The following is a 57,671-nucleotide window of genomic DNA, read 5'->3' as shown; positions in this document are numbered from 1 at the left end:
GACAAGTGGTCTATACGCTTACATTGCTAGTTCCGAGAACTAACTCAAAATTCATGTTCTGTGGCCATTAAAAAACTGCCGTGAAACCCCAATCAGGTCTCACAGCAGTTCATCTTAATCATCAAATTGACTCGCATACAACTGCGCATAGAATCCGTGTTGCGCTAACAAGCTTTGGTGCGTCCCCCGTTCAATAACGTGACCGGCCTTGATCACTAAAATTTGGTCAGCACTTTGAATCGTTGATAACCGATGGGCAATCACAAAACTAGTCTTGTTTTGCATTAATGCCGTCATCGCCGCCTGTACATCAGCTTCGGTTTGACTATCAATCGAGGCCGTCGCCTCATCCAAAACCAATACTGGTGCGCCAGTAATAAAGGCGCGCGCAATACTCAATAATTGGCGTTGGCCTTGTGATAATCGATGCGCATTTTCACTTAAAACTGTCTCATACCCGGCTGGCAATTGTTCGATAAACGTCGCCGCATGGGCTTGTTTAGCAGCCTGCTCGACTTCCGCATCAGTTGCTGTTGGTCGTCCTAAACGAATATTTTCCCGAATACTCATGGTAAATAAAAATGATTCCTGTTGGACCACCGTCACTAGGCGCCGTAAGTCTTGCCGGCGCAAGGTCGTGACATCTTGGCCATCTAGTAAGACGCGACCGGCCTTTAACGGATAAAGATTCGTCAATAAATTCATAATCGTGGTTTTCCCAGCACCAGTCGGGCCAACTAGGGCGACGACTTCGCCGGGATTAGCGACCAAGTTAATATCCGTTAGAATTGGCCGTGTCTCATAAGCAAGTGACACATGCTCAAACGCGACATGGCCAGTCGTTTGGGCCACTGGTTGGGCGGTCGGTAAATCTTGTTCCGGTGATTCATCAATCAACTCAAAGACCCGCTCAGCACTGGCTAATGACAACTGCAACGTATTGATCAAATCCAGCACATTATTGATGGGTCCCGTAAAGTTACGTAAATAAATTAAAAACGTAAAAATAATGCCGACCGTAATTGCATGACCACCTGTTAAAATCGATAGGGCCCCGGCCGCTGTGATTAAGACGTAAGCTAAATTATTGGTCATGTTATTAAACGGCCCAATAATCGATGACAACGCCTGGGCCCGAAAAGCGGCGCGGGTGTATTGGGCATTGGTTTGCCCAAAAGTTTGCATCGTTGCGGCCGTATGATCAAACAACTGCACTAATTGTTTATTTGAAACCGATTCTTCAATCTGCGTGTTCAAACTCCCTAGTGCCTGTTGCTGGGTCATAAACGCTTTTTGGGTAAGTTTGGCAATGGCCTTTGAGAAAAAGTAAGTTGCCACCGTACTGAGCAACGCAATCACGGTTAAAAGCGGCGACAAAATCAACATCGCTAACCCCATCCCAATCACACTAATAATCCCAGTAAATAGTTGGACGAACGTCTGCATCAAAGCAGTATTGATATTGTCGACATCATTGGTGAGTCGACTCATCACATCACCATTATCATGCGTATCAAAATAACGCATCGGCAACCGCTGCAAGTTGGTGAACACCGCTTGGCGAATTTTGGCACTGGTCGCCTGCGCGACTTTAATGATGATGGCATTTTGAAAGTAGGTTAAAATACTGGCAATGATGTACATGACTGCCAGCACTGCACAAACAACTAATAATAAGTGCAACTTATTGTGACTAATGTATCGGTCAACCACGATGCCGTTGATTCGATTACCCGCAATCGTCACTGCCGTCGTCACGATCGTTAGTAAGAAAACGATTCCTAGACGCCAGCGATACGCCGCTAAGTAGTGCCACACACGACCAACCGTATGGCGCCAATCCGTTAACACCACTTTTTCACGATGGATATTGCGTGGGACCCGCTTATGCATGTCCATGAGCATCATCTCCTAACTGCGTTTGCACTAGTTGCCGGTAGAATGCTGATTGCTGTAACACGGCTTGGTGGGTCCCTAGCGCGGTTACTTTGCCATCCGTTAAGACCATGATTTGATCGCAGTCCATTACATTGGTAACCCGCTGTGAAATCACAATCGTAGTCCGCTTGGCCCGTGTCTGCTGCAACCGGGCTTTAATTTGGGCATTCGTCGTTTGATCGACCGCACTGGTCGCATCATCGAGTACTAAAATATCACGATCTGGCACTAATGCCCGGGCAATATTTAGTCGTTGACGTTGCCCACCGGAAAAGTTCTTCCCGCCTTGTTCAACTGGTGCCGCAAATTTCTTTGGTAGTTGCGTGACAAACGTCGCGTCGGCCGTGGTGGTTGCCGCCGTCAAAACTGCATCGGTCGCCGTTTGGTCACCATAAGTTAAATTCGACCGGACCGTGCCGGAAAACAATTGTGAGTCTTGTAAGGCAACGGCTACTTTGTGGTGCACCGCCGCTAAACTTAACTGCTGGATGTCCACCCCACCAATTTTGATCGTACCAGTATACTGGTCAAAACGACGCGTCAATAAATTGATTAGGGAACTCTTCCCGGCACCAGTTGCCCCAATGATGCCTAACCATTGGCCAGCTGGCAATTCAAAACTCACTTGATTTAAGATCGGGGCACTCTGCTGATAACCAAACGTTACCTGGTCAAAGCTCACCTGACTCCCACTAGGGACTGTATCAGTCGCGACGGGCAATTGCTCAGCCGGTTCGGCCGCCAAGACCGCATTCACACGCGTTGCACTCGTTAAGGCGCGGGCAAAGGACGTAATAATATTCACTGTTTGGACCATGGCGGTAGTGATTTGAATCATGTAATTAACGAAAGCCATGATTTGCCCAGTACTAATTGTCTGACTAATCGCCAAGCTGCCCCCATAACTCAAAGCCAGTACCACGCCCAAATTCAACATCAATTGGATAATCGGTGATAGCCAAACCGTGGCTAACGTGGCTTGTTGACTCGCCTGTTGTAGGTGTTGATTATCCGTATTAAACTGCGTCATTTGATGTGGTTCTAACACATAAGCTTTGATGGTTTTAGCACCTTGCAAATTTTCCCGCATCACGCGATTGACCGTATCAACGGACTGTTGCATCTGCGTATATAGTGGCACACTACGCCGCACGATAACGACTAAAAAGATCACTAAGATCGGCATAATCACGTATAGAATCGGGGCTAAGTCTGGACACACGATCGCCGACATCACGATCCCACCAATCAGTAGCATCGGAGATCGAACCAACCCACGCGTCACCATCATGACCAAGTTTTGCATCTGGGTCACATCATTTGTGATTCGCGTAATTAACGTGGCTGGCTCTAAGCCACCCGGTTGGCGATCACTTAACGCGACCTTCAACAGATGTTGCCGTAATGCTTCACCCATCTTTAATGACGCATAACTCCCTAAGGTGCCACAACTGGCACCAAAAATCAGACCAAGAATCGCAAACAAGACCATTAGTAATGCATGTTGAACGACAAAGTTAAAGTCCCCTTTTGCTAAGCCACTATCAATGATTTTAGCCATTAACGTCGGTTGCTGTAGATCACAAAAAACTTCGCCCAGCATGATGATTGGCGCTAAAAAGAACGCCAGTCGCGTTTTGCCGTGAATATGTTGCATCATAATTTGAAACACTGGAATCCTTCCCATCTAAAAAAGCGCCACGAATCCCCTTGGCCTAGTATGGACTAAGGATCCGTGACGCTTATGAATGTAAGTACAATCATAGTCTAGGAAAATAACTAATGCAACCATTTTGCCGGCAATGTTTCACGTGAAACTTTAAGCGGCAGTTTTGCGGGCCGTCAGCCAGTTACTGATGACTACCGCACTAATGATCAAACCCACACCCACTAACTGCCAACCACTCACTTGCTCTTTTAAAATGACCCAAGCAACGGCAATCGACGCCGGTAATTCTAATGATGATAAGATGGGACCAACGCCTAATGCTAATTGCGGCATAAACAAGGTATAACATAATAATGGCAAGATCATTGAGAAAAAGGCGGTCAATAGCCCCCACTTAATCGCCGTAATGGTGACCGGCACGGTCATTAATTGGGGTCCCCAAACAATGACGATCAAACCTAACGCTCCAATACAGAGTAGCCAGGTCTTTGTGATGGGTTGTAACTGATTTCCGAGGCTCGCTGTAAACTGTAACGTACAGGCATAAGCGACCGCTGCCAAAAAGCTTAATGCTAGACCAATCCATGAGATCGGTTCAGTAATTGGCAATAGATCTGCTGCCAATACGGTCCCCAATAACACAACGCCAATACTCAATACTTGCAGTCGCGTTGGTCGGCGATGTTGCATGATCGCCCCTAATAAGACCGACAACCAGACGGATTGCATCAACATGATAGCGGCCACGGCTACTGGAATATAATGTAGTGCGGTGATATAAAAGGTATTCGTAAAACCTGAAGCGGTCCCTGCCGCGATAACTTGACTAACTTGGCGCCAATTAGTACCCTGTTGGCGCAATCGCCGACCATGAACGAGCTGACCCACGGTTAAAAGTACGGCAGCACTCAAAAATGACCAAAATAGTAGCGGCCCATTTGCGACCCCCTCGCGATTAGCCAGCTTGAATAAGGTCGCTGGAATCCCATAACTGATGGCCCCTAAAGCGACCATCACTGGCGCTAACTTTTTCAAAATAATGTCACCCTTCCAATAACGTCTATCACGTGCTCATACATTTTACTGAGCGACCGTTAAAGCCATTGTATGTTACCCCAACTGGTGTGACAACTATCGCCATAATTAACCGGCGTTGGCGCTTCACAATAACGCAACCGACAGCGTTGTTGAAATTAGGTTCAAATAATTAACTATAAGTAATTGTTAGTCCTCAAAAAATTGCGTATACTAGGGCGTTGAGGGGGGACTAACCATGCAAAAAACAAGTCTATGGGGTTGCTTAGCTGGGGTTACTTTGTTAACTGGCCTAACTGGTCTCGCAATCGTGACCACACCAGCAAAAGCCGCCACAGTCCGTGATTTCAGTCAGGTTAAACGCAATTGGGATGAAAACAACGTCATCACTAAATTACAACTTTATAAAACCAGTCACGGTCATTACGTGACGGGTAACCAATCCCAGCATTATTTTAATATGAAGATTACGAATCGAACCAATGAAGCGTTCCGCTTCCACTTTACCAAAGTGGTCGCCGACACTTCTGGCGGCGAATTCGACGGGTTCGCTTATAAGTTAACGCAACGACACGCCGCCGTTGTGGTCCAACCACACCATACTGTTACCGTCAAAAAAGCCTTTGCCACCAGTCAAACAAACTTGGCCAAATGGCTGATGCCTAAAAGCGAAAATTATTTAAGCTATGGTAAAAAGACGTCACGTTATATCTTCTTAATTACACCTAAAAATTTCTATCGGCTTTACCAAGCTGGTTACCATACGTTCGATTAATCAAAAAGACCTGCTTTAAGTTCAGCGCTTAAAGCAGGTTTTTGATTGACTTCTAACTAGGTTCTATGCGACACTAGCTGATGGTGCCAAACCATGGTAAGGGTACGCGATCGGTGCGCAAGCATTCAGAAGGTCGCCGCACCTTATCACGACATTCCCGAATAGAACGCGGGAATGTCTTTTTTTATGCCATTTTCTAATCCCGGTCAGCAAACCATGCCGTCAACCGAGCAAAATAAGCCGCCGATTCATCAATAAATGCCATGTGCCGACTGTGGGCAAACAAGGTCCAAGTCGCATTCGGCAACTGATCGACCATTGTTTTAGCAATCAATGGGGTACATAAATCATCAACCCCACTCGTCACTAGCGTCGGTAACGTTAATTGGCTGAGCTTGGCCGTATAATCGTAGTCCTTGAGCGTGCCAGTCGGGCAATATTCATTGGGGCCCCAAGCTGTTTCATACGCCAGTTTGCCAACATGCTTGGCACGGCGTAAAAAGGCCGGCGACGAAGGTGTTATTGGCCCCGACGCATGGCGCGTCATAAAATGATCATTGGCCATCAAGTAACTCGGTTGGGTAAAGTCGCCACTAATTTCAGCCTGCGCAATCGCTAACTGGTCAGCTGCAGACAACGCTCGAATCAGCCGATGTTGTTCTTGTGCCCAAAGTTTTGCGGAAGCTAACGTACTTGCTAAAATCAAACTTTGAACCCCTTCCGGATGATCCTCACATAAATAAATGAGGGCTAACATCCCGCCCCATGATTGGCCAAGCAAATGTACTTTTGTTAACCCCAACTGTTCACGCAGATTTTTCAATTCCGCCACCCACGTTGCCGCTTGCCATAGCGTGGGGTCAGTTGGCCGGGAAGACTCACCACAACCAAGCTGATCATACATCACGATGGGCCGACCAGTTTGTTCAGCAAAGTGATCAAAGCTTTCAAAGTAATTATGCGTGGATCCAGGACCACCATGTAACAGTAATAACGGCGTGACCCCGGTGGTTAAGTCGCCGACAATTCGGTAATACGTTTGATATTGTTTAAATGGGACATAGCCCGTTTTTAGTTGTTGCATCTTACACCTCGCTTGGTCGGACTGGTGGCATGGGATCATTATCTGGTATAAATGGCGTTGGTTGGTAGTTATTTTTCACTAAGAACCGCTCCAACTTGAATCCCGACGCCAGTTTAAAACAAGTGTCTGCATCGCGCAGATCACAACCGGTAATGGCTGAAATATGTTTAAGTCGATTGCGCAACGTATTCGGATGGACGTACAATTGTTTCGCCGTTCGCGTCAAATTGCAAGTTGCCTTTAAATACGCATCTAACGTCGCTACTAGATCCGTTTGATTCTGGGCATCATAAGCCATTAAGCCTTGTAGTGCCGGATTAATAAAGAATGGTAAAATTTCTAAATGATTGACGCGGGCTAGTGATAAGTTGAAGAATTCATCTTCACAAAACACAACCCGTTGCTGAATGGTCTTTAATTGGCTCGTGCGACAGCAAACCATGTAGGCTGCAAAAGTATCCTCTGGTTGGACATAATAATTCGAAACGATTAATCGGCAATCAGCCTGGGCCGTGACGGTCGCAAGCTTCGCTTTGAATTCTGGCTGATTATAGGCCGCCAGACTGATCGTCACTAACGCCAAGCAACTCTGTTGATAGACGGAAACCAATACTTGGTCAAATTGTGGTGTCAGTAAATATCGGAGGCGCTGTTGTAGCACAGTCGGTGATTGACCTGCCAATGGGTCACATTTGATTAAGACCATCGTATGCGGTAATTTAACTTGCTGTTCTGCAAACTGAGCGGCAAAAGTGGTGCTTTGACGTTCGGTTAATAAGACATTTAATAACAAATCCCGTTGTGATTCAGATGTCGACATAATTTGATTTTTTACTAATGAGCCAGCAACGACTTGGCCTAAATCATTGATCAATAAGGCATGCTTGGCATCCAAGGGCGTGTTCAACGCCGACATCACTAAATAACCCAACGGTTCATCTTGATTAGCTAATGGTGTAATCAACATCGGAACAAAGGAAATATTATCTTGTGCCACATAGATTTGTGTCAAAAAATCTGGATTATCTGGTGCAAAGCCGTGCTCAAGCAACCATTGGCCCACTTTATTATGCTCAATTGCTTGCCGAATCCGGCCACCATTAATTGCCGTTGTATGTGACCGCGATAAAATCTGGCCATTGAGATCAATAATTGCCACCGGATTTTGTAGTAAAGCGACCACCCGGGCTAAAACCGTCTCAAAATCCGCCGTAATCGCGGCAATGGCCAATTGATTGGCCTGCGCTTGTAGCTTAGCTGGTGAGGCCACCAATTTTCCCAGACAAAAAAGTAATTTTAATAATTGATTTTGGGTATAAACGGCATTGGGACCGATTGCGCCTAAAGTGACTAAGCCTACTTCACACAATTGTCCCTGCCGATAATAACTTAATTGCACTTGCGAAGGTGCCGCTAACTTTAATATCATAATATGACTTGGCAATGGCCGTTGCGCCTGGTTCTCCAACTGTACTTGCGTAATATCGGGACGACCAATTGCTGGTGCAACATGGGTGACCGGGAAGCTTTGATTTAAGGTTCGTAATAATTGCGGTAATAACATGAGTAGACCTCCATCAATCATCGTTAGGCTCACTTCATACTCTAAAACGTTCAATCAACATTGTAAAGATACTAAAAAGCTCACCAGTACTAGCTGCTTAGTCGCTATTACTGGTGAGCTGCTCGCGTGCGTTCATTTATCGGGGAAATGATACCTAAACGTCACGCAAGTATCGCTTATTAAAGAAATTCAGTTTGGGTTTTAGCGGCATACCGTTCCGTGTGCAAAGGTGCCTCATTGGCTTTCCCAATGGCAATCCCCATTACTGGTACGTACCGTTTAGGATCGAGTCCTAATGTTGGAATCATGTGTTCAAAATCAATCCCGGAAAACGCATTGGCATCATAGCCATGCGCCCGCGCCATGAGTAACAATTGCATCCCAACGATTGAACAATCCATCGTCGCATCTAATTGTAAAAATTCTGGTGATGCCTGCTCGTAAAGTGGTAAGAAGGTCCCCAAAATCTGATCTAGCCGCTCTTTAGTAATATTGCCATCTTGATAAACTTTATTCCAGACGTCGCGATAGACTAAATGTGACTGCGTATCACCGGCAATAAAGACGATCGCTGACGCACTATCAACTTGTGGATAGTTAAAAGACATCACGGCTTTTTTGAATGTTGCTTTGGCTTCTGGTGTGTCGATCACCACAAAGTGCCAGGATTGTAGATTACATGCTGACGGTGCTTTGGCTGCCTCGGCAATCATCTCCTGAATTTCATCGCGTGAAATCTTAACGCTTGGATCAAATTGTCGCACTGAATGCCGATTAAAAACGACATCACTAAAATCATTATTAACCATTGTTGGTAATGTTGACATAATTAACCCCTCTTTTGATCTAATATTGATTTAAATATGATAGCTGGTGGCATTAGGATTAAAGAATCCCCGGTCGTAACGACCAGTCAACAATTTTGGCATCGTACTTTCAGCATCAACAGCTTCTAATTTCAAGGTATTGAACATGACTGATGTATCAAAGTGGAACCAAGCCGCGCCCAATGGCTTCAATACTTTTAATTCACCAAATGGATCATCGTCGGTTGATTGTAAGTCAATCGACAAATTGCCGGGTTCGACCCGGTCAGCAAGTGACCGCAATTGCGTTGCGACCAATTCAACGTTGGTAAAATGATTAGAGCCATCTGGATGCTGATCTAAATCATAGGTATAGAAGAAACTATTCATTTCAGCTTCTTTATTTAAGGCTAATTGGCCAGCAAATTGTTGCATAATTGATGGGTCATTCAACTCACCGGCCGTCCAATCAACTTTCAATAAAGTCTTGCCGTGACGTTCAACCGTCGCGGTCGCCGTATTGTCATTGCGTCGTAAATCAATCATATCAGCCAATTTCTTCGGAATCCCCGCGCCTTCACGACCAGCAATCATGCCGTTTTCAGCACCGGGCCCATGGAGTAATAGTGAAATTGGATAAGCACCCATCATTTTATCTTGATAACTCACCATCGCAAACAAGTTTAATTCTAAATAAGGCCCACCAAAAGTTGGCTTGCCCATATGCACGACGTAACCGCATACCACTGGTGCTAACAACTTTAGTGGTGCCGGAATCAAGCGCTTTAAGACGGCTTCATCCGTCGCATAAGCAAAGCCAATGCCTTCTTGATCATTCATACTTGGTAAATTTAAAAAGTTTTTAACGTCATCATGACTGACAACATAACTAGCCATTATAAACCCCTCCTCAAATCGTGATTAACCGCTACATAATGCCATCCATGACATGAACATCTGGCGCACCATCACTGACGATGCGATGGACGCGATCAGAAATCAATGGATTGAACTCTGGATGCGTTAAAATATAGAATCGATTCTCTGATAATGCCTCAAAAACCGTATCCGCAATCGTATCGATCGGTTTCCCATTCGTAATCACATACTTGGCAAACTGTTGCCCCTTTAAGAAAGCCTCGCTTTGATAATAAGGATCGCTTGAGTCACTATATTGGGCTGGCCGGTGGTTTTCGGTGTGATATAGATCTGTTTGCACAAACCCGGGACACATCACGTGCATATCAATATCCGCACCCGCGCGTTGCAAGTCATAGGCGGTCGCTTCTGTCATCCCGACTGACGCAAACTTGCTGGCATGGTATGACGGCATTCCGGGGGTATCAACTAAGCCCGCAATCGAAGCCACATTTAAAATATCAGCATGAGTCTTTTGCTTCATCATAATTGGAATAACTTGTTGCATCGCATAGACTTGACTCATCAAGTTAACATGCATAATCCATTCCCAATCACGTGTTGGTAGTTCCCAAATACGTCCTGGTAAAGCAATCCCAGCATTATTGATCAACACATCGATCCGACCAAACTTCGCCATGGCTTGAGCGACGGCTGCATCAACATCTGCTTCCTTTGTCACATCGGCCACGATCATCATTGCTTGCGCACCGGTATCGATAATACTTTGATAGCTTACTTTCAAAGCCGCTTCGTCAATATCGACTAACACTAAGCGCATCCCGCGCTTGGCAGCCCCGGCCGCAATCACTTGACCAAAACCATGGGCGGCCCCAGTAATGAACATCACTTGATTTTTAAAATCACGCATCGTTTTAATGCTCCTTTGGAAAATTATTGTGATACATGTCACTAGTAAGAATGTATCACGGGCTGGTTGACAACCTTTCTTGTTTACAGGTCAATTGTAGCGCTTACATTACGGTGGTTAAATAGGGATAAGCTACACATTTTTACCCCCATCACTGTAGCTTTGTCACAATCAGGTATCTGCATTTATTTCACAAGATAAGTGATCTAGGTCAACTCAGTGTTAAAATAAACATCTAATATCTGATGAAAGCTGGTGTTTTGGCAATGAAACTCATCATCGCCCCCGCCAAAAAAATGTTGGTCGATACCGATTCTTTAACTTATATCGATCTGCCCCAATATTTGACCCAAACAAGCCAATTACTCACACAACTGCGACAACTCAGCTATCCTGAAGCTAAAGCGTTGTGGCATTGTAGCGATAAGCTAGCCCAGCCGAACTATGCTTGGTTGCAAACGCTCGACTTGCATCATCAATTGACGCCCGCTATCTTAAGCTACAGTGGTATTCAGTATCAGTACATGGCGCCTGATATTTTTACCGAACCCGCATTAGCGTACATCCAAAACAACTTGCGAATTTTATCTGGCTTCTATGGTATCTTGCGTCCCTTTGATGGCATTGTGCCGTACCGCTTAGAAATGCAAGCCAAACTAGCCGTCGCTGACCACCCCAATCTCTATGCGTTTTGGGGTGATCGTCTCTACCGTGCTTTAGCAACACCGACTGAACCCATTATTAACTTAGCTTCACAAGAATACGCTAAGGCCATTACGCCCTATTTAGCCCCAGACCAACCTTTTATCACGATTGTTTTTGGTAGTTTGGTTAATGGTCAGTTAAAGACCAAAGCCACTTTAGCGAAAATGGCCCGTGGGGCGATGGTCCGCTATTTAGCAGAAAATCAGGTTTCTGAACCATCACAGATCAAGGATTTTGATCACCCTGATTATCGCTTCGATCCTGAACGTTCAAGCGCAACTGAATTTGTCTTTATTTATCAAAAATAAAACGCAGCTAGTCTTAATGGGCTAGCTGCGTTTGACGTTAATCCGTCGTAATATAGTCTAAAATTTTAAATAAGGTTCCTTGATTTGCGGTGGGCACTGGCGTCGCTAAGATATCAGCCGCGCTTTGCCCTAAGGCTGAACCAGCGATATACGGGTAGTCATTAACGACCATCTCCCGCACATTGTTCGCGCGGGGTTCGAAATGGAATTGTAAGCCCACGATATGATGATTCATCACAAAACCTTGATTTTGAACCCGCTCACTGGAAAACAACAATTCCGCGGCGGCGGGCACTTCAAACATCTCTTCATGCCAATGCAACACGTTTAGTTGGGCAGGTAAATCAGGAATCGTCTCGGTTTGTAAGGTCACTGGCGCCCAGCCCACTTCTTTGGCTGGGGCTTTAGTGACTGCATAACCTAACGCCTTAACGATTTGTTGGGCCCCATAACAAGCACCGAAGATCGGCTTGTTCGCCGCTAACAACTCCCGAATCAAGTCCCGTTCTTGCTTGATCCAGCCTAAATCATCATTAGGACTCATCGGACCACCGAGAATGACTAATAGATCCGTTTCTGCCGCCGTGGGTAACGTGCCAAATTGATACGGATGGTACGTATATATGGTATGGCCATGTATATCCGCCCAATCTTCAATCATTCCTGGTCCTTCATTTGGAGTATGTTGTAATACATTAATACGCATGAAAAATCCTTTCCATCGACGGCAATGTTTATCATGGGGATCGCCTGCAACTGCCCAGAATGACGTTATTATAGCGTAATTAGCACAACGATGCTAGTGCGTTAACTTGGCTAAGTCTGCGGCAGTATAGCGATAGTCACAATGCGCCATTTGTGGCACTTGATCCCACGGTACTGGATAGCCAGCGCCATGCGCACAAAAGACCGAATCAGGCGTATTTTCTAAATCACTGACCGGTTGATAAGCCGCCGCGGCGATCACGTCAGCCGCATTATGACAAGGCCGATAGCCATCAATTAAGCATTCTAACTGCCCTTGACCATGCGTATACGCATTGACCGCTTGCGAATAATCTTGCATTTCCGCTACCGGTGCCGTTCCGGTCAACATCGTCAGTCCAGTCGCCGCATTCGTCACCGGCGCCTCAAACGTGCCGTTCATGCGTTGAATGTCCGTCATCGCGCGGCCGACTTGATCTTGACCCACTTCCAAGCGGAACTGGTACCATGGTTCAAGTAACTGACAGTGTTGTTGCTGCTTTAACATCATCAAGCCTTGGCGCACTGACCGCCACGTGGCTTCCCGGAAGTCACCACCAACCGAATGCACGTTACTAGCCCGACCACCGACTAAGGTCAGCTTGACGTCGGTCAATGGTGCACCAATCAAAACACCGCGTTGTGGTTTGGCTTGTAAATTAGACAAGACTTGATGTTGCCAATTGCGGCCTAAGACGTCCAAATCACAATCGGCCGCCACGGTTAGCCCACTGCCAGGCGCTGTTGGTTGTAGCAAGACATGCACTTCCGCGTAATGCCGTAACGGTTCAAAGTGACCGACCCCTTCGACAGCTTCGGTAATCGTTTCTTGATATAAAATACTGCCCTCACCAAAGCCAATATCTAGCTGGAACTGATCTTGCAACCGTTGCTGCAAAATCTCCAATTGGACTTGTCCCATAATTTGAATGCGAATTTCTTGTAATTCCGCCGACCAGACCACATGCAACTGCGGATCTTCATCTTCTAATTGCCGTAAAATCGTTAGACATTGATGGATGTCTTGGCCTTTAGGATCAACCGTGTACGTTAACACCGGTTGCATCACTGGCTTGGCGGCATCTGGTAATGCCCCTAGCCCTTGTCCTGGATACGTGCCCGTCAAATTCGGAATTGCCCCCACTTCACCAGCTGTTAGCGTTGATTGCAACGTATACTTAGCGCCATTATAGACTCGAATCTGATTGATCTTTTGTTCTGGCAATAACATCGCCTTAGTCGCGAGTTCACCACCCGTTAATCGTAGCCAAGTCAAGCGTTCACCAGCATCATAGGAAATTTTAAAGACGCGCGACCCAAAGTCAGGCGCTGGTTGCTTGGTCCGGGTCCACTGTTGCAGACCAGCTAACAACGTATCGACACCATCAACTTTTAGCGCCGACCCAAAGTAACATGGAAAAACCGTCCGCTGTTGAATCATAGTGGCAATAGTGGCATCGCTTAACGTCTCAGTCTCTAAGTATTGGGTTAACACTGAATCGTCTTGCATCGCAATTTCTTCAATTGCCGCTGGAGTCAACGGTTGCTCAAAAGCAAGACAACCCGCTGATAGACTCGTTTGTAAGTCAGTTAAAAGCTTAGCCTGGTCAGTATCAGCAACGTCCATCTTATTAACAAAAATCACCGTTGGAATATGATAGTGGGCCAACAACCGCCATAGTGTCCGAGTGTAACCCTGCACCCCGTCTGTCGCCGAAACAACTAGGATGGCGTAATCCAACACGCTCAACACTTGTTCGGTTTGGGACGCAAAATCAACGTGACCTGGGGTATCAAGTAACGTTAGCTTCAAATCTTGGACTTGTAAATTTGCTTGATGGGAAAAAATTGTAATCCCCCGTTGTTTTTCTAAATCATCGGGATCTAAAAAGGCATCCCCTTTATCGACCCGACCAAGTTCACGTAACGTGCCGGCCCGATATAATAAGGCTTCCGATAACGTGGTCTTACCAGCATCAACGTGCGCGACGATTCCCGCAGTAATTGCTGTCATTACGGTCACTCCTTTCAAAATAAACTGATTACTTCTATGGTATCAAATAACCCCGCAATCACACCAAATAATGTCGGCAGTCTGGCATTTCCATTAAAAAAGCGCTTCCTTTGTGACCAGTATCTGTTATAGTGAAAATAGTAACAAAAGGGGGAGTTCTCATGCACACCATCGAACAACTTGATGATGGCCGCGCCGTTTATTTAAATGGCCACCGCATCAAAGTTTCTGAAATACCAATTTTTCGTAAAACACTCGCATTAAATAATGAATACTATCACTTACAACAGACCCATCCAGTGGTCCATACGTATACCGAAAACGGTCGGACTTATGATATTGCCTTTAAAGTCCCACGCAATATTGATGACTTACGACAAAAACACCAGGCTTACCAAGAGATAGCCCAAAGTAACAATGGGATGCTTGGTCGGACACCAGACTTCCTTGATAGCGGCATGGCCGTGTTAGCCGAACGCAGTGCCTTTTTAGGCCACAATAAATGGACTGATTTTGCCGCTAATGCCAAGCATTACGCCGAATGGATCAAAGAAAATGACATTTTTATTAGTCACGCCTTACAAAATCCACAACTTGACCGCACTAAACCGATCAATGGCATTCCAAGTGGCTATGCCGGCGTGCATACGATTGAACGCCGCGCCGATGGCATCGTGGTCTCTGGGGCCAAGATGGTGAACACGATGGCGCCGATTGCCGATGACTTATTAGTCTTCAATCCACCAGAATTGTTATTAGAAAAAGGCGATACGAGTTATGCGGTCGCTTTTGCCACGCCATTGAACACGCCCGGCGTCAAAATTATTTGCCGCAAATTACTCGACCATCCCGGCTATACCGAAGACGACTATCCGTTGAGTAACGCGCTTGATGAAATCGATGCTTACGTCGTCTTTGACCATGCCTTCATTCCGTGGGAAAAAGTCTTTGTCGAAAACGATTATCAAATGAGCAATCGTTTCTTTATCGAATCAGGCGTCTTTATCCATACGTCCCATCAAGATGAAGTCCGCGGGATCACCAAATTGGAATTTGCCACGAGTCTGGCGATTCGCGTGGCGCATGTGCTTGGTTTAGATGGCTTTTTAGGGGTACAAGAAAAGCTCGGTCGCTTAACAGCTAACCTCGAACTCATCAAAGGTACGATTACGCGTTCTGAAGAAGCCGGCCACCTTGATGAATTTGGTATCTATACGCCGAGTCAGCAAGCCTTATTAGCGGTCCGTGCTAGTTTACCGGGATTCTTTGAAGAAGCCTTAAAAGTCACACAACATCTCGCTGCCGGTTCCATGGTCGGCGTTCCCGGCTTTGCTGAATTTGACGGTGATAATGGGGCGATTTTGAAACAAGCCTTAACGACTGACCGCGCCAGTGCCGCTGACCGATCGAAGCTGTTAAATCTAGCTTTTGACTTGAGTAGCTCTGGTTTTGGGCAACGTCAATTAATGTATGAATATTATCATGGTGGCGATCCAATGCGGATCCGCTCGAAACATTATTTAGACGAAGACTTACGAGCTGGCAATGCGATGCTAGACCAATTGTTGAAGTAGTGAGGCCTAAAGTAAAATAGCGTTGTTTAACAACTTTTTAATAGGTTGTTAAACAGCGCTATTTATCATTTAAAACGTTTGATGCCGGTCGCCTTTAAACCACCGATATCCATTTGCTTTAGCTGCCTTTTTAGAATGGTAACCATAGCCGTCTGTCCAGATACCGGCACCACCAGCCATTTGAAGTGTCGCATACTTTTTACCATTAATACGATGATCAATCTTCCGATAATACTCACCGTCTCCCGCGCTTTGGTACCAGCCATAGGTTTGGGTCCATTTTTCACCTTTATACGTAAAATTGTAACCAATAATCCAGCTTGGATGTTTCATCTTAGCCCCTTGCTTTGGGTAGCTCGTCACTTTACGACTATGTAATCGTGACGTATAGCCATCAGAAACCAGCTTTTTAGCAGTAATCCTTACTTTAACTATCTTGTGGTTATATGTATCGTACGTGTACCAAGTACCCCGTAACCGCTTTGGAAAGGCCTTAATCGTATACTTAGTCGCAGCCTGAGCTGTCTGAGCTGCTGTTGGTGCCGTAACACCAACTGTTGCCATCACCGTTATCATCCCTAGCGTTACTAATAATCGTCTATTCATCATGCTTGACTCCTCCTGAAATAAAGTTAAACGTCCCCTGTTCACTATTATCGTAAGTCTATTACCGCCTTGTTTCAATTGCATTTACTAATATGTTTCACGTGAAACATTGATGGCCAGTTGATAATCCCATGATTTTTGCGTATACTGCTATTACTTTGGTCATCATGACCAACAATGAGGAGATGATAAATGATGATGGCATCATTGTCTGTACAGAAAAGTGCTGCTTGTTAGCGACGCTTTTCTGTAAAACCTTTCAGCGAAGTGTCTGATTTGAATCTGAAAGGACTATCAATTATGCAACCAACTATTACTGCCTACGAATACAGCACCATTACCCAACAAGTCAATCATTTAGTCAGTGTCAATCGGTCCGTTAACGACCGGCAAGTTCGGGCAGCCATTTTAGCGCAAACCTTAGACTGCATTACACCACTATTGCCTAGTGCGGCACCAGCGACTGAAGCTTTCTTAACTGGTCTGCAAGTTGATTGGTTGACCCGTGCCGATGCGGCTCAACTCTTGGAAACTTTGGTGCCAATGGTCGTGCCGTTTCCACAACTAACTGCAAAGCAACTGGCAAAACTATTCCGTAAAGTAAAGAAACTCAAGCAACCCACCTGGGCCGACTTAAAACGGTACGAATTGACTTATTTGGGCTGGAATGACGGTGGTAATCAAAAGAAATACCTCGTAGCCCCCTATCATGATCAATTGATTGGCATTCAAGGCGAGCTGTCACCCAAAACGGTGAAGGGCGTCTGTGCGATTTGCCAAACGATTGGTAACGTCGCACTTTTCATGGCGACTACTAAAGCATCTGGTTTAGGCACATACACAAAAAAAGGCAATTACATTTGCCGTGACAGTAATCAATGCAATCGTCAGTTGACAGATCCACAAGCATTGACTGATTTTTTGACTGTCGTGCAGCCAAAACGACATTAATTTAACTGCTGAGGTGTGCCAGTAAGCCCCTTTAAGCTGCTTGTGTTCTCCCAATCCTAGCGCTATAATTCAATCAATTATGGGGGAGATGTTTCAATGTTGAAAAATCAAAAGGCTGAAAAATTATTATCACAAATCAGTGCTGTTTTTAATGATACTGAAGCGGCACAAGATCAAGAATTGCAAACTAAGTTATTAGCTTGTGCCCAAGAACTTGAAAAGACTGAGAACTACCTGGTAGTCGCAACTAAGGTCAACGCAGTCGCGCGTTCAGCGGCCCGGCGGCATTTAAAACAGCCCATTAAAGCAATCAACACGCTTTACGAACAAACCGCTCGGACGGCCGGCTATTATGATGGTTTAGCTACCGTTATTATGACCTCTGGCTTAAATTAAGAATCTGCAAAATAAAATCGTTACGTTTAGCCCGATTGAGGTTAAGCGTAACGATTTTTTAGTGCTTATTTTTAAGTTTGGCGCCGTTTGCACATATCTTGGCGCCGTTGGTCATGTCTTTTAATTCAGTCGGCCTGTACAATAACATCATCAATTGAAAACGAGAGGATGTTAGCTTTATGAAAACAATTTTAATTACCGGGGCCAGCAGTGGTATTGGTCGCCAAACTGCCATCGCACTAGCCAAACAAGGCCATACGGTTTATGGCGCTGCCAGACGGCTAGATAAACTACAAGATTTAGTCCAATTTAATATCAAACCGATTCAGCTAGACGTCACTGACCCGGACTCATGCCAAGTCGCTGTTAAAACCATTATTGCAGCTGCTGGCCGAATAGATGTCTTAATCAATAATGCTGGCTACGGTTCGTATGGCGCCGTGGAAGATGTGCCGTTAGCTGAAGCAAAACAACAATTTGACGTCAACCTCTTTGGTTTAGCAAGTCTGACCAAACTGGTTCTCCCCTACATGCGCCAACAGCATGCTGGAACAATCATCAATACTTCTTCAATGGGTGGGCGATTAACAAGTTTTATGGGCGCTTGGTATCATGCCACCAAGTACGCCATCGAAGGATTCAGTGATGCACTACGGATGGAAACTCGGCCGTTTGGCATCCACGTGGTCTTGATCGAGCCAGGTGCGATTAAAACCAACTGGGGATCCATCGCGGCCGATCACTTGGCCGCTTCAGCTAAAGATGGTGCCTACGCCGAAATGGCGACTAGCGCCGCTGCCGGAATGCGCCGACTATATGGCTCAAAGCTATTATCACGACCAGAAATCGTCTCACGTGCTATGCTAAAAGCAGTGAACCACCGGCATCCTCGACCCCGTTACTTAATCGGTATGGGTGCCAAACCACTGGTCTTCTTACACACTATTTTGCCAACGCGCTGGTTTGATACGTTGATGATCCATGCCAGCTAGAAATGAGGTCTCTTTAAATGAAACTAACCCTTACGACGCAATTTCAACAATTTTTGCTAGCTCATGGTCTAGATTTGCAGCAGATATTAGCTAAAACTCAATTGACCTACCATCTTCAAGATGAAACTTTGACCATGACCCCGCTAGAATACTACCGGCTAACAGCCGCAATCGATGCGCAGATCACCGATGAACAACTGTTGGCAATTAGTGACGTTAGTCAGATTCAACTCTTCTTGCCGCCAATGTTTGCGGCGTTGTCTGCCAGTGACGGTCTAACCGCTTTGAAGCGCTTTGCGCATTTTAAACAACTTATTGGCCCCGTCACCGCAGAAGTCCAGGAACTTGATCAAACTATCAGTGTTCATTTTGCTTTTCTCTACCCCAATCAGGCCCAAACAAGGTTTGCATTGTTGATGGAACAGTATTTATTGGTCAGCTTATTGCGAACCGGTAGCGGGCAACGAATTCAGCCACTAGTGACAGCTGGACCGTTTGCGTATCATACCGCAGGCGTGGCCTTTCTCGGCGGCATTCAGTCACCAAGCAGCCGGAACCAATTAATTTTCTCAAAAGCAGCGCTACAACAACCATTTCTAACTGAAAATAACGTCATGTGGGACTTTATGGCCCCGACATTACAACAACGATTAGCCGAAGTAACGACAACCACGACTTTCGTTGGCAGCTTGCAAAAGATTCTATTTACTGCAATTCCAGCAGGCGATTTTACACTCGAAACCGTCGCACAAACGATTGGCATGAGTACGCGCAGTTTACAACGCAGCTTAACTGCCGAACAAACCAGTTTTAAACAACAAGTTCAGACTGTACAACGACTGCTAGCCATTAATTATTTAGCTTTGGATAATGTAACACCGACTGAGATTGCTTATCTAGTTGGCTACAATACCCCAAGTTCATTTTCACGAGCGTTTAAACAGTGGACTGGGCAGACGGTGTCGCAGTATCGTGCGGCGATGCGGGTGGAGTAGGTTTGTCGTCCCTACTTGCGTGGGGAATACGGTGATCCAGTAGCATAGAGTAATGTACAGGTGGGATCATCCCTACATATGTGGGGAATACTAAATTAGGTTATTACATCATTGGAGGTTTTTAGGATCATCCCTCTATACATGGGGAATACACTAAATGATTGTTGCTATGCCGCAGTTATTAAATTTTCAAAACCTTGTTTTCAATTAGTTTGGTCGCCAATTCAAAAGTTGTTTTAGCATCCGATAACGCCCGATGCGGAGTTTCATTTTCAAGTCCATAATCGTCTAAAACAGTCTGTAATCGATAGTTATTCAGAAATGGATTATCTTTTTTCACCAGCGGCATTAAATCCACCATTTTGTTTTCCAGTTGTGGCTATTCTAGTTTCTTAGCACCGACTTATTTTGCCATCGCTAATCCTCTGGAATCACCGTCATCAGTCCCATACCAAACGCCTTTTCACGGCCAATGCCCTGCGTCAGCGTCTGTTTAAAAGTTGCCACATCACTGACACGCAGTAGGCCTTCAAAAGTGACCCGACTGAGACGGACACCACGACCAACTTTTCGGTGAAGCATTGGCCAATCGCGATTAACTACACTAAAAGCTGGGGTCGCTGTTTGTTCAGGATTCGCTACGTCGACTTGATCAACCAAGTTAAAACCTGACTTTTCCGCCCGATCAATTAACCATTGGCATTGTTGAGTCATCGTAATATGTGGCACAACGCGGCCTTGCTTCTTGCCTGGTTGAGTCACGGTACGGGTTGGATTAGCGGTTAATCTAAAGCGCATTAACTGACCCGTTTTAATCTGATTCAGAAATTTATCATACGATTTCGTAATAACTGTTCCCGGCACCGCATACATGGCCAGTTTTTTCGGGTCAGGCTCAACTTCACTTAAGACTACTAAATACTGCTTACCCGCTAAGACATCAATCCGCCATAAATGGCGGGTTCGTTTTTCAGCAGCGATTTCATCCGGGAAGCTTTGTTCAACCCAATTATGATAAGCACCAAGATGAGTTAAATCCTTTGTTTTATATCGATTTTTAACATCGATTTCAGCTCTTGATAAATACATCGCATGTCCTTTCTAGATAGCACCCATAATGTCATGGTCAGTTGAGACGTTTAAATCAGCTGACTTCACTGTAGTTCTAGCAATCGCCCGAAATTTATGATAACGATTTCGTTGATCAAACGAGCCTACATTGTCTTTAACTATTGTGCTATCCCCATCTGGAATCAGATTAGCATCTGCAATAATATCTAATATTGGGGTCTTTTTTTGACATTCAGCCTTCCGTTGATACCATGACGATGCCCGCCAATCCACAATTTTAAGTACTGCCACTGGTTGCATATCTGAAAATTGTTGGGTCTTCAACACACCTGCTGGTGGATTTGAACGCCGACCGAAGAACAACGGGAACCGTGGCTGATGCAATGCTTGTTCGATTGTTTCAATTAGTGTTACATCTTCACTGCCCAATGCCACCATAAATACAGCATCCTGAATGTAATCTCGATACGTAACTTTACGGGAATTTGCTTTCCATTCAACTACCTGATAGTCCGTTAGAATCGATCCAACTTGATCGATTCTAACGGCAAAACTTAACTCATTAAGTTGTAAAATCCGTTGATCCGTTCGTTGATAACCTAAGGCCGCCGCAACCATCCCAATCACTGCACTCTTAGTGGGATATGGATTGGTAGTACGATAGTTAAAACTGGCCTCATTACCATATGATTGCAAAGGCGCAGCGAATCTAATCGTTAATGTTTTCATTCTGCGTCACCTCTGATAAAACCGTTGTGATTTTATTTAAGAGTTCTGATAAATTTGCCACGTTGTCCCCAACTTTTGATGCTTGTTTACTCAATACCCAATTTTGAAGCGGCCGTTCTACTAGTTTCAAAGTCGTTTCGTATTCATCTTCAAATCTTACAATCGATGGTTTAATATAGCCATTGTTGGGGGCAACTGGCTCTTCAAAAGCCGAGACAAGATTAACTGGCGTATCCGTTCGAATTGTAATCATCACATAGCTCGGTAATGTCTTATTTGCAAAGGTATTTTGCTTACCCGTTGGCATTGAAAGTATGAAATCTTTAATAAATGCCACTGCACCCTTAATAGCGTTCTCACTATTTAAATTTTTAACCAATTCATTCATATTCAAGTTAGCATACCGATATAAAGTTGCCGAGTTAAACGCAATACTCCCCAACATAGCAGCACCATTCGTGTCTTCTGGTTTTCGATCATCCAATGCCGTAAAATAGTCAAACTCGGGAATCACCTCGTGTGTTGAAATCGCATGTGCTACTTGTGCTGATGCATCCACATTAAGTTCTGGATTGTTAGCTACCATTCGGCCAAACAAGGCTAAGTCTAAAGATTGATCATGTTTCCAGATATCTTTGAGTTCCTTATCATTTAATTTTTCATTATCTGTTGCATATTGTGCCACTTTAGCAATCTGTCCAGGGCTAGTAAATAGCAATGCGTCCAGTTGTTTGTCTTTATTTTTGTTCTTACTATTATTCTTGTTCTTAATTTTTGCATCAATAAGGATCTCGTCGGCCTTACTCATAGCATCCTCATCATTTAAAGCTGGATTCAACCGCTTCAATGCTGTTACTAACATCGCTACAACATCTTTAGTACGTACACCAGTTGAAATATCATCTTGTTTGAAAGCTTCACGTATTGCACGTTTCCAACTTTGCGACGAAACTCGGGCCCGGTTAACACTACCATACAACGCTGTCTTTGGTGCACCAGTATCATCACGATTTAAATTTGACGATGGAACGGTTTGTAAAACGTTCAAATCAATATATAAATTTTTATCAGCCATTATGCCTTTTCTCCTTCAACTTGATTGTCTGCATAACTTTCCCAAAAATATTGTTCGCCCCAAAGAAACCGAATCTGATTTGCTTGTCTATAACTTCCTTGCAGTTTAAATAGGTCACGTGCTAAAAGACCATAATCCAGCTTTCTTAATTTCTCATCAGATTTTAAAATTCCAATCAGGTGAGAAAGTTCATTAATAATACTTTTGACGTTTGAAGACGCCAATAATGATTTCACTCTATTATCAAGGGCCTGACTGTTGCCACTATCTTGCTTTCTTTGCTGTCTCAAATCTGCTAGCGCTTCAAACAGCGGCATACCCTCTTCGTTAATATATGATTCATAAACAAATTGAGAATTTCCTTGCTGATAAATTGCATAAAATTGGATTGCTGTAAAAACTGCAACCTCAGCTGCAGTTGGCTCTAGGTTACCTTCCGTACTGAGCATATCTCTTTGCATATTTGCCATCATGACATGCCAGACAGCTTGCGCCTGTAAACTTGTAATATCTCTTGCATTCTTCAACCCATATAAGGCCTTTTTATCCAGGGAACCATCTCGATAGAGTGCTTTAATAATCCGGGTAGTAGCTCGCTCAATTTCACTAACCATGTTTTTCATTCCTTTTTAAGACGGCGATTGACACTTACCATTAATTGATTCTTTTCCGTAAAAATATTAATTTCTTTCTTTCCAACGACTTTGCCCTTATCTTTACGATCAATCATGATGCCTCTGATATCTTTTGATGTACTCGTATTCATCACATCATTAGTGGCCTCAGCTACAATCTCTTTAAGCTGTCGTTTCCAAAGATTAACTTTCTCATCTCGATCGTCTTGATCTGTTAATCCTGCTAACCATTTCTTAAACGGCTCATTTAATTGCTCATAAAATTTTCCACTCATTTGATTGCCAAACGCCTTAGGATTACTAACCCTACGAATTCGGCCAATATTTTCTATAAAGTGAAAATAGTATTTTCCAATGGTTTGAGTCATTTGAATCACATCTTCAATACGTACAAGCCAGTATCTTCTAGTTGTATCTTCTTCAGCAAATAAAACTGCAACTTGTAACTGCATATCATCGACCACTTCAGCAACTGGCAATTGCGAGGCCGATGTCTTGTCTTTAATCAAACTGATTGAATTTAAAACTATGGCATCATCTTTTGAAATTAACTTTTCTCTTTTAAGAATCCGCAACCAAGCGACAATTCCTGGTTCTGGTTGGCTATCTTTTTGCCAAATTTTAACGTATTGACCAAAGTTACGCCACATAGCAATGCCCAATGAGCTTAGTTTTTGCCTATCTGGCAAATAGTCACTAGTTTTAGGGGAGACTTTCCAAGTTGTCATCGGCTCAATAAACAAATTCGCAGCTTCAAAAATCGGAATCTTTGCGCTAAATATACTTGGCTGCTTATCCTCATCCCACTGGATACATAAAATTCTTGACCACTCTGTATACAATTCAGCCAAATTATCTGGTCGAATTCGTTTCTTTCGTTCTTTAATATAATCGAGGACTGAGTCATACTCCCACACAGGCTTCTGAATGTTATACTTATTACTACCATTTTGCGTCGTAACCAGCACTAAATTTAACAGCAGCGTCTCAAATAGCGAGTGCCCTTTAGCAAAAACTGGCCTAATGCCATAAAGCCAGCCACCTAGATTATAAACACCACCCGCTCTAAGCTTGCTTGTTTGATTGTCTACTTTTATTGCAGTTTTATCTGTGGTACCTGTGAAGTTTTGATAACTAATAATCCAACGAATTAATTCGTCCAATTGAATTTTATTTTTCATATCAGGTGACCGAGGTGAAAATATCGCCCGTGAATTGGCACTTTCGGAGACACGTCGATTAATCTGTTGTACCGCGACCTGTCCGTTACCCGTAGCAATCTTTTTCTTTTCATCATCAACTAAAACATCATAGTCTTTAGCAACAATCTGATAGAATGGTCGCTGACCAAAAAAATCAAACCGTGATTCATATTGCTTCAAATACTGAATAACAGCTCCAGAAAAGTGACCAGATTGATACAGTTTTTCCCAAGTAGCTAAGAGCTGCTGTCGACTACTTTTTCGATTAAACTTTCCTTTGTCAATCTTAAATGACATCGAACTTGCATCCATGTTTACCCAAGGATAGCGCTTATCGTCTGCGTTAAACCGTGAATAAACTGTCGTTAAAATCGCCAGTAACAGTCGAAAAATCGCTAAATCTTGGGTACGCATTTCCCCCGCTAACTGACGATATTCTTGTGCATTCTCAAAAATATCAATCAGTGAAACTGTTCGCTCCTGGTTAGTCTGCATTTCAATTACTTTTATCCACGGCTCCGTTGTCAAATTAAAACTATTATTATTCACAGCCATCATCCTTTACATAATCCAAACCAAATTTGCTAGAATATGAAAACTGCCAACCTTCAAAAGTCGCCTTTAAATTTTGATCCAATGGAAATGCTAATGCATCTTTAAGCCAAGGATTCGTCCTCCAATCGTCAAATGAATCATTGGTTAACTGCTGTAATGTCTTGATTGCATCGCCCAGTTGCTGATCATCTGGTGTCACGGCAACTGGAATTCTTATTGTCTGCTGTGCAATATCTCTGGCTGCAACTCTACTCAATGGCCGACCATCCAACAAATAATCTCCTTCGTCAGTACACTTAACTAAAATCACTTCAAGCGTATCTTTAATATCTCGTACGGCAGCATTCATTTTTTGCTCGCTTGTCGATTTAAGATCAAATCCCAGCCAATCATGAATTGTCCCATCAGTACTATAATCAGGATCGCCTATTTGAAAATCATTCGCTCGACTTTCCTTACGCTCCTTTTTTATCATGAAGTCGTCTCGTGCTTGACTTATATTAGCTACCTGATCATCCGTTTTAGGGTCATAAACTTGCTGTACCAACGAAGATATCTCTCCTGGTAAATTAATCTTAGCCGGTATAAAGTAATCCGTCTTCATGAGTAAATATTTCTCATAAATAGCCTCATTGCCACTACCATAATCTTGTGGCCCTTTTATACCCATCAAGAACACTTGCGGAACTTGTAATAAGGTCGGTCGAAAAATTTGATGACGATGAAGTCGACCTATTCTTTGAAGAATCAGATCCATTGGTGCGATATCTGTATAAAGTACATCAAAGTCAATATCTAACGATTGTTCTAATACTTGGGTCCCGATGACAATCAACTTATCTGGTCGACTACCGTTCTTCCCAATGGTTGCCTGGAGTACTTCTGTCTGCCGTGCTCGATCAGTTGCCAAAAATGCAGCGTGAAGTACCATTACTTTAATATCTGGTGGTACTAAATGTGCCAATTTTTGAGCACGTTTTACGGTATTCACAATAACACCAGCAACACCCCCACCCCTGATATTGCTTATAATATGGGAAATAAGGGCATCATCCGATATATCCAAACGACTGATCTGAACTTCCATCGATTTTTGATGATTATCTTGAGAAAATCTGTCAATTTGCTTCAGTTGATTGCCATCTAGAATACTTAGTAATGGATACGCCTGTGTTTTCTCCCAATTGGCTGGTGCAACTAATTGTTTTTGAGTAAGTTCTCCATATTTTCCTTCCCAGTATGCGTACACTAACTCTCGACGTTTATCAGCCGGTAACGTTGCTGACAAAATGACCACTGGTACATGATAAGCACCAAGCCATGTTATTACTTTATATAAAAAGGCGTTCATAAAGACGTCGTACGAATGAGCCTCATCAATAACAACCACCTTACCAGTAATGCCTAGATGGCGTAAAAAGAGATGTTTTTGTTTCAAGCCCATCAATAATAACTGATCAATGGTTGCTACAGTAAATTCCGATAAAATAGACTTTTTGCCTGAAAACCAGCTATTAAGCGCTACCTCGGCCAACTTATCTTGATCGTCACAAATATTAGTCGCATTAGGCAACTTTTGATAAGTTTGATTAAGTGAGCCCTTACCAGACATTATATTGATTTGGAAGTGGCTATTTTGCTGCTTTGCCAAGACGTCTAGCCATTTAGTCACACGGCTAAACATCGCACTCGTTGTCGCCTGAGTTGGTAAAGCCATAAACAGCCCATTTCTACCGGTACTATAGGCTAATTGCTCAGTTGCCAGTAGCGCCGTTTCAGTCTTTCCTATTCCCATTGGGGCTTCAGCAATCACTATTCCCGGATCAATTGTCTGACTGATAGCTTTCGTTATCACTTGCTGAATTAGATGCGGGGCAAATCCCCAACGGTCTTGATAGGCACACTTAATGTCAACCGGTTGTGGCTTCCAAATATCAGTTCGTTTCCAAGTCTCAATCGCACGCTGACAACGCGCATCCATATCGGTTTCTTGCCAAGGCTGATCAATTGGAAGTAATGGAAAGATCGGTCTATTCTGGTCCCCATCTAAGTATTCACTTGAAGCTAGCCAGTCCGCCATAATTAACAGTCCTTCTAGCATAACGGCTTGTGGAAGCTCAATATCTGGAATCTCTGAAATAGATTGATAACCAGATGTTTTTAATCCATACTGTAACAGCTCTGCTTGCACTTGTTTCCATGGTTTTTGCAACTCGACATTCTTGTTGTCTTGATAGTAGTTTGCGATATACTCTTCCAACTGTTCATCTGGACTATCACTTGCTGGCTTACCATGATGACCACCGATAATAGCCCCTATTGATTCTGGCACCTTTGCGGCTTCAAGAAGTGCCTCTCCAGCTAAAGCATGTGGCGATTTACCAGCTGAGGATAACGCCTTTTCATCAAAGCCATGAAAACCAGCATCTATTATTCTTTGTTTCAACTTTTTATCTAATTCGTTCTCATATTTTCCTAAATGCTTCGACTCGAACGATGGTGTAATTTTACCCAAGTCGTGAGTAAACCCTACAAACTTAACCAACTTATAGACGTCACCTGCTGCTAATCCTTCACCTAAAAAATCTTTTTGCCCCTCACTCAACCAATTTTTAAACAACCAATCAATTGTATTTTGTGTATCAATCAAATGCATAATCAATGGAAGCCAATACTGTTTTCCGTTGACTGATTTCTTCTTTGCCCAAAGGCTAGCAGCCTGCTTGGATACTTTCATTCCCATAAATAGCCTCCTTAACGTATTATGATTAACAAATCGCCTGTGTTCACCTCTTCAAATTTATTGGTCAACCTTTTATTCAATACACCGCCTTCACAAGATCCTCTATATATTAAATTACTGATACTAAGGCAACGCACTATTTATGTAAGCGCATACATAATTAATCTGCCTAATAGCTTAACAGAATCGTATTGCTCCCCTTCTATACCCAATACAATAGAACCGTTCACATTCATAAATTGATAATTTTGCTGAACCAGCATCGATTCCATTCTGTTCAAATAGCCGGCTTTTTGTTCCGCGTTGTATCTAATTTTCCTATTTTTGACTTTCAAATTTTAGAATTCATTATGTTATGCAGGGAATATACTAAATATATCACAGCAGTTCAATTCAAAAATTTCATTTACAAAAACTATACAAATCTATACACGCTTTTAACACTCTAATTTAGCCAATATATACCGGCATTCTAATTTTGAGAAGTTACCTTTTTCAATTAATTTGCTACCGTGCATCACAAGTTTAATATATCATAATAACACCATCAATTATTACTTATTGATAATAAAAACGGCTACTCACCAATAACAGCGAGTAGCCGAATCCAACTCATTCTAAAATATTAACATCGACGCTTCTTATTTTTTAGCAGTTTTCGCGCTTGCTTCATCGACATCACTTTACCGGTAACCTTCTTAGGTTTATCAATGACCGGAATCTCATCACCATTGAAAGCGGCCGGCAACTGACCAGCTTGCTTCTTTGTCAATACACCCGTTTGATGCAAAATATCGCTAATACCAGCCACGACTGGCTGCATGTCACGATAATCGATATCAGATTGTGTCTCGCGGAACCATTGCCCAATCTCCTTGAATGCCGATACCGACCATTGTTCCGGTGTCACCAAGTTTTGCGCATATAAAACGTCCATAAAGTCCGCTACTGCTGCTAATAAATCCGCTGCTTCCCAAGCTATTGAGATAGCATAGGCTTTGCGCTGTATCCATAATCGAAGGCCAGTTTCAACGGCCAAGGTGTGTGTTTCAATAGCTTTAGCTTGACGCCATCCTGCTGAAACTGGATGATGAGCGTCTTTCAAGTATTGCTGATTTATATCAGGATCATATAGCTTAGCAACTGAAGCTAACTGATCTGGATGATTTAGCAACGTCGTTAAATCATCCGGAGCCTCATCATCATCGTCTGCAAATACTTGATTATCTTCATACAGACTGTCAATACCACCATTGGCATTAACTTGGTCAATAAACTTTGCCACTGCATCCCGATCACTAATATCAATCCCTTGCTTCTGCATCTCAGCACCGATTAGTTTCCCAGGTCCAGCACTTTGTGGGTCCTGGGCACGAGTAAGCATTTCCAGCGCCGCTGCATTGATAAACCGTTGATAGTCACTCGCCCGCTTGGCATTTAGCCAGCCTTGCTCAGCAACGAACTCTAAAAATCCAGTCAATGCGGGCGCCACTTGCTGGAGTTCAGCTTCGGTTAGATCCGCGTTAGAAACAAAAAAGCCCGTTAGCACGCCCGTAATCGCCTTTTTCGTCCAGCTCTTAGGTGTTTTACGGTAATTGTCATAAGCCTTATCAGTTAACGTTGTCACCATGAATGTCAGTAAATCGCTTGAAATAGGCGTTGTTTTATGTTGCCAAGCCACACTCTCGAAATAGGCTTGTAACCAATCGTTAGTATAGACCTTAATATCACGTGCCACATAATCTCGCCATTGTGGCAAATCATCAGCAGTAGCCTGTGTTGCTTGTGGTTTTAAGATTAAATCAGGCGCCAATACAGGTCCCTGCAAGTCATATCGAATCTCAAAATTAATCAAATCGGTCTCTAAGTCATCAAAGTTCACCTTAATGATTTGATTATCTACTAAACAACGCAAATAAGCTGACACTACATCAAAAGTTAAAATCAGAATATCTGACGCATCGTTATCAGGATCTGATTCAGCCGTATCCGTAATCTCAGTTAACCCTTGTAACATGGATGCTCGCGTCCATTTGGAGATTGGTTGTTGCGTAATACCAGCCATCACACCGTCGAAATAACGTAGGGTTTCTTTTTAATCCATCGTCGGATAACCTTCAAAGTTAGCATATTCATCATATTTTTTAAAAATTGGCCGGTAGCTTAGTAGCTCATCATTTGAATTAGTCACTAATTAGCCCTCCATATCCTTATTTTGAGTACTCATTAGAAAAAGTTTTATCATTTATATAACAAGTCGACACTGTGTACCAAGAATCTACCCCTACATACGTGGGGAATACGCGGTACGTGATTTACCATGTCTTGGCGGCTCAGGATCATCCCTACATACGTGGGGAATACACTTAAAAAATGCTGTTATACCGGCATTCTATTTTTTAAAAATAGCCTATTTACATTAACTTGAATCTCAAAAGAACGATTTACATTTTAATTATGGCCTACATGTTATTCTCCCAAAGTCGTATCCCAATTATATCATCATTCTTTGCCGGCATGTCCACTCCCAAAAAGGCCTATAACAAAACATCACCTGTAGTACGACAATCATGTACCGCTTAATATTTCCAAATAAAAAACACTCTGTGCAAGACAAAGTGCTTAAACTAACTTAATACTCGTCTAGCTTCATCGACGTTGACAGTATCATAATCAGCCAAATAATTTTTCACTGCAGACAATTACCAGCTTGCTAGTAAATTAGCCTTGTTTCTTTCCCATTTCTTCTACTCTCAAAGAAGGCACTTCAGTCCAATGTTCAATGATACTCATCAGATTTGGTAAGCCATCAGAAAGACTCGCATCACCAGTCAGAAAACCATCCGCATGGGCGAAGACTTTACCAATCAAAGCTTGCATTTCTTTAGTTTCTGGACGCTGAGCCGCGGCTTTTAGCGATGCCATATAAGCCGCATAATCATAGGAAGAATCGATAAACATCCAATACTCTTCTTCAGGATTTTCAGGAACCGGTCTGGTGTAGTAACGCGTCGAACTGTATTGATAAAGATCAGGATGTGCTTCTTCAAAATCTAAAACCGCCCGGAATCCATGTTCGATTTCATCATGGTCCGCTTTCTTTGCTTTGAAACCAGAAATTCCTAATTGTTCAGTTTTCATAAAATCAAATCCTCTCTAGAAATAATAATTTGGTTTAGGTGAGTGTATACTCACTCACTCGATGTAATGGGTATAACACCTCAGATAAAAAAAGCAACTATTACTTAGATTTTAATCTTTCAATAAAAATACGGCTTATTGGGCCTTAATATCCAGTATTGCGAACATTAATAACACTTTCAATAACTACTCCAACATCGCTTTATATGAATTTACTACCGTGTCCAACCACCCAAAATACAAGCCCATCCAATTCCAGCCAGAAACATGCTAAACTAATCCTCAGGGAGGGACTTCACATGAATAAAAAACAGGGACAACTTATCGCTATGGCTTTAATACTAACAGGGTTAAGCTTTGCGACAATTCCCGCTCAAGCAAAAACAACCTATAGCGTTGTCAAAACCACCAAACTCGCCAAGGCACCTTACCATGTGACTAATACCAAAAAAGTCACCTATACGTGGAACTTAGCGCATACCCAAAAGTTGCAACTCATTAGTGGTAACGAGGATGCTGCCACATACGCTAATCAGACCACTTGGTATGTTGACAAGAAGGTTACCCTTAAGCATGCTAACAAAACCACAACCTATTTCCATATCACTAACGATAATGGCAATGACAGTGGTTATGTCTATCATCAGGCCCTAGCTAAGGGCTATGCGCCAAAATATAGTGCCACGCTCAATGATGGTAAGTACTATCGCTTAAACGCTGCGACTACAGTCACCTCATACAACAAAGTGCTCACTTTACCTAAAGATACGGTGGTTCGTGCCGCTACTAACATTAACGACCTAAAAGAAACATTTTCCATCTCACTTAATGCACTGAGCTATAAACTCAAAAAACAACTCGGCATTTCAAAATCAATGTTATCCGCAACCATCGCGGCTGGTCCTAAGCTAAATTGGACCAAGATTAGTACGCCCGCCTATATGTTGCCATATACTGGCACCGATAAAACTGAAGTTTGGGGAAACGATTTGTTCCCTGGTAGTGATGAGTCACGGACAAATACACAACGGCTGCGGATCACAACTGACGGCTACTTGGAATTCTACAATAATGCTTCATATCAATCGATGGGCACCGTCTATCCAATTGGTACTCCGACTAGCCGACAGATTTTAACGTCCAACGTTGATGGCAATACCATTACTGTGACTTATCATCAGGCGATTCCTGGATTAACCGACACAGCGATAACTGTCGCTGGCAAAACTGAATATCAATTAACCATAGAGATACAAAAGCAACTAACCGATAAAAGCGGCTACGCTTTAGCACATTATGTCGTCGGCGGTAAGCCGTTCTACAGTTGGGCATCAGCGTTCTTATTGCCAGATTATGATACGCCCAACCCAGCAACCGCACTAAGTGAAACTAACTTTAAAAAGCTTGATAAAGAATTCTTCAACACGGACACATTCTACAAAACAACCAAAAAAGTCAAAATCAAAGCACCATTTACCGGTTATGAAGGTGGTTTAAGTCAATTAAAGACAGTGACCTTACCTAAGGGTACCGTCGTTGCTGGCAATAAGCCGTACCGAACTAAGGTTAATAGGAAGTATGTGACCGTATTTGATTTACGCACCAACATTCTCAGTTCACGACTACTGAAAGTTGGCTATCAGACTGGGCTTGTCGCTGGTACTTATAGTACGGAAGCGACCTCAACGAGTGGCTTTAAACAGGTCAAACGGCCAAATTACATGCCAACTTATAGCTATGGTGATCTCTATTTAGGTAGTAACACCGCGATTACCAATCGATCAAGTCAATTAGCCACGCAAAGTGTTCAAATTACAGCGGATGGTTACGTCGAAGTGCACAAGAATTCGGCTAAAGCTAATAGCGCGACCTATTACAGCAAACCGGTGGCTGCTGCAAAGATTCAACGCGTCGTCATTAAGAACAAGACCCGCCAGCTTTTCCTAAACAAACGCCTTAGCGGTCTTAAAACCACTAAAGTTAAGTACCAAGGCAAGACGCAATATCAGCTAAATTTGACTAATCAACATAAGTATCGTGTCGTCGAACCACTCGGCGACAGTGATGATGGCCCAGCTTATTATAATCTCTACACACTGGCCGGCAAAACATTCTATACGCCATTAGGTTCAATTAACGGCTAACTAAATAACCTCGGTCACGACAACTTATAATGAGTTGTCGTGATCGAGGTTGTTTTTTGGAATAAGTTACATATTAGGGCTAGTAATCTTACTGACGGTACAGACCTTCTTATCAATACAAGTAGCCATAAACGTCGAAATATCAACTAACTTTAATCTGCATGCATCCCTAGCGCTTAGCATATGAAATGCTTTTTTTCTTCATTTATGATAAGAACTTCCATATCATATCTAGTCGTTATGAATACGACCATCAAAGATACGTTGCGAATCCATCCACCCGATATTCCCGTAAAGTTATAACTACCCTTAACTTACCAGAATAATTTTCTTGTACATCTCTTACCCAATTCCCCAATTCTTTATTTTCTGTTCAAATTCATGCCATTTTTCTTCAGGCACCATCGCTTTCACATGCATCTTGTCTTTTTTATACAACATCCAAACCATTACCCGTGCAGCATTTTGAATTTCTGCAGCTGATATTCCTGACACAAAGTCCCAAGTATATGATATACCGTGTGACAAAGCATTTATTACATCTAACATTCTTACTATAGTCTCTTCATTTTCGCTTTGTACAGAGTAGCACTCCATAATTTTTTTTAGACTATTATTAGTGACATTACTAATATTATAATTCGAGCGTGCATGCGTTTCTAATATAAATCGACACTGGTTTCCATATCTTAAATAGTGATGTGTTTCTGGTAACCCCCTCCTATTAATTGTACAAAAATCAATAATTTCACAAAAAGTAGTTCGATAATCATCACTATAATTGCTCATTTGTTCCTCTGGCACAGGCTCAATAACACTTTCAGAAAGTGAGTTTTTTGTAATTTGGTAATGATCCAATTGTTGCTTTCCTATACGAAATGCAAAATTATGAAAATCATATATAGAATGCGTAAAGATTGCAACTTCCATTTTTTGTCGATTATAAACATGTAATACCTGACTTAATAATTTATTTATCAAGGTTGTCATAAAGTAACGATTATTGGAATCAATACTTGTTATTGGATCGTCTAAAATAATCTTTCTTACATCTGCACTAAATTCCCAAGATGGTGCCCTTTGCCCTTTAGCTTTCTTATAATTCGAAAATAGACTAAGATAAAATTTAACAAAAGCTATTAGCCTTAGTTCCCCTTCACTCAAGTCTTTAACACCAATTGATTGCTCCACACTTTCTGTAAGTACTACATCAAATGAATCAGAATTATCAATTGAAAATTGCAAACGAAAACTCATGCCTAACGATTCCAACATTTGATTCATCAGTTCCTTAAACCCCTCCAAGCTACTCGAAGAGTTATTCAGACTCACTAAATATGCATTAGTAAGTTCATTAGATCTTTCATCATTATATTTACACTTTTCTAGTCTCTTCAATTCTTCAATTTCATTATTAATATTTGGGTCCATTGCGATAGCCTGCCCAATTGATTGTTTGGCAATATCTTCAATTTTAGATTGTTCCAATATCAACCGTTTTTCTTTTTTCTTTAAACCCTTTTTCCTATCAGAAATAGCCGCATTTAAATCTTCAATCCTCAAAAAATATTTCTCATCTATCTCAATAGCCGTGTCAGTATGATTTAATTTAGTATTCAGGACATCTAAAATATCATCAACATTATTTTCTGCCTTTTGTTGCAACTCTCCTGAAATTAAATCACCAAGCTTGACTATTTGCTCTCTCTCGTTGACAACTTGAGTCTTTAATCGCTCTATCGCTTTAGTCAAAGAAACATACTCCGAACTAATACGTTCGTGAATAGAATTTTTAACATCTGAAATAACAAAGTCATTACCACAAAATAAACATTTTGCTATATCTTCGGATCTATCATCATCCACATCGATATTATGTAACTGTAATCCCTGTTCAAGCCAGCCCGCTATAACTGCCTCTACACTCGTTCCTGGCTTTAAGACTATATCTTTCATGGCTGAAATAAAGCCTTCTTTTTTGTAAATCAAAAAGTCTTGAAGAACCTCTTTTAAAACATCTAGTTTACTTCTTGTAAGAACTAAATCTGCATTTAATTCACTAGCAGACTTATATTCGTGAAAGCTATCTACACTGTGAGACATCTCACTTTTCCATAACTTAAAAGCATTTTCTGGATTTCTATTTGCATTTGCCTTTTGATGTATTCTTGTCGTACCAAACTTTGCTTTTCTATCATTGATGATTGCCATCATCAGTGTATTTATACTCTTCCTTTTATTATCTATACGATCATTATCATCATTTAGCTCTTTCGTTATATTACTAATAATTGTTTTTGCTTGTTGTATGGCGTCTGTTCTATCTATATTCTCAGCTCCAATAATCAGGTTAGTGCCATCAATCGTTGCTCTACTCCTTACGTTACGCTCCACAAAATTAGTATCGAAAACATACATACCTTCTTCATAGTTTTTTTGAAGGTATGTAGACACTGCGGACTTTCCAGAACCATTTCTACCAAAAAAAACACTAATCGGTTTCAAATCATTGCCTTCACCCAATGTAAATTTATTAAAGGATTTTTCAGATATATTCACTATCTTCATTACATCTATCTCCCATCAAAATTCATTATTCGTTTTGCATAGCATTTATAAAATAATTGCTTCTCAAAAAACGTATTTCAAAACTGAACTATTGATTAAATGTGCTATATCGGGTATCGTTTGATTTTATAGTAAAAATTACTTCCGTGACACAGAGCTATTTCTACCAAATAATAGCATCACTTATGATAAGGACTTCCAATATTAATCATAAACGCCCGATAAACCTGCTCCGACAACACCAACCGCATCAACTGATGTGGTAGTGTAAACTTCCCAAACGAAATCTGGGTGTCCGCGCGCTGTAAGACTTCTGGCGCCAAGCCCAATGAACCCCCGATCACGAAATCAATATCGCTGTGCCCATAGGTCGTCAACTTATCGATTTCGGCGGCGAATTCCTCACTTGTCCGTTCTTTACCTTTAATCGCTAGCGCATACACATAGTCGCGATCTTTGATTTTATCTAAGATGCGTTGGCCTTCCTTATCCATGACGTTAGCCATCTCTGCGTTACTTAACGACTCAGGGGCCTTTTCATCAGGCACCTCGACAATTTGGAATTTAGCGAATTTACTCATGCGTTTCGCATATTCCGCAATCCCTTGTTTAAAATATTTTTCCTTCAACTTACCGACACAGATAATTTTGATGTTCATAATTAACCACCTTTACACAAGTTATTAACAAAGTTATCCACAGGTGTATAACTCAATCAGCTATATATTGTGTTGAACGTATGTTTGCCACAACATTTATTTGGACCTAATTTGTCAATAGGTCGCCGACTTATCCACAGTTATACACAGCAACATTTGTTCGTAGTGTCCGGTTACAAAAGCTATTATATCAGCAATCCAACTCGAACAAAAACTTTTTCAAAATTTTAGTCCACAGGTTTTCAGTCGCCCTGTGGATAACTTTTAAACAGCATGAATTGCCGTTCTGCCGCCACTATTTAATTTTACCTAACGATGCGTGAAAGTTATCCCCGAAGTTATCCACACTTTTGCACCGCACACCATCCTGGTAAAAAATGGTTCCCGGACCTTTAACTGAGTTCGTTCGGATTATTTCATAATTATACCGGTTCCATCCGCATAATCGGCATTTTTGAAAGACGAACTTTCGGCTTTTTCAATTTTACCCTAAAAAACACCAAAAAGCGCGCGTCGCGGACAAATCCACGACGCGCGCTTATGAAATTCTCATTTATTAGTTCGATTGTTTGGACAACGTTTTGGTAGTTTCGGTTAACTTCATCGTGGTGCTCTTGAGCTTCCCATTATGATAATATTTCACACTAACCGTATCGTTGACCTTGTGTTCATACAAGGCCGTCCGCAACGTTGCCAAGCTGGTGATCTTCTTGCCACCTAATTCCGTAATCACATCATACTTGGTCAAACCGGCTTTCTTCGCTGGTGACCCTGAGTAGGTCTTCATAATAACGACCCCTTTAGTGACGCTGGTTGGTAACTTCAAGATTGACTTACGATCACTGGCTTGAATGCTGGATAAGTTATACGTTGCCACCCCTAAGGCTGGTCGAACGACTTCCCCGTTTTTAACAAGTTCATTGATGATCTTCACGACTTCATTACTTGGAATCGCAAAGCCCATCCCTTCAACACTAGTCCCGGAACTGTCAGAAGACAACTTCATTGAGTTGATCCCAACAACTTGGCCAGCTAAGTTAAAGAGTGGCCCCCCAGAGTTCCCAGGGTTGATGGCCGCATCGGTTTGAATAACAGTCGCATACCCGGTTTGTTGGCCGGACGTGTTCGTTGTGGCGATCGTCCGCTTCTTAGCCGAAATGATCCCTTCCGTTAAGGTCGTCGCATAATTAGACCCTAATGGTGACCCGATCGCTAAGGCTGTTTCACCAACTTCGATATTATCGGAGTTACCGAAACTAGCGGTCTTAGTGACCTTAGCTGAATTGATCTTCAAGACAGCTAAGTCGGTCACCGAATCAGTCCCAACGAGCTTAGCCGTTAACTTCGTCCCGTTACTCATAATCACGCGGATCGCGTTGGAACCACTAACCACGTGGTTATTAGTGACGATATAAGCCGCATTACCGCTCTTCTTATAGATCAGCCCAGAACCTTCACTGTATTCCTGCAGCTTGCTACTACTACTGCTAGATGAACTTGAACTTGAGCCATCGGAATCTGATGAGCCATCGTCGCCACCTAAAATACCACTCCACGTGCTCGAAGAACTTTGCTTTTGCAGGTTGATCACGGAAACTACCGCGGCTTTGTTGTTCTTAAAGACTTTCGTCGCTTGCGAGCTCACATTAACTTTCACATTGGTCGTTGAAGTTGAACCCGACTTGTTTGAACCGGTTGGTACACTGGTTGAAGACGTGGTGACATTATTGTTGCTAAAGTAAGTAATCCCACCATAAGCAATCCCGCCACCGAGTAAACCGGCTACTAATGCCGTCACAGCGACTTTAACTAATGAATTATTTGCCATAATTTCGCGTCGAAACGCGATCCCTCCCAACTAAGTACTATGTTTTAAAGACTATTCTAGCTAAAAAATGTGATTTTTTTATGACTGAATGATTGTGGAATTATAAAACCGCTATCATAAGGTAATCAATTTCGTCGCTTGTTCTGGTTCGGTATCATAAAGTTGGAAATCATGTTCGACCCCAAAGTCATGTTCCTTCATCATCGAGGCTACCGTTAAATGCGCCAACGTCTTCATATTATTATCTTGGCTTCGATGCCCTAAATAAATCCGTTTAGTTCGCTGACCAATCACATCCATCAACGCATTCGCGCCATCTTCATTGGATAAATGACCTTCATCACCCAAGATCCGTTGTTTCAATGGCCATGGATAACGGCCCATCCGTAACATCTCGAGATCATGGTTACATTCAAACAAGTAGCCATCAGCGTTTTTGATGACCCCTTCAACGTGTTCAGAAACATAGCCAGTATCCGTTATAATCACAAATGACTTGCCCGCGTGATGTAATTCATAAAACTGTGGTTCGGCCGCATCGTGAGAAACACTGAAGGATTCGACATCTAAATCGCCTAGTCCCAGCGTCGTATTGGGGTCAAATACATGACACAAGTCCGTTGGCACATTGCCAATTTTATGTGCCATCGCATCCCAAGTGCCTTGATTGGCATACACGTCTAACCCATATTTCCGTGCCAAGATCCCCGCGGCTTTACAGTGATCCGTATGTTCATGGGTCACAAACAAACTATCGACTTCATTAATGTCACGACCAATCGAGGTCATGAGATTGGCGATTTTTTTACCACTTAAGCCGGCATCGACCAAAACTTTATGTTCTGGCGTTTCAATATACGTGACGTTCCCGGTACTCCCAGACGCCAAAACACTCACTTGCATTTGATCTGTTGCTAATTTCAATACCATATTTACGGTTCTTCCTATCTCTGAAAAAATCAGCCTATTACTTGGTCAATGATACACGCTTTTGACAGCCTTGAAAAGCAACCGCCTCGCGGCCGAATGGTACAAAAAACGAGCGAGAAAAAGTCTCGCTCGTTAATTAACCATCTATTCAGCATTCCAAATCATTCCAGCCGCAGCAGCATCGGCACTGGACGTATCGTCCGTGCTGCCGGTACTACTGCTGGTCTTCATGGCTGCCCCGGTAAACGCATTGATCCGGTGCAAGCTGATATTGGAACTATTTTTACTCCGCACCGCAAAGACCCAGGTTGGCACATACACACTACTGTCTTTTAACTTCAACAGGCGTGAATAGCCCAACTTGCTCCAAACGATCCGTGAATTATTCGACACTTGGTTATATTGATATAACGCCACTAAGGCTTTCTTTTCACTAATCGTGACCGCTTTTTCACGCAACGTTTTGACATTGTTCAAATAACCTTGCGTGTAGCCAATCAATTGGTGGTTTTTATTGACGGTGAAGTGAATCTGACCGGTCCCGGTCAAGATTTTCCCATCGGCAACCTTTTGCACGTAGACGTAATCACCACTTGATGATAACGCACTACTATACACGTATTGATCCCCGTGAATCACATTGGTCGTTTGCGCAATAAATTGATCTAACGACTTTTCCGGATGATCTGCATCAATGGCGACGGTGGTCCGTAGCGTACTCGTCAACTTACCGCTCGTCAAAATGCGCGTCGATTGATTAGCCAACTGACTGACATGTGCTTTTAGCCCACTGTCGTTATTGCCAGCAATATAATACCCGGTATTTTCTTTGCCACTAGGGGTGCTAAAGCTAATATTGTCATCATGCATCTCGCGAATGATCGTCGTCGTGGTATCACTACTCGACTTCGTATTCGACGCACTCGAACTCGTTTGGACAAACATATACACTAAGAAGACATCCAAGACCACGAAGGCCACTAAAAAAATCCATTCAATTCTACGAAAGTTCATCTGGCGGCCCCCCTTTACGATCCACTGAGCATTGACGTATAAGTTCGCCAAGTCCCATTGTAATAAACGTAGTAAGTTGGATTCAGGTCAATAACCAACTTCGAGGAGGTATTGCGCGACCAGTGGTAGCCCAGTTCAATACTGCCTAACTTACTCTGCTTGTAGCCCGCCGCCAACAATTGTTTCAAGACCGACGTTGAACTTGGTAACGTGACGGATTGTTGCTTGCCCGTCGTTGGCACCGGCACTTGTAAGCTTTCAAGTGAGAAGTAATACCGCTCTAAGCTATTTGACGTCATTTGAATGCGGACATCGCCATTTTCCGTTTGATTAAAAATGGGGAACCCTTCGACATAACTTCGATAAATTACACTATTACTCGTCGTATCGTAGCCATAGTAGCGAATGTTATCCATCGGCACCCCGATACTAACTAAGTGGTTATAGCTCTTTTGCAGTTGTTCCGTAAACGATAACTTGCGTTGCGTTCCCGCATCACTATAATCTTCATATTTGACGGTGCTCGACTTCGTATTAACGGTCATCCGCTTATACGACCCGGTCGTATACTCTTGGTCATGCTTATGATTGCGGACCGTCACTGAAGACGTGCCATCTGCATCTAACAATCGGTTAGCCAACTGACTCGCCGACAATTTATTGAGCAAATAACTATATTGTTGCATCTTTACCCGGTGGGTATAGTCCAAGTAAGTTGAGCCATTGCGATAAACCATTTCAACTGGAATCGACTTCACACTTGCCGTACTCAAGACTTTCCGCATCGCCGTTAATGACTTTTTCTTCAAACTCACACTGTAAATTTGATGCTTACTGTCATTCAATAAATACAGATGATCGGTATCATTAACGGGAATCACGATCCGACTGAATTCAGCCGAACGGTAATTCTTCAAATTCTGATTAAAAATCGTATTGAACATACTAATCGTGACACTATCAGGGAAATTCAACACATATGAATCTTGCCCATTTAATAACGCCGTGTAACTTTTAGCCGATGTAATGCGGACCTTGGCGATACTGCGCGCCTGCCATTTACTGATTTGTTCTTTAAATTGGCTGACCAGGCTGACATTTTTATTGATTAGTAACGTCTGATTACCTTGCGTATCGGTATGCACGAGTTGGGTCGGCAAATAAATGTCATCAATCGTTCTGGTGGCAATCGTTGAATTAGAACTAGCCGTGCTGACCTTGCTTTCCCGTTCATAGCGCGACGGGTTCGTCCAAATATAAATCGACAACCCAACACTCAACAAAATCAAGATGGCCAACACCGTCGGCAAGATCATTCGCCTAAGCTTGCGAGTCATCATCCCAAAGATCCTCCTCTTCATAAGGTTCATATGGTAAGGAAATGTAGAATGTCGACCCATGCCCTTCCACACTATCGACCCAGATGCGACCGCCTAACATTTGCACGACTTCTTTAGAAATCGCCAATCCTAAACCAGTCCCACCTTGAGCCCGCGACCGCGCTTTATCCACTCGGAAGAAGCGATCAAAGACGTGGGTTAAATCAGCCCGAGGAATTCCTAACCCTTGGTCACTAATACTAATGATCACTTGGTTATGCGTCTCCAGTAACCGACACGTAATGACCCCACCATCTGGGGAATACTTGATCGCATTGTTCATAATATTATCGAGCACTTGGGTGAACTTATCCGTATCGATTTCGACCCATAAGTCACGTTTGGTAAATTCGCGCTTGATCGTATAATATTTCGCTGGATTATCATCTTTTTTCAAGATCATATCAAAGCGGTTCAACACATAGTTGAACATCTCATTGATATTAACAAGTTCCATATCGACCCGGGTCGTCCCGGAATCCATTCGCGATAAACTCAACAGTTCATTGATCATGCGAATCATCCGGTCGGTTTCTTCTTGGGTCACTTTTAAAAAGCCTGGCGCGACTTCTGGATCTTTCCAGGCCCCATCGCTCAAAGCTTCAATATAACTCCGTAAGCTCGTTAACGGCGTCCGCAATTCATGCGACACGTTTGAAACGAATTGTTTCCGGTCGTTATCGATCTTTTGTTGTTCTGTGACATCATGTAAGACACAGACTAAACCACTAATAAACCCAGATTCTCGTTGGATCAATGAGAAATAGGCATTTAAAATCAGATCACGTTCATTTGATGAAAAGTCCAACGTTAATTCATCTTGATTTTCGATCAAATCACGTAAGGAATAGTCATCCCGGATTTGTAACATGTCTAGAATTGAATTACCGATGGCCTTTTCTGCCGACACATCCATAAAGTCTGAGGCAGTTTCGTTAATAATCGTGATATTGCCCCGTCGATCGGTCGCAATCACGCCATCACTCATGTGCGCTAAGACGCTATCTAGCCGCCGGCGTTCGGCTTCCGTTGATTCCTGGGCTTCTTCCACTCGAATCGACAAGTTATTAATGGCACTCGCCAATTGACCTAATTCATCATCACTATAAACGCGCACTTGCCCCGCGTAATCGCCACGCGCAATTCGTTGCGTCTGTTGCTTCATTTCTTCAATCGGTTTCGTAATTGCCCGGGCAATCACGATCGCAATGGCCAAACCGAGAATAATCGCAATCAGCGACGCCCCCGCAAAGATGACCATGATGTTATTGATCGTGTTATAGACCGACTTCATATTGGCCCGCACGTATAAAACCCCCACTAACTGACTGTTGTTGCCAGTTGAGCTGGAGTTATATAGTGGCACGATCGAAATATAGTACCGACTATTATTTTGGGTATCATACGTATTTTTAGTGTACGACCGGTTATTATAGATGGCATTTTTAACGTTGCGGTCGGTCGTCTTTTGACCAATGATCGACTGATCGTTAATATCGTTTGTGCCACGAATAATCCCTTTGTTATCAATGACTTGAACCTCATCGATATTGGAGTTATTGATATCCGATAAAATCGACTTGATTTGCGAATTGGCCTTACTCGTACTACTCGTCGCTAATTGCTCAGCAATCGAGTTATCAACGTACGATTGAATCTGCACTTGACTCTTGAATTGTCGCAAGTTGGTATCTTCCAGTTGTCGCACAAAGATGGCCCCGACGATTTCCAAGGTAATCAATAGTAACAACGCAAACACTAACGCAATTTTAAAATTAATCGACTTTAAAAAATTTCTCCGTTTAAATCTAAACACGGTTCAATGCCCTCTACTCGTTTTCTGGATTGCGGAGATAGTACCCAACGCCCCGCCGCGTTACTAACCATTTTGGATGGCTGGGATTATCTTCAACTTTTTCACGCAAGCGCCGGACCGTGACGTCGACCGTCCGGACATCACCGAAGTAGTCGTAGCCCCAAACCGTTTGGAGTAAATGTTCTCGCGTCATGACTTGGCCAATATGTTGGGCCAAATAGTGTAGCAATTCAAATTCCCGGTGGGTCAATTCGATATTATCGCCCCGTTTAGAAACCATATAAGCATCGGGATGAATGACCAAATCACCAATTTCGATATCAGAATTAGTTTCTTCTTCCGTTGCTTGCGCTGCTGGTGCGCCTTGACGCCGCAAATTCGCCTTGACCCGCGCAACTAGTTCGCGGTTAGAAAATGGCTTCGTGACGTAATCATCAGCCCCTAATTCCAACCCAAGGACTTTATCCAGTTCAGAATCCTTTGCAGTAACCATAATAATCGGCATGTCATAATTCTTCCGAATTTGACGGGCAACTTCTAAGCCGTCCATTTTTGGCAACATTAAATCAAGTAAGATTAAATCTGGATGGACTTCGTCGACCTTTTGGATGGCTTCTTCACCATCAGCGGCAACGTGGACTTCATAACCTTCTTTGGTTAAATTAAACTTCATAATATCTGAGATTGGTTTTTCGTCATCAACGACTAAAATTTTCTTCATACGATTCTTCCTCCTTAGGGGAAAACAAACAGTCTATTTTTAAAGATTTCGAGTAATTACAGGCTAATTGGGCGGTTTTAACCGCTAACCTGTGTCAGGTGGTCAAAAAAGTTTCTTTTGACACTGGTTTTAGTATATCACAAATATTCCGTGCTTTCTTTGTTTGCTAATCCGCGCGCTAACAGTATTTCCCGGGAAATGATTTTTGCAAATCAGCCCCCTATTTGCACCCGGTTTTCGAAAAGTGACGGTTTTTTTGAAAAAAGTTTCGAAAAACTATTGTCAGTATCCTAAATTCATGATATTATATTTTTTGTTGAGTTATGGGCAGTTAGCTCAGCTGGCAGAGCAACGGACTCTTAATCCGTGGGTCCAGGGTTCGATCCCCTGACTGCCCATCATATAACCACTAATCAGTTTTCACGCCGTGATAATCCACCGTGAGAGCTGATTTTTTTATGCGCTAATTTTATTAGTTTATCAATGACGCCTGAGCAAATCAAATGACAAGTTCGGTTGACCCGCGCATACTGAATAGAAACGAGGTGAGCTGCATGCAACATACGACGCAAGCCGACGCCAACCACTTGCTGCAAGCCGCCACGGTCTTTACGGTCGCGACGGTGGACACCAGTGGCTTTCCGACCACCGTGGCCTTAAGTGCCTTAAAAACGCCCCGCTCGTTAACTGAAGTCTTCTTCTATACGAGTCGGCAAACGGCCACCGTTCAAAACAGTCGCCGTCATCATCGTGCGACGATTTTTTGTTATGATCAAACGACCTATGCCTCTTTAATGTTAAAAGGCACGTTGACTGAGGTTGGCGAACCCCAATTACCAGCCAACTGGCGCCAACAATTAACCCCTTTTCAACACCATCTAGCTTATAAAGAACCAATTATCTTACGCTTTCAAACCTTAGCCATCAAAGTCCGCCCCATGATGACGATCGACCATTTAGAGTTACGGCCCCACCCCACGAACTAGCCGCCATTACTGGCCACGTTCGCGGGGCTTTTTTAGTTCACCGAACGGTTCGACTGTTTATTCACTTTCATAATTAATTTCATAAAAAAGCCGGTTTTGGCTGGTTTTAACTGGCCATTATTTGCAGCCCATTCGGTTTAAGCTTAACCTAGAGTTGTAATCCATATTTTTCTTTCCTATATAGGACTCATTTTTGATAATTAGATAAGGGGTGGACCAATCAATGCAACTGATTAGATTAAGAATTGAAAACGATGCGATGGAAGTCGCTTATTATCCCGTCGATGATCAAGCCGCAACCGCGCATTTTTTAATCGCCTATAATCCCAAGCAAGGGATTGGTGAAAATCTAGAAAACATTAAAGTGCGTCTGGCGGGCCTGAAGTTTGAAGCCGCCATCTTGGAAAATGGCTTAGATTACAGCTTTTCCGATACCATCGTCGGGGTTAACTATGACCGGATCGACGTTGGCTTAGCGTTAACAAACATGCTAAACATTCCGGTCGTGAGTCAAACAGCCGTTGACCGTGATGGCTTGATCAAAGCTGTTAAAACCAAGACCGCTTATTTAAAGTGGCACTTGGACTATTACGGCCAATACCAAGGCGTCCGCAATAATGGTCAAGAAGCGATGCTGACGGTCGGGAATGGTTACTTTGGGCTGCGGGGGGCCTATTTAGAAAGCCATGCCGACGATAACAATTATCCTGGAACTTATGTTGCCGGCATTTTCGACCAAGAAACCACTAAAATCAAAGACCATGACGTCGTCAACGAAGACCTCGTTAACTTACCAAACGGTCAATTCATGACGTTTGGGGTCGATCACCAAAAACCATTTACCATCACGCCACATAATGTCCAAGACGTTTATCGGAGTCTGGATCTAAAAACCGGGATTTTAACCGTGACCATGCTCATCCAACTTGCCTCGGGCCACATCTTACAAGTCAAATCACAAAAACTGGCCAACATGCACGACTGGCACCGTTATGCCATTCGCTATCAAATTACGCCACTGAACTTCTCCGGGACCGTCCAAGTGTACTCTGAACTTGATGGAAGCGTTGTCAACGGCAATGTAAGTCGGTATAATGTTTTTGACCAGCAACATTTACAAACTTTAGGACTGGAATCACAAACCAACGAAATGTACTTGTCCGGTCAAACGAAAACGTCACACATCGATTACACGTTTGGCGCTAATTTGACCAGTCCGGATGTGGATACGACTAAGGCCGTTAAACTCACGACCGAGCCACAAAAGACCAAGCAAGTCGTTTCATTACCAGTTCAGGCCAATCAAACCTATACCTTTGATAAAAACGTCGTCATTACCACCAGTAATGTCAAAGGCGCTAAAGCAACGCCAGTGACGGCCAGTGCCGAACTAAAGCAAGCTAGCTTTGACGATACAGTCAAAAGCAGCCTGACTTATTGGCACCAATGTTGGCACGACGCTGATATCAAGGTCAAAGGTGACATCACGAGTCAACGACTCTTACGGGTCAATGTTTTTCAAAGTTTTGTTTCTGCGGCCGCCATTGAAAGTGGTCAACTCGATGCGTCAGTTGGCGCACGGGGGCTTCACGGTGAAGCTTACCGGGGCCACGTTTTCTGGGATGAAATGTTTATCCTGCCATTTTACACGCTCCACCGACCGGCACTAGCCAAGCAACTCTTGCTTTACCGGTACCGCCGCCTACCTGCCGCACGCCAAAATGCCAAGGAAGCGGGTTATGCTGGGGCAATGTATCCATGGCAGTCGGCACAAACCGGGGATGAGCAAGCCCAATTTGTTCATTTAAACCCCATCACCGATACCTGGGATCCAGACAACAGTCGTTTACAACGCCACGTCTCACTAGACATCGCGTATAACGTCTGGGCTTACTACCATGCGACTCATGACACCGACTTTTTAGCCCAATACGGGATGGAACTGTTATTGTCGATCGCCGCATTTTGGATCAGTAAAGCCGAATATAATCCAGATACTGACCGTTATGACATTAGTGGTGTGATGGGCCCCGATGAATTCCATGAAAACTACCCGAATAGCAAAAAACCGGGCTTAAAGAACAATGCGTATACCAATCTCATGGTCGCTTGGCTCTTTAATACCATCGCGCATTTGCGGTCTAAAATCAGCAACGCTGATTATCAAAAAGCCGCTAGTGCCGCAGAATTTAACAGTGACTTGACGAACCAGATGAACACGATTAGCCACAAGCTCACGCTAGAGATCAATCGTAGTGGGATCATTGCGCAATTTGAAGGCTACTTTGACTTACCGACCTTGGACTTCCGCGCTTACCGTCAAAAATACGGTGACATTGCCCGGATGGACCGGATCTTAAAAGCAGAAGGGAAAACACCTGATGCTTATCAAGTCGCCAAGCAAGCCGATGCACTGATGGCCTTTTACAACTTCGACGTGCCAACCGTTCAAAAACTCATTGAAAAGTTAGGTTACCAGTTGCCAAAGGAATACTTGACCCATAACATTCAATATTATTTGGAACGCACGACCCATGGTTCGACACTATCACGAATTGTGTACGCCGTTTTGAACCAATTGGATGACAACTATGATCAAGCTTGGACCCTCTTTTCTGAAGCCTTGTTCTCGGATTATTACGATATCCAAGGCGGGACCACGGCCGAAGGGATCCACTTAGGGGTCATGTGTGCCACCTTATTACTGGCAACCCGTAATTTCGGCGGGGTCAGTGTCTTAGGGGATCATTTACAGATCGCCCCTAAGCTCCCTGATCAATGGACGATGATCAAGTTCAAGCACACGTTCCGACAGACCCACTACACCTTTGTGATTGACCATACTAAAGTAACGGTGACCGCCGATAAGGCCCAACCGTTAAGCATTGCTGGCAAAGATTATCAATTAAAAGCCGATAAACCACTTACTGTGGTCTACCATCATTAGGGGGTTACATGCAATGGCACAATTTGCAGCAATTAAAGGATTTGTTTTTGATTTAGACGGGGTAATTACCGATACCTCGATTTTCCACAGCCAAGCTTGGCATCAAGTGGCTGACAAAGTTGGGGTTAAGTGGGATGATGATTTGGCCGATGCCTTAAAGGGCATTAGCCGGATGGATTCATTAAACTTGATTTTAGCGCGGGACCACAAGGAAGATGCCTTCAGTGACGCTGAAAAAGCAGCCCTAGCAACTGAAAAAAATGATAACTATTTGAAATTAGTCAATCAAATGACCCCTGCTAATATCTTGCCTGGCATCCAAGTCTTCTTGGATGACTTGAAGGCGCAAGGTTACTTACTTTCATTAGCGTCCGCTTCTAAGAATTCACCATTAGTCTTGAAGCACTTAGGCTTAGGCGACTACTTCACCAAGTCAGTCGACCCAGCCAGCTTAAAGCACGGTAAGCCGGATCCTGAAATTTTCCGCCGGGGTGCCGAAATCTTAGACCTCGACCCAGCGCAATGTATCGGGGTTGAAGATGCCGCTGCCGGGGTTCAATCGATCAACGGCGCTGGTGAAACATCGATTGGGATCGGTGATCCAAAGGTGTTAGCTGCCGCTGATATCAACTTTACAGATACAACGCAATTGACCTTAGCCAACATCGAAAAAGCCATGACAGATGCGACTTTAGCTTAAAGACACCTCGCTATTTTCGACTAGGGTACACCAGATAGTCAAAAACGCGTCACGACAAGTAACTTTGTCGTGGCGCGTTTTTGCGTGATTGGTTTTATCTCACCTGCACAGTAAACTCAAATTAAGGCAAACTGTTTTAAGCCTTGTTCAATCCCTTGATGCATATTATCAGCAGTCACATAGGCGGCTAACTGTTTAACTAACGGATGACCATTGCCCATTGCAATTGGGGTTTGCACCGTTTTAAACATCTCAATATCATTTAATTGATCGCCAAACGCATACGTTGGCACGTGCGTTAACCCGGCCTTGGTCAAAATATCATGGATCCCTGTTGCTTTCGTCACACCCCACGCCATCGTATCCAACGCCCGCGGATTATTACGCACAAAATTCAAGTGCCCTTGATACCGCTGCTGATAGGCAGCTGCACTTTGTGGCTCAAAGGTCAGTATAAAATTAACTTGATGGTTGCGGTAGTAAGCTGGCGCAACGGCAGCGGTCTGCTTTAATGCTGCAAAGTTCGCGACAGTCAACGCATTTTGATGGCTTAACGCAAAACCGGCGTTATTATAATAAGCCAAGGCTTGACCGCGTTGATTCGCAAAATGTGTCACATCATGCAATAAGCCTTTATCTAATTCGTGCGCTGCTAAGAACTGACCTTGATATTGCACGTAGCTCCCATTAGCGCTCACGATGGAATCAATCCCCGTCCGCTTGAGCAACGGTGCCACTTCAAAGACATTGCGACCCGTAGCTACTACCGGTAAAACTTGATTGTGTTTAAGTTGCTGAATCGCCCGAATACTACTAGGTGCGATGGTTTTGTCATCTTGCATTAACGTGCCATCTAAATCAAAAAATACGACCGCTTGATACAACTAATTACCCCCTAAAGCTAATCATGATCACTTATTAAAGTTATCGAACTAACTTCATTATAACGCGTGCGCGCAATGCGTTTTGAAAATTAGCTTGCACCTATTTTCAATAAAAAAAGCCATAGAAAAAGGTCGCAGCCAATCAAGGAAAGCCACGACCTCTTCTACGTCTCTTAAGGATCGACGGGGATACTTCTTAATGACATAATCGCGGGGTGCTGATTAAGAAGTACAGTTATAATATAACGATAACCCCGACGAGCCACTATCGCATTTCTGTAAATTTCATGTAAATTTTTCAAAAAGTTGTAACTGATTGACTTTTACCGTTTGTCCCACCAATTTAGTGGTTACCGCTGCTGCGACTGCGGTTGGTAGCCCTGATAGTTGCAACGCCGCTGATGTGACAACGTGTTCCATCGTCGTCACATTTAACACAACGAGTAGTTGCGGCTGGTCCGCTTGCCAATAAACATAGCCAATCGCATAATCCCCGAGATAAAACGGCGCAAACGCCAAGGTATTGAGCTGTGGCCGCGCTTGTCGCCAGTGCACCCACGCCGTGACATCGTGTTGTAACGCTTGGTCTGCTTGATTCCACGGGTAAAAGGCACGGTTATCAGGATCTTTACCGCCCGCCATTTTAGCTTCATCCCCATAGTACAAACACGGCACACCAGGTAGCGTCATCAATAAGCCAATCGCTAACCGCAACCGTTTGACATCATCTTGTAGCATCGTCAAGATCCGCGGCGTATCATGCGACCCGATATTATTGAAGTTGTAGGCAAACGTCGTTGCCGGGTAATTTTCTTTCAACGTCATTAACTCACGCCACCATTCCGCCGGGAGCATCGTACCCGTCAAAACGTGAATAATCAATCGCCGTAACGGATAATTCATGACTGCCTGCAAGCCACCGCCTTCTAGGTAGTGCCGGCGTTGACCATAAGCCAGTTTATGGGACGCATCTTCCCAAACCTCACCGATCAATACTTTATCTGGATAACGATCTAACGCGCGTCGAATGCCGGCAATAAAGTCATCAGGTAGTTCATCGGCCACATCTAAGCGCCAACCATCGACACCGCGGGCCGTCCAGTAATCGATCACCGAGCTCGGTTGATCGTAAATAAAGTCACGGTAGTCTTGATTCTCCTTATCAACGGTCGGTAAGTCCCCGATCCCCCACCAGCTGTCATATTCAGTGGGGTAATTGATAAACGTGAACCAGTTATAATAACGACTCGTCCGCGATTGGGCAGCTCCAACAGTGTCATAATGCCCACTACGATTGAAGTACCGCGACTCGACCCCCACGTGATTGAAGACCCCGTCTAAAATCAACCGCATCCCCGCACGGTGTAAGGCGGTGACCAAATGGTCAAAATCACTTAAATCACCTAAAACGGGATCAATTTCATAGTAATCCCCAGTATCATAACGGTGATTGCTGGCCGCTTGAAAGATTGGCGTCAAATAAATGATCGTCACCCCTAAGCGCTTTAAATATGGAATCTTGGCTTCGATCCCGCGCAGATTACCCCCAAAAAAGTCCCACCGTAAAATCTCTTGTTGCGCATTGCGGATATACATCGGCCGATCACTCATCCGGCCGTATAAAAAGCTGTTTGGTTTAGGGGCATTAACGTGCTCATCCGGATTGCCATTATAAAACCGATCCACAAAGATCTGATAGGCCACCCCTTCGCGATACCATTGCGGTAACGTCTCTTTGGCCGCTAGTGTCGTCAGTTGATACATCTGGACTTGATCACGCCGTGCATATTGCATGCCAGGGCCGCCATACCCACCATCGACACAGCCGTAATAGACCGTGTCATTGGTCAGTTGAACCTCAAAGTAATAAAAGTATAGGCCCGATTGTGTCGGCGTAAACGTCGTCGTATATAATGGTCCCGGTCCGGTCATCGTCTGCGCAACTTCAGCGTCCCACTGCCCATCATGAGCCACACAAAAGCTCACTTGTTGAATCGGCTCACTCGCTTGTACTTTGAGGGTAAAGTGAACGGAGGTCTGTGGCATGACTGCCCCAAAAGGCGAGCGATAGGCCGTTTGAAACGAATTATAATCAATTTGCATCGGCCACACCTCGCTTAATCTTGTAATAACGTATGCGGCACTTGCCAAATATCATCCGCATACCGTGCAACAGCTAGGTCCGCTGAAAAGATGCCCGCGGCGGCAATGTTGGCCAAGGCCTTTTGTTGCCACTTCGTTTGATCTTGGAAGTCCTGGCTAATTTGGCGTTGCTGTTGCACATAGCTTTCATAATCTGCTAGAACAAAGAATTCATCGTTATAACGTAACAGTGAATCATAGATTTCGCGGCCTTCTGTCGTAATCCCTGGAATCGTCCCATCAACTAGCGCATCTAAGACCCGTTTTAATTCAGGATCAGCTTGATAAAAGTCGACTGAGCGATAATCCCCGCGTTCGTAATACCCATAAACGGCTTTGGCGGTTAACCCAAAGGGATATTCGTTGGCTTCGCCCGCCGCTTGAATAATGTCGATGTTGGCGCCATCAAGCGTCGCTAGCGATACCGCACCATTGGCCATGAGTTTCATATTACTGGTCCCAGAAGCTTCTTTAGAGGCCGTTGAGATCTGTTCGCTAATATCGGCCGCCGGAATGATCAATTCGCCTAGTGAGACACCATAGTTGGGAATAAAGACGACTTTCAAGCGATCACCAATATCAGGATCATGATTGACTAAATCAGCCAACGCGTTGATCAATTTAATAATCGCTTTGGCATAGTGGTAACTTGGGGCTGCTTTGGCACCAAAGATATGCACATGGGCTGGCGCTTTAGTCGCTGGATGGGCTTTTAAGTCCAAGTATTCCCGAATAATCTCGAGGACATGTAAGAGTTGGCGTTTATAAGCATGTAGCCGTTTAATCTGCACATCAAAAATCGCATCAGTGCGGACCTCAATTCCCAGGTTCTGCTTAATATACGCCGCTAGTGCCTGCTTATTGGTCTGTTTGACCGTCGTTAATTGTTTCAAAAACTTAGCATCTTTTTGATAGGCCATTAACGTCTTCAATTGACTTGGCTGTTGGCGCCATTCGGGGCTGATCTTACTGTCGATCAGTTGTGACAATGGCTCATTGGCCAGTTGGACCCACCGCCGCGTCGCAATCCCATTCGTCTTGTTGTTGAAGCGTTCTGGATAAACTTGATACAAGTCGCGTAGCACATCATTTTTCAACAATTCGGTATGCAACGGTGCGACGCCGTTGACACTGTGACTCCCAATCACGGCTAAGTAGGCCATCCGCACTTGCCCGTTGCCAAGTGGCGCCGTCCGATTGACTAAATCCTCACCAAAGATCGGTGTCTTGGCTGCTCGATAACGGCGGTCGATTTCAACGACGATTTGATAGATCCGTGGCAATAGCCCTTTGAACATATCGATTGGCCAAGTTTCTAGCGCTTCTTGTAGAATCGTGTGGTTCGTATAACTCATCACTTGCGTCGTTAGGGCCCAAGCCACATCCCAGCTACAATGATGGTCATCCATTAATAAGCGCATCAGCTCTGGAATAACTAAAGTCGGATGTGTGTCATTAATATGGATCGCAATCTTCTTACCAAGTTCCCGCATGCCTTGATGTCTTAACCCATAGTGCCGAATGATACTTTGGACGCCAGCCGATGAGAAGAAGTATTCTTGGCGTAACCGTAATGCTTGGCCTTCTGAATTAGAATCATCAGGATACAGAACTTTCGTAATATCATCGATCCGATCACGTTGTTCTTGCGAGTAATACGCGTTATCCGCACTTGGTGGTAATTCTGCTGACCACAGCCGTAACGTATTCGTGACATCATTGCGGTAGCCGATCATTCCAACATCATACGGCACTGCCAAGACATCATCAGTCTGTTCATACACCGGTTGTAATTGCCCATCGGCTTGCGGCTGCATCCAAACATTGCCACCAAACCGCACGAGACACGCTTTATTTTCCCGCCGAATTTCCCAAACATTGCCATTACGCAGCCAATCATCGGGTAACTCGACTTGGTAGCCATCCATAAAGACTTGTTTGAATAATCCGTAGCGATAACGAATCCCGTTCCCATTGCCCGCAATCCCCAAACTCGCCATTGAATCCATATAACAAGCTGCTAGCCGGCCTAAGCCACCATTTCCTAATCCAGGATCAGGTTCGGCGGCACTAATGGTCTCAAAATCCAATTCAAGTTCTTTCAAACCGGCTCGGACCGTATCTAATAACCCCAAATTGAGTAAGTTCGATTTCAATAGTCGCCCGGGCAAGAACTCGATTGAAAAGTAATAGACTTGTTTACGATCTTTTTTGCGATACTTTTCAGATGTCTTCGTCCATTGCGACCCGTCATAGCGCCGGACCAAGTGACCCAACGCAATAAATTGACCGAGTGCTGACGTATCATTTAGATCCGTCGCATATAACGTCTTGATTTCATTTAAGAAATCCGTTTTAAATTGTGCTGTTGTTAATTTCAAAAAAGGCACCCCCCCGTCTTAACCGATAATCTGTTGATAGCATTGTTGATATTGTTGTGCTGATTTCGCCCACCCAAAATCTTGGGCCATCGCCTGTTGTTGTAGACTTTGCCAAACCTCAGGCTGCTGTTCGTAGACTGTCACCGCGTTAAACATGATCTGCCGTAAAACGGCTGGTTGATAGTCATCAAATCCAAACCCAGTCCCCACTTGGGTATATTGATTATATGGGGTCACCGTATCTTTGAGTCCGCCGACTAAATGCACCAATGGTAACGTCCCATAGCGCATCGCCATCATTTGTGATAAGCCTGACGGTTCAAACGCCGATGGCATCAAGAAGACATCACTGCCCGCATAAATTTGTTGTGCCAATTCAACATCAAACTTGATTTGCGCGGCGACTTGATCCGGATAAGCGGCTTGATACGTCTGAAAGGCATGCTCTAATTCTGGTTCGCCGGTCCCCAGTACGATGACTTGCGCATCACTGGTCATCAAGAAGTCATTTAGGGCATCGAGTAACAGATCCATCCCTTTTTGCTTCGTTAAACGTGAGACGACCGCAAATACGGGGACGTTGGCGACTGGTAAGCCGACTGCTTGTTGCAAGGCCGCTTTATCAACTGCTTTAGGGGTCAAATCTTGGGCCTCATAGTGCGCTGCTAGCGCTGGATCCGTCGCCGGATCATATAGTGTCGTATCAATCCCGTTCATAATGCCACTTAACTTACCGGCATTGGCCCGTAAAACGCCGTCTAAGCGCTCGCCAAAGGCTGGTGTCTGAATCTCTTGCGCATAGCTTGGCGAGACGGTATTCACCGCATTAGCAAAGTTGATACCACCTTTTAAGAAGTTAACCTGGTCATAAAAAGCGATGCCGGTGTCGGTAAAGGTCTGCGTGCCAATATGAAACAGGCTATCTAAAATAATCGGATTATAGATGCCTTGAAATTGTAAATTATGAATCGTTAGTAAGGTCTTGATGTTGCGGTACGCTTCGATCCAATAATACTTTTCTGCTAGTAGTACTGGGATAAACGCCGTGTGCCAATCATTTAGATGGATGACATCGGGGACATAATCGATGCGTTCTAGCATTTCACAAATCGCCATTTGGAAAAAGGCAAAACGTTCACCGTCATCCCAGTAGCCGTATAAACCTTCACGCCCAAAGTAATCGCGATTATCAATCAGATAATATTGCATGCCATCCAGCGTCAAGGTCTTAATGCCACAATACTGCCAGCGATCACCAACTTGGACATCAAAGTGGCAAAGATCTTGTAATTGGTCGCGGTATTTTTCTGGGAAAAGCTGTTCGTAATATGGCACCACGATCCGGATCGTCGTCTTCGCCGCTTGCAACGCCCGTGGTAAGGCATAGCTCACATCGCCCAAGCCGCCAGTTTTGTAAAATGGCGCCGCTTCTGCGGCAGCAAACAGCACCTTAGTCACTGGAGACCACCTCCGCTTGTTTAAAAATATGCTGACCTTTACTGATGACTAATGGTTTATCGGGCTGGCCTTTTAAGACCAAGTTCGGGCCAATCACCACGTTTTTATCAATGACCGCATTTTCGATCCGCGTCCCTGCACCAATGCGCGTGCCTTGCATGATCACCGCATCTTTAATTTGGCTACCGCGATTGATCAAGACATTGCGAAAAATCACGGAATGATCAACTTGACCTTCAATATAGCCCCCAGTCCCACATAGACTGGCTCGGAATTGTGAGCCTTGGGCAAAGAACGTCGGAATTTCATTTTTAACTTTCGTATAGATCCGCCGCGAACTGTAAAATAAGGCCCGGAAGTTAGCTTCGTCTAAGACTGCCATATTAGCCGCATAATAACTCTGAATATCGTGAATGTTGGCGTAAAAACCGGTATACTCAAACGCATTCGCATTATGCTGCATGACCGCTTGTTTCATCAGTTCTTCTAAACTGATCAACACGCCCCGCCGATTGGCATCTTGTAAAATATCGATCAAATCAACCGTGCTCATTAAATAGATATCCATATTCTTAGCCGCTTTTTTGGTCGTGGCTTTGAGCTTAGCCTTGGCCGTTGGCATAACTGCGGTGGCCATGCCTTTATCGGTCAATTGTAAGATGGTATTTGCCGGTGTTAATGTGGCGGGATCAACGCTCTTATAGACCGTGGTAATCGGATTATCCCGTTCTTCGTGATACCGGATCAACGCTTTTAAATCAATATTGCCGACATTGCGGGTACTCATGACCACGGTATATTCACTGTAACTCCGTTTTAAGAATAAAATCGAGTTATCATAATAGTGATGCAGTAGTTCGGCCTTTTTTTCAGGTGAGACTAGTTTTAAATCGTTATATGGATACGTGAAGATGCCCCCACGAATCGTATCTAAGTTCCAGTCACGGCCACTGCGTAAGTGGTCCATCACTGACCGCCCAGACCGTGGCGTGGTCACCATCACATTTTGAATACCGGCATTAATCGCACTGGACAACGGAAAATCCACTAGCCGGTAACGACCGCCAAACGGCAACGTGCCCACTGGCCGTTGGGTGGTCAATGGTTCGATAGCGGCCCACGGTTCAACTAAATTAATTACTGCACTAACACTCCCTCGTTTCATGGTTGTTGCACCCCCACAACTTCGTTATAACCCACAACGGCAATTTCATCTGGTGTTCCTTGGACGGTGGCATCGTCACCAATCACGGCTTCTTCACCAATCAACGCATGGTCGATCACCACATTCTTACCAATCGTAGCGCCTGGCATGATCATACTGTCGACCACGCGGCTGCCCATACCGATTGAAACGCGCTGAGATAAGATCGAATGATCCACTTCACCAGCCACGTAACAACTATCGACAATCATCGAGTTATTGACCTGACTCGTATCTGTCAAAAACATCGGTGGTAAGACTTGGGCTTTTGAATAGATGCGCCAGTTTTGATCGCCAATATTTAAGCGATTATGTGGCGACAAAAATTCCATATTGGCTTGCCATAAACTTTGAATCGTCCCGACATCACGCCAGTACCCTTCAAAAGCATAGGCATACACGGATTCGTTATGTGATAAGTAAGCCGGAATCACGTTTTTACCGAAATCTTCTAATGATTTGTCCGTCGCGTAACTCTTCATCAAGTAATCCCGTAGGGTCGGCCAGTTAAAGATATAGATGCCCATCGAAGCCTTATCACTCTTAGGCTGTTCGGGCTTTTCTTCAAATTCAATGATTCGATCGGTTTCATCGGTGTTCATCATCCCAAACCGTTTAGCTTCTTCTTTGGTGACTGGAATGACCCCAACGGTCAGCGATGCCTTTTTGGCTTTGTGGTAAGCCAACATCGCATCGTAATCCATCTTGTAAATATGGTCGCCCGATAACACTAATAAGGGCTCTTTGTCAACGGGTGTTGATGGAGGGTTTATGTGGAACTTCGTTCACTTGCGAACGGGGTTCCTTTTCTTTA

Annotated in this window: 44 protein-coding genes, 1 tRNA gene and 1 pseudogene; 12 read left to right on the top strand and 34 right to left on the bottom strand. The window is 43.7% G+C overall.

The features are described 5' to 3' along the window. Positions 1-114: 114 nt before the first annotated feature. The 3 genes from FFM75_RS06525 to FFM75_RS06515 form a co-directional block, all read right to left on the bottom strand. Positions 115-1,899: an ABC transporter ATP-binding protein gene (locus FFM75_RS06525; protein WP_137628385.1), complete on the bottom strand. Its 1,785-nt coding sequence runs from the start codon at positions 1,897-1,899 to the stop codon at positions 115-117. Beyond that, on the bottom strand, positions 1,886-3,610 hold the full coding sequence (locus FFM75_RS06520; RefSeq protein WP_137628384.1) for an ABC transporter ATP-binding protein: 1,725 nt from the start codon (positions 3,608-3,610) through the stop codon (positions 1,886-1,888). The genes FFM75_RS06525 and FFM75_RS06520 overlap by 14 nt, the downstream gene beginning before the upstream one ends. A gap of 147 nt (positions 3,611-3,757) precedes the next feature. Then, entirely contained in the window at positions 3,758-4,642 is an 885-nt protein-coding gene (locus FFM75_RS06515) for an EamA family transporter (RefSeq protein ID WP_137628383.1), read from the bottom strand. Positions 4,643-4,880: 238 nt separating this feature from the next. Here FFM75_RS06515 and FFM75_RS06510 point away from each other — a divergent pair, with 238 nt between their 5' ends. Continuing rightward, on the top strand, positions 4,881-5,417 hold the full coding sequence (locus FFM75_RS06510; protein WP_137628382.1) for a hypothetical protein: 537 nt from the start codon (positions 4,881-4,883) through the stop codon (positions 5,415-5,417). Between the two features lie 196 nt (positions 5,418-5,613). Here the strand turns inward: FFM75_RS06510 and pepI are convergent, their stop codons facing one another. From pepI to FFM75_RS06485, 5 genes are all read right to left on the bottom strand, one after another. Beyond that, positions 5,614-6,501, bottom strand: a complete 888-nt coding sequence (gene pepI, locus FFM75_RS06505; RefSeq protein ID WP_137628381.1) for a proline iminopeptidase — start codon at positions 6,499-6,501, stop codon at positions 5,614-5,616. Position 6,502: 1 nt separating this feature from the next. After that, positions 6,503-8,065: a PucR family transcriptional regulator gene (locus FFM75_RS06500; protein WP_137628380.1), complete on the bottom strand. Its 1,563-nt coding sequence runs from the start codon at positions 8,063-8,065 to the stop codon at positions 6,503-6,505. Positions 8,066-8,244: 179 nt separating this feature from the next. Beyond that, complete coding sequence (locus FFM75_RS06495) at positions 8,245-8,892, bottom strand: nitroreductase family protein (RefSeq protein WP_137628379.1); 648 nt, start codon at positions 8,890-8,892, stop codon at positions 8,245-8,247. A 30-nt stretch (positions 8,893-8,922) separates the two neighbouring features. Further along, positions 8,923-9,768 carry an acetoacetate decarboxylase family protein gene (locus tag FFM75_RS06490; RefSeq protein ID WP_137628378.1) on the bottom strand — a complete coding sequence of 282 codons (846 nt, stop codon included), beginning with the start codon at positions 9,766-9,768 and terminating at the stop codon, positions 8,923-8,925. A 31-nt stretch (positions 9,769-9,799) separates the two neighbouring features. Then, entirely contained in the window at positions 9,800-10,660 is an 861-nt protein-coding gene (locus FFM75_RS06485) for an SDR family NAD(P)-dependent oxidoreductase (protein WP_137628377.1), read from the bottom strand. Between the two features lie 266 nt (positions 10,661-10,926). Between FFM75_RS06485 and yaaA the strand changes: the two genes are divergently transcribed. Next, positions 10,927-11,673 (top strand): peroxide stress protein YaaA, encoded by a 747-nt coding sequence (yaaA, locus tag FFM75_RS06480; RefSeq protein ID WP_137628376.1) that lies wholly within the window; start codon positions 10,927-10,929, stop codon positions 11,671-11,673. A 37-nt stretch (positions 11,674-11,710) separates the two neighbouring features. Here yaaA and FFM75_RS06475 read toward each other — a convergent pair whose 3' ends face one another. Together FFM75_RS06475 and FFM75_RS06470 are read right to left on the bottom strand one after the other, a co-directional pair. Further along, complete coding sequence (locus FFM75_RS06475) at positions 11,711-12,379, bottom strand: type 1 glutamine amidotransferase (RefSeq protein WP_137628375.1); 669 nt, start codon at positions 12,377-12,379, stop codon at positions 11,711-11,713. A gap of 93 nt (positions 12,380-12,472) precedes the next feature. Further along, positions 12,473-14,431, bottom strand: coding sequence for an elongation factor G (locus tag FFM75_RS06470; protein WP_137628374.1), 1,959 nt, complete (start codon positions 14,429-14,431; stop codon positions 12,473-12,475). Positions 14,432-14,592: 161 nt separating this feature from the next. Here FFM75_RS06470 and FFM75_RS06465 point away from each other — a divergent pair, with 161 nt between their 5' ends. Then, complete coding sequence (locus FFM75_RS06465) at positions 14,593-16,005, top strand: 4-hydroxyphenylacetate 3-hydroxylase N-terminal domain-containing protein (protein WP_171001444.1); 1,413 nt, start codon at positions 14,593-14,595, stop codon at positions 16,003-16,005. Positions 16,006-16,074: 69 nt separating this feature from the next. Here the strand turns inward: FFM75_RS06465 and FFM75_RS06460 are convergent, their stop codons facing one another. After that, the gene (locus FFM75_RS06460; protein WP_137628373.1) at positions 16,075-16,614 is read right to left on the bottom strand and encodes a hypothetical protein; all 540 of its coding nucleotides are present in this window, start codon (positions 16,612-16,614) and stop codon (positions 16,075-16,077) included. Positions 16,615-16,911: 297 nt separating this feature from the next. On the opposite strand from FFM75_RS06460, the gene FFM75_RS06455 reads away from it, so the two are divergent. From FFM75_RS06455 to FFM75_RS06440, 4 genes are all read left to right on the top strand, one after another. Next, positions 16,912-17,562: a FusB/FusC family EF-G-binding protein gene (locus FFM75_RS06455; protein ID WP_137628372.1), complete on the top strand. Its 651-nt coding sequence runs from the start codon at positions 16,912-16,914 to the stop codon at positions 17,560-17,562. A 96-nt stretch (positions 17,563-17,658) separates the two neighbouring features. Beyond that, complete coding sequence (locus FFM75_RS06450; protein WP_137628371.1) at positions 17,659-17,958, top strand: bacteriocin immunity family protein; 300 nt, start codon at positions 17,659-17,661, stop codon at positions 17,956-17,958. A gap of 179 nt (positions 17,959-18,137) precedes the next feature. After that, complete coding sequence (locus FFM75_RS06445) at positions 18,138-18,950, top strand: oxidoreductase (RefSeq protein ID WP_137628370.1); 813 nt, start codon at positions 18,138-18,140, stop codon at positions 18,948-18,950. Positions 18,951-18,967: 17 nt separating this feature from the next. Beyond that, a complete protein-coding gene (locus FFM75_RS06440) occupies positions 18,968-19,945 on the top strand; it encodes a helix-turn-helix domain-containing protein (protein WP_137628369.1) in 978 nt (325 codons plus the stop codon). Between the two features lie 181 nt (positions 19,946-20,126). Here FFM75_RS06440 and FFM75_RS06435 read toward each other — a convergent pair whose 3' ends face one another. The 9 genes from FFM75_RS06435 to FFM75_RS06395 all read right to left on the bottom strand — a co-directional run bounded on the left by FFM75_RS06435 (position 20,127) and on the right by FFM75_RS06395 (position 31,096). Beyond that, the gene (locus FFM75_RS06435) at positions 20,127-20,306 is read right to left on the bottom strand and encodes an exonuclease domain-containing protein (RefSeq protein ID WP_137628368.1); all 180 of its coding nucleotides are present in this window, start codon (positions 20,304-20,306) and stop codon (positions 20,127-20,129) included. Between the two features lie 56 nt (positions 20,307-20,362). Then, positions 20,363-21,034: a type I-E CRISPR-associated protein Cas6/Cse3/CasE gene (gene cas6e, locus FFM75_RS06430; RefSeq protein WP_137628367.1), complete on the bottom strand. Its 672-nt coding sequence runs from the start codon at positions 21,032-21,034 to the stop codon at positions 20,363-20,365. Between the two features lie 12 nt (positions 21,035-21,046). Continuing rightward, entirely contained in the window at positions 21,047-21,745 is a 699-nt protein-coding gene (cas5e, locus tag FFM75_RS06425) for a type I-E CRISPR-associated protein Cas5/CasD (protein ID WP_137628366.1), read from the bottom strand. After that, complete coding sequence (gene cas7e, locus FFM75_RS06420; RefSeq protein WP_137628365.1) at positions 21,726-22,820, bottom strand: type I-E CRISPR-associated protein Cas7/Cse4/CasC; 1,095 nt, start codon at positions 22,818-22,820, stop codon at positions 21,726-21,728. Before cas7e ends, cas5e begins: the two co-directional genes overlap by 20 nt. Next, entirely contained in the window at positions 22,820-23,434 is a 615-nt protein-coding gene (casB, locus tag FFM75_RS06415) for a type I-E CRISPR-associated protein Cse2/CasB (protein ID WP_137628364.1), read from the bottom strand. Before casB ends, cas7e begins: the two co-directional genes overlap by 1 nt. A 5-nt stretch (positions 23,435-23,439) precedes the next feature. After that, a complete protein-coding gene (locus tag FFM75_RS06410) occupies positions 23,440-25,215 on the bottom strand; it encodes a type I-E CRISPR-associated protein Cse1/CasA (protein ID WP_223876627.1) in 1,776 nt (591 codons plus the stop codon). Next, positions 25,199-27,955, bottom strand: coding sequence for a CRISPR-associated helicase Cas3' (gene cas3, locus FFM75_RS06405; RefSeq protein WP_137628362.1), 2,757 nt, complete (start codon positions 27,953-27,955; stop codon positions 25,199-25,201). Before cas3 ends, FFM75_RS06410 begins: the two co-directional genes overlap by 17 nt. Positions 27,956-28,580: 625 nt before the next feature. Beyond that, positions 28,581-30,020, bottom strand: a complete 1,440-nt coding sequence (locus FFM75_RS06400) for a hypothetical protein (RefSeq protein WP_137628361.1) — start codon at positions 30,018-30,020, stop codon at positions 28,581-28,583. 656 nt (positions 30,021-30,676) lie between these two features. Then, complete coding sequence (locus FFM75_RS06395; protein WP_137628360.1) at positions 30,677-31,096, bottom strand: hypothetical protein; 420 nt, start codon at positions 31,094-31,096, stop codon at positions 30,677-30,679. A 299-nt stretch (positions 31,097-31,395) separates the two neighbouring features. On the opposite strand from FFM75_RS06395, the gene FFM75_RS06390 reads away from it, so the two are divergent. Continuing rightward, positions 31,396-33,240 carry a hypothetical protein gene (locus FFM75_RS06390; RefSeq protein WP_137628359.1) on the top strand — a complete coding sequence of 615 codons (1,845 nt, stop codon included), beginning with the start codon at positions 31,396-31,398 and terminating at the stop codon, positions 33,238-33,240. A gap of 342 nt (positions 33,241-33,582) precedes the next feature. Here FFM75_RS06390 and FFM75_RS06385 read toward each other — a convergent pair whose 3' ends face one another. From FFM75_RS06385 to yycF, 8 genes are all read right to left on the bottom strand, one after another. Then, the gene (locus FFM75_RS06385; protein WP_137628358.1) at positions 33,583-35,808 is read right to left on the bottom strand and encodes an AAA family ATPase; all 2,226 of its coding nucleotides are present in this window, start codon (positions 35,806-35,808) and stop codon (positions 33,583-33,585) included. Positions 35,809-35,987: 179 nt separating this feature from the next. Next, positions 35,988-36,467 (bottom strand): 23S rRNA (pseudouridine(1915)-N(3))-methyltransferase RlmH, encoded by a 480-nt coding sequence (rlmH, locus tag FFM75_RS06380; RefSeq protein ID WP_137628357.1) that lies wholly within the window; start codon positions 36,465-36,467, stop codon positions 35,988-35,990. 556 nt (positions 36,468-37,023) lie between these two features. Then, positions 37,024-38,295 (bottom strand): S1C family serine protease, encoded by a 1,272-nt coding sequence (locus FFM75_RS06375; protein WP_137628356.1) that lies wholly within the window; start codon positions 38,293-38,295, stop codon positions 37,024-37,026. Between the two features lie 114 nt (positions 38,296-38,409). Continuing rightward, positions 38,410-39,225, bottom strand: coding sequence for an MBL fold metallo-hydrolase (locus FFM75_RS06370; RefSeq protein WP_137628355.1), 816 nt, complete (start codon positions 39,223-39,225; stop codon positions 38,410-38,412). 144 nt (positions 39,226-39,369) lie between these two features. Next, positions 39,370-40,239, bottom strand: a complete 870-nt coding sequence (locus tag FFM75_RS06365; protein WP_137628354.1) for a two-component system regulatory protein YycI — start codon at positions 40,237-40,239, stop codon at positions 39,370-39,372. 14 nt (positions 40,240-40,253) lie between these two features. After that, a complete protein-coding gene (locus FFM75_RS06360) occupies positions 40,254-41,579 on the bottom strand; it encodes a YycH family regulatory protein (RefSeq protein ID WP_137628353.1) in 1,326 nt (441 codons plus the stop codon). Continuing rightward, positions 41,560-43,434, bottom strand: a complete 1,875-nt coding sequence (gene walK / locus FFM75_RS06355) for a cell wall metabolism sensor histidine kinase WalK (protein ID WP_137628352.1) — start codon at positions 43,432-43,434, stop codon at positions 41,560-41,562. Before walK ends, FFM75_RS06360 begins: the two co-directional genes overlap by 20 nt. Before the next feature lie 13 nt (positions 43,435-43,447). Then, positions 43,448-44,155 carry a response regulator YycF gene (gene yycF / locus FFM75_RS06350; protein WP_137628351.1) on the bottom strand — a complete coding sequence of 236 codons (708 nt, stop codon included), beginning with the start codon at positions 44,153-44,155 and terminating at the stop codon, positions 43,448-43,450. Between the two features lie 325 nt (positions 44,156-44,480). On the opposite strand from yycF, the gene FFM75_RS06345 reads away from it, so the two are divergent. The 4 genes from FFM75_RS06345 to pgmB all read left to right on the top strand — a co-directional run bounded on the left by FFM75_RS06345 (position 44,481) and on the right by pgmB (position 48,788). Then, positions 44,481-44,553, top strand: a tRNA-Lys gene (locus tag FFM75_RS06345). A gap of 156 nt (positions 44,554-44,709) precedes the next feature. Further along, entirely contained in the window at positions 44,710-45,141 is a 432-nt protein-coding gene (locus tag FFM75_RS06340) for a pyridoxamine 5'-phosphate oxidase family protein (RefSeq protein ID WP_137628350.1), read from the top strand. A 223-nt stretch (positions 45,142-45,364) separates the two neighbouring features. After that, positions 45,365-48,088, top strand: a complete 2,724-nt coding sequence (locus FFM75_RS06335; RefSeq protein WP_137628349.1) for a glycoside hydrolase family 65 protein — start codon at positions 45,365-45,367, stop codon at positions 48,086-48,088. Between the two features lie 13 nt (positions 48,089-48,101). Further along, entirely contained in the window at positions 48,102-48,788 is a 687-nt protein-coding gene (gene pgmB / locus FFM75_RS06330) for a beta-phosphoglucomutase (protein WP_137628348.1), read from the top strand. A 116-nt stretch (positions 48,789-48,904) separates the two neighbouring features. On the opposite strand, the gene FFM75_RS06325 is transcribed toward pgmB, so the two are convergent. The 6 genes and pseudogenes from FFM75_RS06325 to FFM75_RS06300 form a co-directional block, all read right to left on the bottom strand. Beyond that, positions 48,905-49,672, bottom strand: a complete 768-nt coding sequence (locus tag FFM75_RS06325; RefSeq protein ID WP_137628347.1) for a Cof-type HAD-IIB family hydrolase — start codon at positions 49,670-49,672, stop codon at positions 48,905-48,907. Positions 49,673-49,957: 285 nt separating this feature from the next. Next, positions 49,958-51,775, bottom strand: coding sequence for a glycoside hydrolase family 13 protein (locus FFM75_RS06320; RefSeq protein WP_137628346.1), 1,818 nt, complete (start codon positions 51,773-51,775; stop codon positions 49,958-49,960). Positions 51,776-51,789: 14 nt separating this feature from the next. Then, the gene (locus FFM75_RS06315; RefSeq protein ID WP_137628345.1) at positions 51,790-54,195 is read right to left on the bottom strand and encodes a glycogen/starch/alpha-glucan phosphorylase; all 2,406 of its coding nucleotides are present in this window, start codon (positions 54,193-54,195) and stop codon (positions 51,790-51,792) included. Positions 54,196-54,213: 18 nt separating this feature from the next. Next, positions 54,214-55,653, bottom strand: coding sequence for a glycogen synthase GlgA (gene glgA, locus FFM75_RS06310; protein WP_137628344.1), 1,440 nt, complete (start codon positions 55,651-55,653; stop codon positions 54,214-54,216). After that, positions 55,646-56,818 carry a glucose-1-phosphate adenylyltransferase subunit GlgD gene (gene glgD, locus FFM75_RS06305; protein WP_137628343.1) on the bottom strand — a complete coding sequence of 391 codons (1,173 nt, stop codon included), beginning with the start codon at positions 56,816-56,818 and terminating at the stop codon, positions 55,646-55,648. Before glgD ends, glgA begins: the two co-directional genes overlap by 8 nt. After that, positions 56,815-57,594 (bottom strand): annotated as a pseudogene (locus FFM75_RS06300) (sugar phosphate nucleotidyltransferase); the annotation flags it as partial. The pseudogene FFM75_RS06300 and the gene glgD, both read right to left, overlap by 4 nt. Positions 57,595-57,671 lie beyond the last annotated feature (77 nt).

The organism is Lactiplantibacillus daowaiensis, assembly GCF_005405085.1.
Classification (GTDB): Bacteria; Bacillota; Bacilli; order Lactobacillales; family Lactobacillaceae; genus Lactiplantibacillus; species Lactiplantibacillus daowaiensis.
This window is presented reverse-complemented; position numbering and strand designations above follow the sequence as displayed.

What these genes read in the sequence shown, in the direction of transcription:
- FFM75_RS06525 (WP_137628385.1), bottom strand. Translation starts at nt 1,899, where the DNA reads ATGGACATGCATAAGCGGGTCCCACGCAATATCCATCGTGAAAAAGTG.
- FFM75_RS06510 (WP_137628382.1), top strand. Translation starts at nt 4,881, where the DNA reads ATGCAAAAAACAAGTCTATGGGGTTGCTTAGCTGGGGTTACTTTGTTA.
- pepI (WP_137628381.1), bottom strand. Translation starts at nt 6,501, where the DNA reads ATGCAACAACTAAAAACGGGCTATGTCCCATTTAAACAATATCAAACG.
- FFM75_RS06500 (WP_137628380.1), bottom strand. Translation starts at nt 8,065, where the DNA reads ATGTTATTACCGCAATTATTACGAACCTTAAATCAAAGCTTCCCGGTC.
- FFM75_RS06495 (WP_137628379.1), bottom strand. Translation starts at nt 8,892, where the DNA reads ATGTCAACATTACCAACAATGGTTAATAATGATTTTAGTGATGTCGTT.
- FFM75_RS06490 (WP_137628378.1), bottom strand. Translation starts at nt 9,768, where the DNA reads ATGGCTAGTTATGTTGTCAGTCATGATGACGTTAAAAACTTTTTAAAT.
- FFM75_RS06485 (WP_137628377.1), bottom strand. Translation starts at nt 10,660, where the DNA reads ATGCGTGATTTTAAAAATCAAGTGATGTTCATTACTGGGGCCGCCCAT.
- yaaA (WP_137628376.1), top strand. Translation starts at nt 10,927, where the DNA reads ATGAAACTCATCATCGCCCCCGCCAAAAAAATGTTGGTCGATACCGAT.
- FFM75_RS06475 (WP_137628375.1), bottom strand. Translation starts at nt 12,379, where the DNA reads ATGCGTATTAATGTATTACAACATACTCCAAATGAAGGACCAGGAATG.
- FFM75_RS06470 (WP_137628374.1), bottom strand. Translation starts at nt 14,431, where the DNA reads ATGACAGCAATTACTGCGGGAATCGTCGCGCACGTTGATGCTGGTAAG.
- FFM75_RS06465 (WP_171001444.1), top strand. Translation starts at nt 14,593, where the DNA reads ATGCACACCATCGAACAACTTGATGATGGCCGCGCCGTTTATTTAAAT.
- FFM75_RS06460 (WP_137628373.1), bottom strand. Translation starts at nt 16,614, where the DNA reads ATGATGAATAGACGATTATTAGTAACGCTAGGGATGATAACGGTGATG.
- FFM75_RS06455 (WP_137628372.1), top strand. Translation starts at nt 16,912, where the DNA reads ATGCAACCAACTATTACTGCCTACGAATACAGCACCATTACCCAACAA.
- FFM75_RS06450 (WP_137628371.1), top strand. Translation starts at nt 17,659, where the DNA reads ATGTTGAAAAATCAAAAGGCTGAAAAATTATTATCACAAATCAGTGCT.
- FFM75_RS06445 (WP_137628370.1), top strand. Translation starts at nt 18,138, where the DNA reads ATGAAAACAATTTTAATTACCGGGGCCAGCAGTGGTATTGGTCGCCAA.
- FFM75_RS06440 (WP_137628369.1), top strand. Translation starts at nt 18,968, where the DNA reads ATGAAACTAACCCTTACGACGCAATTTCAACAATTTTTGCTAGCTCAT.
- FFM75_RS06435 (WP_137628368.1), bottom strand. Translation starts at nt 20,306, where the DNA reads ATGGTGGATTTAATGCCGCTGGTGAAAAAAGATAATCCATTTCTGAAT.
- cas6e (WP_137628367.1), bottom strand. Translation starts at nt 21,034, where the DNA reads ATGTATTTATCAAGAGCTGAAATCGATGTTAAAAATCGATATAAAACA.
- cas5e (WP_137628366.1), bottom strand. Translation starts at nt 21,745, where the DNA reads ATGAAAACATTAACGATTAGATTCGCTGCGCCTTTGCAATCATATGGT.
- cas7e (WP_137628365.1), bottom strand. Translation starts at nt 22,820, where the DNA reads ATGGCTGATAAAAATTTATATATTGATTTGAACGTTTTACAAACCGTT.
- casB (WP_137628364.1), bottom strand. Translation starts at nt 23,434, where the DNA reads ATGGTTAGTGAAATTGAGCGAGCTACTACCCGGATTATTAAAGCACTC.
- FFM75_RS06410 (WP_223876627.1), bottom strand. Translation starts at nt 25,215, where the DNA reads ATGATGGCTGTGAATAATAATAGTTTTAATTTGACAACGGAGCCGTGG.
- cas3 (WP_137628362.1), bottom strand. Translation starts at nt 27,955, where the DNA reads ATGGGAATGAAAGTATCCAAGCAGGCTGCTAGCCTTTGGGCAAAGAAG.
- FFM75_RS06400 (WP_137628361.1), bottom strand. Translation starts at nt 30,020, where the DNA reads ATGGCTGGTATTACGCAACAACCAATCTCCAAATGGACGCGAGCATCC.
- FFM75_RS06395 (WP_137628360.1), bottom strand. Translation starts at nt 31,096, where the DNA reads ATGAAAACTGAACAATTAGGAATTTCTGGTTTCAAAGCAAAGAAAGCG.
- FFM75_RS06390 (WP_137628359.1), top strand. Translation starts at nt 31,396, where the DNA reads ATGAATAAAAAACAGGGACAACTTATCGCTATGGCTTTAATACTAACA.
- FFM75_RS06385 (WP_137628358.1), bottom strand. Translation starts at nt 35,808, where the DNA reads ATGAAGATAGTGAATATATCTGAAAAATCCTTTAATAAATTTACATTG.
- rlmH (WP_137628357.1), bottom strand. Translation starts at nt 36,467, where the DNA reads ATGAACATCAAAATTATCTGTGTCGGTAAGTTGAAGGAAAAATATTTT.
- FFM75_RS06375 (WP_137628356.1), bottom strand. Translation starts at nt 38,295, where the DNA reads ATGGCAAATAATTCATTAGTTAAAGTCGCTGTGACGGCATTAGTAGCC.
- FFM75_RS06370 (WP_137628355.1), bottom strand. Translation starts at nt 39,225, where the DNA reads ATGGTATTGAAATTAGCAACAGATCAAATGCAAGTGAGTGTTTTGGCG.
- FFM75_RS06365 (WP_137628354.1), bottom strand. Translation starts at nt 40,239, where the DNA reads ATGAACTTTCGTAGAATTGAATGGATTTTTTTAGTGGCCTTCGTGGTC.
- FFM75_RS06360 (WP_137628353.1), bottom strand. Translation starts at nt 41,579, where the DNA reads ATGATGACTCGCAAGCTTAGGCGAATGATCTTGCCGACGGTGTTGGCC.
- yycF (WP_137628351.1), bottom strand. Translation starts at nt 44,155, where the DNA reads ATGAAGAAAATTTTAGTCGTTGATGACGAAAAACCAATCTCAGATATT.
- FFM75_RS06340 (WP_137628350.1), top strand. Translation starts at nt 44,710, where the DNA reads ATGCAACATACGACGCAAGCCGACGCCAACCACTTGCTGCAAGCCGCC.
- FFM75_RS06335 (WP_137628349.1), top strand. Translation starts at nt 45,365, where the DNA reads ATGCAACTGATTAGATTAAGAATTGAAAACGATGCGATGGAAGTCGCT.
- pgmB (WP_137628348.1), top strand. Translation starts at nt 48,102, where the DNA reads ATGGCACAATTTGCAGCAATTAAAGGATTTGTTTTTGATTTAGACGGG.
- FFM75_RS06320 (WP_137628346.1), bottom strand. Translation starts at nt 51,775, where the DNA reads ATGCAAATTGATTATAATTCGTTTCAAACGGCCTATCGCTCGCCTTTT.
- glgD (WP_137628343.1), bottom strand. Translation starts at nt 56,818, where the DNA reads ATGAAACGAGGGAGTGTTAGTGCAGTAATTAATTTAGTTGAACCGTGG.